The 57,144-nt window shown below is 58.1% G+C and carries 54 protein-coding genes, 1 tRNA gene and 1 pseudogene (1 of these 56 only partly in view); 15 read left to right on the forward strand and 41 right to left on the reverse strand.

Annotation, left to right across the window (positions count from 1 at the left end):
- Window positions 1–982 precede the first annotated feature (982 nt).
- The 4 genes from WKI41_RS12775 to WKI41_RS12790 form a co-directional block, all read right to left on the reverse strand.
- A complete protein-coding gene (locus tag WKI41_RS12775; protein ID WP_340193891.1) occupies window positions 983–1,594 on the reverse strand; it encodes a hypothetical protein in 612 nt (203 codons plus the stop codon).
- Between the two features lie 293 nt (window positions 1,595–1,887).
- Window positions 1,888–1,964 (reverse strand) — tRNA-Arg (locus tag WKI41_RS12780).
- Window positions 1,965–2,181: 217 nt separating this feature from the next.
- Entirely contained in the window at window positions 2,182–3,603 is a 1,422-nt protein-coding gene (locus tag WKI41_RS12785; protein ID WP_340194123.1) for an ATP-binding protein, read from the reverse strand.
- Window positions 3,604–3,878: 275 nt separating this feature from the next.
- Entirely contained in the window at window positions 3,879–5,891 is a 2,013-nt protein-coding gene (locus WKI41_RS12790) for a methyl-accepting chemotaxis protein (RefSeq protein WP_340193892.1), read from the reverse strand.
- 365 nt (window positions 5,892–6,256) lie between these two features.
- Here WKI41_RS12790 and rpmH point away from each other — a divergent pair, with 365 nt between their 5' ends.
- Genes rpmH through yihA form a run of 4 tightly spaced genes read left to right on the forward strand, consistent with a single transcriptional unit; the run spans window position 6,257 to window position 9,267 of the window.
- Window positions 6,257–6,394: a 50S ribosomal protein L34 gene (gene rpmH / locus WKI41_RS12795; protein ID WP_010972613.1), complete on the forward strand. Its 138-nt coding sequence runs from the start codon at window positions 6,257–6,259 to the stop codon at window positions 6,392–6,394.
- A gap of 31 nt (window positions 6,395–6,425) precedes the next feature.
- The gene (rnpA, locus tag WKI41_RS12800) at window positions 6,426–6,809 is read left to right on the forward strand and encodes a ribonuclease P protein component (protein WP_062427079.1); all 384 of its coding nucleotides are present in this window, start codon (window positions 6,426–6,428) and stop codon (window positions 6,807–6,809) included.
- The gene (yidC, locus tag WKI41_RS12805; protein WP_340193893.1) at window positions 6,809–8,623 is read left to right on the forward strand and encodes a membrane protein insertase YidC; all 1,815 of its coding nucleotides are present in this window, start codon (window positions 6,809–6,811) and stop codon (window positions 8,621–8,623) included. The genes rnpA and yidC overlap by 1 nt, the downstream gene beginning before the upstream one ends.
- Window positions 8,620–9,267, forward strand: a complete 648-nt coding sequence (gene yihA / locus WKI41_RS12810; RefSeq protein ID WP_340193894.1) for a ribosome biogenesis GTP-binding protein YihA/YsxC — start codon at window positions 8,620–8,622, stop codon at window positions 9,265–9,267. Before yidC ends, yihA begins: the two co-directional genes overlap by 4 nt.
- 22 nt (window positions 9,268–9,289) lie before the next feature.
- Here yihA and WKI41_RS12815 read toward each other — a convergent pair whose 3' ends face one another.
- On the reverse strand, window positions 9,290–9,667 hold the full coding sequence (locus tag WKI41_RS12815; protein ID WP_340193895.1) for a hypothetical protein: 378 nt from the start codon (window positions 9,665–9,667) through the stop codon (window positions 9,290–9,292).
- A gap of 240 nt (window positions 9,668–9,907) precedes the next feature.
- On the opposite strand from WKI41_RS12815, the gene argB reads away from it, so the two are divergent.
- Window positions 9,908–10,792, forward strand: coding sequence for an acetylglutamate kinase (argB, locus tag WKI41_RS12820; protein ID WP_340193896.1), 885 nt, complete (start codon window positions 9,908–9,910; stop codon window positions 10,790–10,792).
- 20 nt (window positions 10,793–10,812) lie between these two features.
- On the opposite strand, the gene WKI41_RS12825 is transcribed toward argB, so the two are convergent.
- Window positions 10,813–11,730 (reverse strand): EamA family transporter, encoded by a 918-nt coding sequence (locus tag WKI41_RS12825; protein WP_340194124.1) that lies wholly within the window; start codon window positions 11,728–11,730, stop codon window positions 10,813–10,815.
- Window positions 11,731–11,834: 104 nt separating this feature from the next.
- Between WKI41_RS12825 and WKI41_RS12830 the strand changes: the two genes are divergently transcribed.
- On the forward strand, window positions 11,835–12,554 hold the full coding sequence (locus tag WKI41_RS12830; RefSeq protein ID WP_340193897.1) for a pyrimidine 5'-nucleotidase: 720 nt from the start codon (window positions 11,835–11,837) through the stop codon (window positions 12,552–12,554).
- A gap of 109 nt (window positions 12,555–12,663) precedes the next feature.
- Complete coding sequence (locus WKI41_RS12835) at window positions 12,664–13,260, forward strand: EF-hand domain-containing protein (protein WP_340193898.1); 597 nt, start codon at window positions 12,664–12,666, stop codon at window positions 13,258–13,260.
- 93 nt (window positions 13,261–13,353) lie between these two features.
- Here the strand turns inward: WKI41_RS12835 and WKI41_RS12840 are convergent, their stop codons facing one another.
- Together WKI41_RS12840 and WKI41_RS12845 are read right to left on the reverse strand one after the other, a co-directional pair.
- Entirely contained in the window at window positions 13,354–13,611 is a 258-nt protein-coding gene (locus WKI41_RS12840; protein ID WP_062445714.1) for a DUF1150 family protein, read from the reverse strand.
- A gap of 164 nt (window positions 13,612–13,775) precedes the next feature.
- On the reverse strand, window positions 13,776–14,201 hold the full coding sequence (locus WKI41_RS12845) for an Hsp20 family protein (RefSeq protein ID WP_340193899.1): 426 nt from the start codon (window positions 14,199–14,201) through the stop codon (window positions 13,776–13,778).
- Window positions 14,202–14,520: 319 nt separating this feature from the next.
- Here WKI41_RS12845 and WKI41_RS12850 point away from each other — a divergent pair, with 319 nt between their 5' ends.
- Window positions 14,521–15,465 (forward strand): nucleoside hydrolase, encoded by a 945-nt coding sequence (locus WKI41_RS12850; protein WP_340193900.1) that lies wholly within the window; start codon window positions 14,521–14,523, stop codon window positions 15,463–15,465.
- 87 nt (window positions 15,466–15,552) lie between these two features.
- On the opposite strand, the gene WKI41_RS12855 is transcribed toward WKI41_RS12850, so the two are convergent.
- A complete protein-coding gene (locus WKI41_RS12855; protein ID WP_340193901.1) occupies window positions 15,553–16,413 on the reverse strand; it encodes an LOG family protein in 861 nt (286 codons plus the stop codon).
- A 146-nt stretch (window positions 16,414–16,559) separates the two neighbouring features.
- On the opposite strand from WKI41_RS12855, the gene dapD reads away from it, so the two are divergent.
- The 3 genes from dapD (at window position 16,560) to WKI41_RS12870 (ending at window position 19,344) form a co-directional block, all read left to right on the forward strand.
- On the forward strand, window positions 16,560–17,414 hold the full coding sequence (gene dapD / locus WKI41_RS12860) for a 2,3,4,5-tetrahydropyridine-2,6-dicarboxylate N-succinyltransferase (protein WP_340193902.1): 855 nt from the start codon (window positions 16,560–16,562) through the stop codon (window positions 17,412–17,414).
- A 153-nt stretch (window positions 17,415–17,567) separates the two neighbouring features.
- On the forward strand, window positions 17,568–18,761 hold the full coding sequence (dapE, locus tag WKI41_RS12865; protein ID WP_340193903.1) for a succinyl-diaminopimelate desuccinylase: 1,194 nt from the start codon (window positions 17,568–17,570) through the stop codon (window positions 18,759–18,761).
- Entirely contained in the window at window positions 18,748–19,344 is a 597-nt protein-coding gene (locus WKI41_RS12870) for a hypothetical protein (RefSeq protein WP_340193904.1), read from the forward strand. Before dapE ends, WKI41_RS12870 begins: the two co-directional genes overlap by 14 nt.
- 17 nt (window positions 19,345–19,361) lie before the next feature.
- On the opposite strand, the gene truA is transcribed toward WKI41_RS12870, so the two are convergent.
- Genes truA through def form a run of 3 tightly spaced genes read right to left on the reverse strand, consistent with a single transcriptional unit; the run spans window position 19,362 to window position 21,662 of the window.
- Window positions 19,362–20,162, reverse strand: coding sequence for a tRNA pseudouridine(38-40) synthase TruA (gene truA, locus WKI41_RS12875; protein WP_340193905.1), 801 nt, complete (start codon window positions 20,160–20,162; stop codon window positions 19,362–19,364).
- 3 nt (window positions 20,163–20,165) lie between these two features.
- A complete protein-coding gene (fmt, locus tag WKI41_RS12880; RefSeq protein WP_340193906.1) occupies window positions 20,166–21,098 on the reverse strand; it encodes a methionyl-tRNA formyltransferase in 933 nt (310 codons plus the stop codon).
- A gap of 51 nt (window positions 21,099–21,149) precedes the next feature.
- The gene (gene def, locus WKI41_RS12885; RefSeq protein WP_340193907.1) at window positions 21,150–21,662 is read right to left on the reverse strand and encodes a peptide deformylase; all 513 of its coding nucleotides are present in this window, start codon (window positions 21,660–21,662) and stop codon (window positions 21,150–21,152) included.
- 140 nt (window positions 21,663–21,802) lie between these two features.
- On the opposite strand from def, the gene WKI41_RS12890 reads away from it, so the two are divergent.
- The gene (locus tag WKI41_RS12890) at window positions 21,803–22,999 is read left to right on the forward strand and encodes a DNA recombination protein RmuC (protein ID WP_340193908.1); all 1,197 of its coding nucleotides are present in this window, start codon (window positions 21,803–21,805) and stop codon (window positions 22,997–22,999) included.
- A gap of 218 nt (window positions 23,000–23,217) precedes the next feature.
- Window positions 23,218–24,117, forward strand: a complete 900-nt coding sequence (locus tag WKI41_RS12895; RefSeq protein WP_340193909.1) for a ribokinase — start codon at window positions 23,218–23,220, stop codon at window positions 24,115–24,117.
- 57 nt (window positions 24,118–24,174) lie between these two features.
- On the opposite strand, the gene WKI41_RS12900 is transcribed toward WKI41_RS12895, so the two are convergent.
- Complete coding sequence (locus WKI41_RS12900; protein WP_340193910.1) at window positions 24,175–24,762, reverse strand: NUDIX domain-containing protein; 588 nt, start codon at window positions 24,760–24,762, stop codon at window positions 24,175–24,177.
- 101 nt (window positions 24,763–24,863) lie between these two features.
- Here WKI41_RS12900 and WKI41_RS12905 point away from each other — a divergent pair, with 101 nt between their 5' ends.
- Window positions 24,864–25,619, forward strand: a complete 756-nt coding sequence (locus WKI41_RS12905) for a DeoR/GlpR family DNA-binding transcription regulator (protein ID WP_340193911.1) — start codon at window positions 24,864–24,866, stop codon at window positions 25,617–25,619.
- A 2-nt stretch (window positions 25,620–25,621) separates the two neighbouring features.
- On the opposite strand, the gene WKI41_RS12910 is transcribed toward WKI41_RS12905, so the two are convergent.
- The 28 genes and pseudogenes from WKI41_RS12910 to sppA form a co-directional block, all read right to left on the reverse strand.
- Complete coding sequence (locus WKI41_RS12910; protein ID WP_340194125.1) at window positions 25,622–26,320, reverse strand: tRNA (guanosine(46)-N(7))-methyltransferase TrmB; 699 nt, start codon at window positions 26,318–26,320, stop codon at window positions 25,622–25,624.
- Between the two features lie 147 nt (window positions 26,321–26,467).
- Window positions 26,468–27,733, reverse strand: coding sequence for a methionine adenosyltransferase (gene metK / locus WKI41_RS12915; protein ID WP_340193912.1), 1,266 nt, complete (start codon window positions 27,731–27,733; stop codon window positions 26,468–26,470).
- 174 nt (window positions 27,734–27,907) lie between these two features.
- The gene (locus tag WKI41_RS12920) at window positions 27,908–28,327 is read right to left on the reverse strand and encodes a helix-turn-helix domain-containing protein (RefSeq protein ID WP_062427100.1); all 420 of its coding nucleotides are present in this window, start codon (window positions 28,325–28,327) and stop codon (window positions 27,908–27,910) included.
- A gap of 140 nt (window positions 28,328–28,467) precedes the next feature.
- Window positions 28,468–30,060, reverse strand: coding sequence for an apolipoprotein N-acyltransferase (gene lnt, locus WKI41_RS12925; RefSeq protein WP_340193913.1), 1,593 nt, complete (start codon window positions 30,058–30,060; stop codon window positions 28,468–28,470).
- Between the two features lie 367 nt (window positions 30,061–30,427).
- Window positions 30,428–32,365 (reverse strand): AI-2E family transporter, encoded by a 1,938-nt coding sequence (locus tag WKI41_RS12930; RefSeq protein WP_425341037.1) that lies wholly within the window; start codon window positions 32,363–32,365, stop codon window positions 30,428–30,430.
- Window positions 32,366–32,582: 217 nt separating this feature from the next.
- The gene (locus tag WKI41_RS12935) at window positions 32,583–33,794 is read right to left on the reverse strand and encodes a CHASE3 domain-containing protein (protein ID WP_340193914.1); all 1,212 of its coding nucleotides are present in this window, start codon (window positions 33,792–33,794) and stop codon (window positions 32,583–32,585) included.
- Between the two features lie 415 nt (window positions 33,795–34,209).
- Entirely contained in the window at window positions 34,210–35,346 is a 1,137-nt protein-coding gene (locus tag WKI41_RS12940; RefSeq protein WP_340193915.1) for a hemolysin family protein, read from the reverse strand.
- Window positions 35,347–35,363: 17 nt separating this feature from the next.
- A complete protein-coding gene (ybeY, locus tag WKI41_RS12945; protein ID WP_340193916.1) occupies window positions 35,364–35,870 on the reverse strand; it encodes an rRNA maturation RNase YbeY in 507 nt (168 codons plus the stop codon).
- Between the two features lie 11 nt (window positions 35,871–35,881).
- Window positions 35,882–36,940: a PhoH family protein gene (locus WKI41_RS12950; RefSeq protein WP_340193917.1), complete on the reverse strand. Its 1,059-nt coding sequence runs from the start codon at window positions 36,938–36,940 to the stop codon at window positions 35,882–35,884.
- A 47-nt stretch (window positions 36,941–36,987) separates the two neighbouring features.
- Window positions 36,988–38,385, reverse strand: coding sequence for a tRNA (N6-isopentenyl adenosine(37)-C2)-methylthiotransferase MiaB (gene miaB, locus WKI41_RS12955; protein ID WP_340193918.1), 1,398 nt, complete (start codon window positions 38,383–38,385; stop codon window positions 36,988–36,990).
- A gap of 57 nt (window positions 38,386–38,442) precedes the next feature.
- Entirely contained in the window at window positions 38,443–39,243 is an 801-nt protein-coding gene (locus WKI41_RS12960; protein WP_340193919.1) for a lysophospholipid acyltransferase family protein, read from the reverse strand.
- Window positions 39,244–39,277: 34 nt separating this feature from the next.
- Window positions 39,278–39,706: a Fur family transcriptional regulator gene (locus WKI41_RS12965; RefSeq protein ID WP_340193920.1), complete on the reverse strand. Its 429-nt coding sequence runs from the start codon at window positions 39,704–39,706 to the stop codon at window positions 39,278–39,280.
- Window positions 39,707–39,774: 68 nt separating this feature from the next.
- Window positions 39,775–40,269 carry a GNAT family N-acetyltransferase gene (locus WKI41_RS12970; RefSeq protein WP_340193921.1) on the reverse strand — a complete coding sequence of 165 codons (495 nt, stop codon included), beginning with the start codon at window positions 40,267–40,269 and terminating at the stop codon, window positions 39,775–39,777.
- A gap of 89 nt (window positions 40,270–40,358) precedes the next feature.
- Complete coding sequence (gene tsaB, locus WKI41_RS12975) at window positions 40,359–41,027, reverse strand: tRNA (adenosine(37)-N6)-threonylcarbamoyltransferase complex dimerization subunit type 1 TsaB (RefSeq protein WP_340193922.1); 669 nt, start codon at window positions 41,025–41,027, stop codon at window positions 40,359–40,361.
- A 136-nt stretch (window positions 41,028–41,163) separates the two neighbouring features.
- Window positions 41,164–41,727, reverse strand: coding sequence for a NifU family protein (locus WKI41_RS12980; RefSeq protein WP_340193923.1), 564 nt, complete (start codon window positions 41,725–41,727; stop codon window positions 41,164–41,166).
- A 200-nt stretch (window positions 41,728–41,927) separates the two neighbouring features.
- On the reverse strand, window positions 41,928–42,419 hold the full coding sequence (locus tag WKI41_RS12985; RefSeq protein WP_062427110.1) for a universal stress protein: 492 nt from the start codon (window positions 42,417–42,419) through the stop codon (window positions 41,928–41,930).
- A 136-nt stretch (window positions 42,420–42,555) separates the two neighbouring features.
- Complete coding sequence (gene trpS / locus WKI41_RS12990) at window positions 42,556–43,620, reverse strand: tryptophan--tRNA ligase (protein WP_340193924.1); 1,065 nt, start codon at window positions 43,618–43,620, stop codon at window positions 42,556–42,558.
- Between the two features lie 82 nt (window positions 43,621–43,702).
- Window positions 43,703–44,122 (reverse strand): VOC family protein, encoded by a 420-nt coding sequence (locus WKI41_RS12995; RefSeq protein ID WP_340193925.1) that lies wholly within the window; start codon window positions 44,120–44,122, stop codon window positions 43,703–43,705.
- The gene (murJ, locus tag WKI41_RS13000; protein WP_340193926.1) at window positions 44,119–45,711 is read right to left on the reverse strand and encodes a murein biosynthesis integral membrane protein MurJ; all 1,593 of its coding nucleotides are present in this window, start codon (window positions 45,709–45,711) and stop codon (window positions 44,119–44,121) included. The genes WKI41_RS12995 and murJ overlap by 4 nt, the downstream gene beginning before the upstream one ends.
- 7 nt (window positions 45,712–45,718) lie before the next feature.
- Window positions 45,719–48,547: a [protein-PII] uridylyltransferase gene (locus WKI41_RS13005; RefSeq protein WP_340193927.1), complete on the reverse strand. Its 2,829-nt coding sequence runs from the start codon at window positions 48,545–48,547 to the stop codon at window positions 45,719–45,721.
- An 85-nt stretch (window positions 48,548–48,632) separates the two neighbouring features.
- The gene (mutS, locus tag WKI41_RS13010; RefSeq protein ID WP_425341038.1) at window positions 48,633–51,284 is read right to left on the reverse strand and encodes a DNA mismatch repair protein MutS; all 2,652 of its coding nucleotides are present in this window, start codon (window positions 51,282–51,284) and stop codon (window positions 48,633–48,635) included.
- 182 nt (window positions 51,285–51,466) lie between these two features.
- Window positions 51,467–52,264, reverse strand: a pseudogene (locus tag WKI41_RS13015) (GNAT family N-acetyltransferase); the annotation flags it as partial.
- 215 nt (window positions 52,265–52,479) lie between these two features.
- Window positions 52,480–52,974: a signal peptidase II gene (gene lspA, locus WKI41_RS13020; protein ID WP_340193930.1), complete on the reverse strand. Its 495-nt coding sequence runs from the start codon at window positions 52,972–52,974 to the stop codon at window positions 52,480–52,482.
- Entirely contained in the window at window positions 52,974–53,831 is an 858-nt protein-coding gene (locus tag WKI41_RS13025; protein ID WP_340193931.1) for a TrmH family RNA methyltransferase, read from the reverse strand. The genes lspA and WKI41_RS13025 overlap by 1 nt, the downstream gene beginning before the upstream one ends.
- Window positions 53,828–54,979 (reverse strand): class I SAM-dependent methyltransferase, encoded by a 1,152-nt coding sequence (locus WKI41_RS13030; protein WP_340193932.1) that lies wholly within the window; start codon window positions 54,977–54,979, stop codon window positions 53,828–53,830. Before WKI41_RS13030 ends, WKI41_RS13025 begins: the two co-directional genes overlap by 4 nt.
- Window positions 54,980–55,170: 191 nt before the next feature.
- Window positions 55,171–55,512, reverse strand: a complete 342-nt coding sequence (locus WKI41_RS13035; protein ID WP_340193933.1) for a DUF1049 domain-containing protein — start codon at window positions 55,510–55,512, stop codon at window positions 55,171–55,173.
- A gap of 83 nt (window positions 55,513–55,595) precedes the next feature.
- Window positions 55,596–55,901: an integration host factor subunit beta gene (locus WKI41_RS13040; protein ID WP_062427118.1), complete on the reverse strand. Its 306-nt coding sequence runs from the start codon at window positions 55,899–55,901 to the stop codon at window positions 55,596–55,598.
- 26 nt (window positions 55,902–55,927) lie between these two features.
- Window positions 55,928–56,884, reverse strand: coding sequence for a signal peptide peptidase SppA (sppA, locus tag WKI41_RS13045; protein ID WP_340193934.1), 957 nt, complete (start codon window positions 56,882–56,884; stop codon window positions 55,928–55,930).
- A 245-nt stretch (window positions 56,885–57,129) separates the two neighbouring features.
- Here sppA and lptC point away from each other — a divergent pair, with 245 nt between their 5' ends.
- Window positions 57,130–57,144: the 5' end (the start) of an LPS export ABC transporter periplasmic protein LptC gene (gene lptC / locus WKI41_RS13050; protein WP_340193935.1), read on the forward strand. The gene runs 651 nt beyond the window's last position; the window shows 15 of its 666 coding nt (coding positions 1–15); the start codon lies at window positions 57,130–57,132; the stop codon falls past the right edge of the window.

A 57,144-nucleotide genomic window follows, 5' to 3' on the forward strand; every position in this document is an offset into this window, starting at 1 on the left:
GCAAAAGGGGCACCCCTAGGCACCTTGACGCCTTCTACCCAGATCAACCCAGAACCTTACAATGGCGGGGCATCCCATCCTCTATCTCGCTAAGACCATAAGGGTTGCTGTAGGGCTGGGACCGGGGCTTCGTAGCCTTGCTCAGCTTGGGTTAGTAGCTCCTCGTAACGCCGTACGATTGCTTCCGTCTGAGGCCGTAGCACGGAAATCGTAGCTCGCCATTCGTGAAGCTTCCGCAAAGCTAGGTCCCAATCCGCCCAATTGCTCCCCTTCTCAACCATCGGCTTGTACCCTTCAGCCATCTCGTGAGGCTGTTTCGCTTGGGTGTACATTGTGGTGAGCGTTGTCGAGCAGTTGGCTTGAACTTCCGGCTGGTCAGGTTGAACAGCTTGAAGCCGTAGCATAATGCCTGGCATAGCTATCGCCACCATGTTGGCCGCTTGCGCAGCCTCAGCTGAGACCTCAGAGACAAGGCGGAGGCTTCTATCCTCCTGTCGCTGGCTTTGTTTGCCCGCTCCCGGTGAATGCCTAACGCTGCCAAGATGATTGAGAGGAAGTCCATCAGGGCGGCTCCTAGTTCAAATCTGCCAGGACATCCTCACTCTCGCATTTGGCGTAGCTCTTCGCATCATTTGCAAAGGATATCGCTTTGTTTGCCGCATCTACTGCGTCATTGGCATATGTCTGCAACTTGTTGAGATAGTCCTCAATCTCGCTCTGGTAGCTCCGAATTTCCCAATCTGAGCAAGTATGCTTTCTGGAAAACTTATAACCCGAGAGACAGTATGGTGCGGACGGCTTGTGGAAGCTTCCGGGAGCGTCGGGTAGCGTCACGTCACCGTATGGCTGAGAACAGAACGCCAGCGCTAAGGTAGGAGCAGAAAGAAAGATTGCACAAAGAAAAGCTATACGCCGCATACCCAAGACCCCCGTCTAAGTGTTTGGCAAGGAGCTTACCTCAGGTTGATAGTGTGAAGAAGCCCTAGGCTATGTAAGGCTCTTGCATGTAGTAGGTCTCAAGGTCTGCCATTTCGGCAAGCTTTTGGAGATTTGTCGTTGGAAGGTAGGCGTGCCCTTGGCTCATTAGACCACCGAGAATAGTCACAAGACCAGTCCGCATAAGTGCCGCAGCCAAAGAGTCGCTTGTTGAGAAGGACATCTTGCGCTCATCGCTAAGGACGCGTTGGCACTCACTCCAAAATTCACCAGTATAACGAAACTTGTAATCAACGGTCTTTGCCTGTCGATGCAGGATGCCTAAAACAATCACTTCGTCAGATTTCAGGCTCGTCAAGATGTCTGCCCACATGAGAAATTCATTTGCGCTCCGACCTGACTTTGCATCTTGGCCAGCGATGACATCAGCTAGCAACTTCAAGTTCAAACGCGCAGACCCCTCTTCTGCCGCCCGCATGTATCGGAATGTTATCGCGGCGGCCTCGTCTTCAGGAAGGTCGCTGAGGTTAGCACCACCTTTTCTGATGCGGTCAAGGAGAATTTCCTTTGCGGCTTCTGCCCGTGTTTCCAGCACCTTTTTCAGCGCATGGCCAGCGATAGTGCCAGCGTACTTCACTACGAACGTTCCTAAAGGCATTCAACCCCTCCTTAGTGCCGAGAGACACCACAAGCTCACGCTTGAAACATCCGGTATCGGTGTTGATGAGCTCAGGGACGTGGCGCTTGATGTGATCCGAGGCAACCTGACCAGCTAACTCTTTCGGGAGCCGCTTTCGGAATTGATAGATGCCTGATCCGGGACGCCTTTGAATGTAGGTGATTCCTGCCATGAGTGTGAAACCCTTGTGCGTAACCGAAGTGTAGCAGAAGGCTTGCGCTAAGGTCCTGAAACCTTAGTTGTTTTGGCGGAACAATGCATTAGGAAAAGAATGGCGCACCCGAAGAGATTCGAACTCCTGACCCCCAGATTCGTAGTCTGGTGCTCTATCCAGCTGAGCTACGGGTGCGTGCCGCAGAAGCTGTTCTGCTGGCGTGGCGATCCTCTAAAACGTCCTACCTTCGAATGCAAGCGATTTTGTTTTTAAATCGTCATTTTCCTGCGGTGAATTTTACAAGTCGTTGAAATTTAATAACTTCTGGACAAGACGAATTTGATCATCAGATTCGTGATCGAGAATAGGCGGAGTCCAGGCGGCTTTGAAGGGTGGGAAGAAGCGTTGAAATTTAGCTCGCGATAGCAGCCGACCCAGGCTGCGGGCGATCTGAAATCTCGATGCGGAACTGTGTGCCGCGGTCTGCCTTTTCGACCAGCGCAATCGTACCGCGATGAGAGAGGACAAGCTCGCGGGCGATGGCGAGGCCTAGACCTGTGCCGCCCGAGCGTGCGGAGCCACGGAACGCCGAGAACAGATTTTCTCTCGCCTTCTGCGGCATGCCGGGGCCGTTATCATCGATGACGATGCTGACGACGTCGTCGTTGCGCTGGGCGGCGATCGTCAGGCGCTTCGCAGGGTAATCGGAGGCGCTTGCCTGCTGCAGCGCCTGCACGCTGTTTTTACAGAGATTGTAGAGAACGCGAAACAGTTGCTCGCTATCGGCATCAATCTTCAGACCGTCCGGGATGGTATCGACGAACTCGATCCCGCTTTCCGGTTCGATGGCGAGGATGTCCTTCACATCCTGGACCACTTCACCGAGCTCGATCATGCGGCGTCTCGGTGCGCCTTCTGTTGCCTGACCGTAAGCCAGCACCTCGCTCGTATAACCGACAGCGCGATCGATGGTTCTCAGAAGCTTTGGCGCGAAGCTGCGCACCATGGGATCTTCCACATCCACCAACCTGTCGGACATGAGCTGGGCGGAGGCCAAGATGTTGCGCATATCGTGGTTGATCTTGGAGACGGCGAGACCGAGATCGGCCAAGTTCTTCTGCTGCCGCAGCGTCTTTTGCAATTGAACCTGCATGTCGGCCAGATGTCGTCCTGCAACTGCAAGCTCGTCTGTCCCCTCCTCCGGTTTGAACAGGCTGGCAGGATCGTCCGGCCGCTCCGAGAAGGTTTGCATGCCGACCGTCAAGCGGCGGATCGGGCGGATCAGAATGCGGTTGATGGAGACGAAAATCAGGCTGGCGGTGATCAGCGACAGGGCAACCGAAATCATCAACACGTTGCCTGCATAGGCGATCATCGCAGCACGCAGCCGGTTCTCGCTCATGACGATCTCGATGATCATGTTGCTGTCGCCAATGACATCGAAGACACGGATGACGCGGTTCTGGCCAAACAGCAGGACAGAAAACGCATCGCGGACGGCCTGCAACTGCGACACGTCCGAAAGGTCGTATTGATCGTCGACGCTGGGTGGCACCTCGGTTGCGGCCAGAAGCGTGGACGTGCCGTCCTTCTTCAGCGCGATGAGCTTTGCGCCGGTCGCCAGCAGCGTATCGTTCTGGACGCTACGGGGCAGTTCCGTCTGCAAGCCGTCGATGACAACGCCCGCAGCAGCAGCCGTATTCAGCCTGTCGCGTAGCCAGGACAGGCGCATATTGGCCACGGATGGCACAAAGATCAGGATCTCGGCGATCATGACGAAGATGATGGTCAATAGAAGCAGGCGTCCGGACAGCCCTTGCGTCACGCCGGGCATTTCGCGCAGGGGTCGGCCAGTGGCCTCGTCCTCCAGCTCACCATTCATCCGGTTTCTGAGTGTTGAAAACACCAGGGCTTTTCCTGTTGGTCTGCCGGCAACGATCAGAAGCCTTGGCGGCATCCAATTCGGCAAACAGCGTCATTTCGAGCCATCATAAGGATTCGAGGCGAAATTTCAAACAGATGCGAGGCCGATCCACGATTGAACGGCGGAAACGAAAAACGCCGCCCAGAGAGGCGGCGTCTGATGTCAGCTTGAGTCTGATGTAGTGGTCAGAACTCCTGCCACTCGTCCTTGCTTTGCGCAACTGCGGCAGAGCCACTGAAGGCACGGGCCACCGTGCCCATCATTTTGCGGGCCGGAGAAGCCACTGGCGCGGAAGACGGTCGGGCTGGGGCCGCAAATCTCTGGGTCCGTATTGTTGCATCGTTCCCGAGACGAAAACGGCCGACCAGAGAAACCAGCGTTGCCGCCTCGCCGCTGAGCTTATGTGTTGCAGCAGAGGTCTCCTCCACCATGGCAGCATTTCGCTGGGTGACCTGGTCCATCTGGTTGATGGCAGTGTTGACTTCCTGGAGACCCGTCGCCTGTTCCTGTGCGGCCGTGGCAATGGAATGAATGTGGTCGTTGATGCTCAAGATTCGCGTTTCAATATCTTCCAGCGCGACACCTGTCTGGCGAACCAGCGTCACGCCACTGCCGACCTCTTCTCCAGACTTGGTGATGAGCGCCTTGATATCCTTTGCGGCGTTGGCGGAGCGCTGCGCGAGTTCACGCACCTCCTGCGCAACAACGGCGAAGCCCTTGCCAGCCTCGCCTGCACGCGCAGCTTCAACACCTGCGTTCAGAGCCAGGAGGTTCGTCTGGAATGCGATTTCGTCGATGACGTTGATGATCTGGCTGATTTCGCGCGATGCCTGCTCGATCCGGCCCATCGCGGTGACGGCATCGCGCACTACTTTGGCGGAATGAGCCGTCTTTTCCTTGGTGTCCGATACCATTGCACTTGCTTCCTGAGCGCGCGCGGTGGAGTTCTTCACGACGGCAGTAATCTCATCCAGCGCGGCCGACGTTTCTTCCAACGCTGCCGCCTGTTGCTCCGTGCGCTTTGAAAGATCGTCAGCTGCAGATCGCAGTTCGTTGGCATTGCCATTGATGCCTTCGGTGCTCTCCTGCACTTCCGCCATTGTCGCTTTCAGCTTAGCCATCGTGTCGTTGATGTTAGCCTGAAGCTCGGCGAAGACGCCGTGGAAGTTGCCGTTCATGGCGCGCGTCAGATCGCCCTGCGCAAGATCGGCCATGACACGACCTGCCTCGGAAACACCACTATCGACGCTGCCGAGAAGATCGTTGATCGTCTTTGCGAAGCGGTTGAGATTGTCGTCACCGTAATCCTTGGTGATGCGACGGCTGAAGTCGCCTTGCGCCGCTGCACCCACCACATCTGCCATACCAGCCTGGAGGTCGTCGCTCTTGGCGCGCATGGCGGTTTCCTGCGCATTCATGCGCCGCACTTCAAGGCCATTACGCTTGAAGATTTCGACAGCGGCAGCCATTTGGCCGATCTCATCCTTGCGATCGAGATAGGGGATCTTGGCCTCGAGGTTGCCGTCGGCGACGGACTTCATCATCTCCGACACGTTTAGGATCGGCGCACTCAATTGCCTGGAGCCGACATAAAGGCCGATGATGGTTCCGGCTCCGACACCGGTGACGGTGACAAGGGCAACAACCAGGAAGATAAACTGGCCAAAGGCGTCAATCTCGGACTTGATTGCATCGAGATCTTTAAGATCGTCCTTCACGACTGCGTCGATTTCGGCTTGATAGGCCTTGCGGTTTTCTCGGTTGGCTTCGTTGTTGCCCTGAACGCTTGCTTCCTGTGGGCCAACTTCGCGGCCAAGACGGGCAGTCTCGGTGCGGAAGGCGCGAAACTCGGCGAAGCGCTTTTCGATGTTATCGAAGGCTGCGGCCTGATGGGCCGGAACCCGCGGCTTCCATTCCTTAAGAAGTGCGGACATCGCATCGAGGTTGGCGATGATGCCATCGGCAAACTTCCCCGCCGCCGCGGTGTCCTTTGCCGCGTACACGCCGCGGGCTTCCATGACGACAGCGGTGACAAGCCTGTTGAGGGTTTCGCCGTATCGGGCACGATCTGCTACGGCATCCAGAGCAACGGTGTGTGTCTGATATTTGTTGATGGCGTAGATGGAAAGGCCACCAATGCTACAGGCCACGAGGCTTAAAAAGCCGACGAGTAGATTGATCTTGCTTCGAATTTTCACTGCGAATTCCCCCGATAGTCCAAATTCACTCAGGCCGGAGACACAAAGTTCCCGGCTATCTGGTCACGAGAACGTTATTTAACGTCAATTAAGAAACAATTTCAGATTTTACTTATGTTTCAGAATCTTTGAAAAAGTCGGCCTTGGGAAAGTCCGCCGATTAACTGTGGGATTATGCCGGCCAAAAGCGCCGTCGCGCCATGAGCCGGTGATGCGGTTCTGCAATTGACTTTGCGGGCCATAAGCCCTTATAAGCCCGCACGTCCGGGCATTTTGCAGTCTATGATGGCTTTCCGGGCATAGTCGAAACGCTCTTGCCCTTAAAGGCAAAGTCAAGAAGGGCCGCACCCCGCGGTATTAAATAAATGTCGAAGCGTACTTTCCAACCGTCCAAGCTTGTTCGCAAGCGCCGTCATGGTTTCCGTGCTCGCATGGCTACAGCTGGCGGCCGCAAGGTTCTTGCAGCTCGCCGCGCCCGCGGTCGCGCACGTCTGTCCGCTTAATCAAGTGGTTGCCCGATGAAAGTCGTGGCAGATGACAGATAAGAAAAAAATGCCCGGTCGGTTGAAAAACCGGCCGGATTTCCTTGCCGTTCAGGCGGGTGAAAAAAGGCGCGGAAGCACTTTTCTTCTGGAGGTTCTGGATCGACAGGCTCCTGAAACCGAACCCAGGGTCGGTTTTACCGTTACGAAACGCCAGGGAAACGCGGTCGAACGCAACCGTATGCGCCGCCGTCTCAGGGAAGCCGTCAGGCTTTCTGCCGGGTTTGCAATGAAACCCGGGCATGACTATGTGATTGTCGCCCGAAGGGACGCATTGAATACCGACTTCGCCGTACTGGAAAACTTGCTCATAGAGCGGATCGAGGGACGCGCGAAAAACGGACGCTCCCGGGAGACCCGCTCCAGGAAAGAATGATGGAAAAAAACCGCAATTACTTCATCGCGATCGCCCTTTCGGTTGTCATCGTACTTGCCTGGCAGTTCCTCTACATGAACCCGCGTATCGAGCAGCAGCGCCGCGCCGAAGAGGCACGCCAGGCGCAGCAGGCCACGCAACAGACACAGACCACGACGGCACCTGCCGATGGCACGGCGGCCCCGGCAACAACGCCGAGCGGCACGCTTCCCGGCACGAGCAGCCAGCAGGCCGCGACCATTTCGCGTGCCGATGCACTGGCAAAGACGCAGCGCGTCGAGATCGACACCAACGCAATCGCCGGCTCCATCAACCTGACCGGCGCGCGTATCGATGACGTTCGCTTGAAGGACTACCACGAGACTGTGGATGACTCGAGCCCGATCATCACGCTCTTCTCGCCTTCCGATACGCATGATGGCTACTTCACCGAGCTTGGCTACATCGGCAATGACGGCGTTGGCTCCGTGCCTGGCCCGACCACGGTGTGGACGGCTCCCGCCGGCGCGAAGCTGACCGAAACGACACCGGTGACGCTTTCCTACACCAACGACAAGGGCGTGGTTTTCAACCGCACCATCTCGATCGACGATCATTACATGATCACCGTTACCGACAAGATCGACAACCCAGGTCAGGAAGCGATAACGCTCTCGGCTTACGGTCGCATCACCCGTAACAACAAGCCCGTTACCCCGCCCGTCTTCGTCATCCACGAGGGCTTCCTGGGCGTTGCCGGCGCCGATGGCAGCCTGACGGAAGAGACCTACAAGAAGGTCGAGGAACAGCCTTTTGTTCTGCCGAAGGCAACCGGTGGCTGGCTCGGCATCACCGACAAGTACTGGGCAGCGGCAATCGTCCCGCCTCAGGACAAGGCTGTCGAAACCCGTTACACCCACTTCACCGACGGTCAGCCGCGCTACCAGGCCGACTATCGCAGCGATGCGCTGACAGTGGCACCTGGCGCGTCCACCGAGCTGAAGAACCTTATCTTCGCTGGTGCCAAGGAAGTGCCGCTCGTTGACCGTTACGAGAAGCAATATACCATTCCGAAGTTCGATCTTCTGATCGACTGGGGCTGGTTCTACTTCATCACCAAGCCGATGTTCAAACTGATGGATTTCTTCTTCCGTTACTTTGGCAATTTCGGCGTGGCGATCCTGCTCACCACCATCGTCGTCAAGCTTCTGTTCTTCCCGCTTGCCAGCAAGCAGTACGCTTCCATGGCGAACATGAAGCGCATGCAGCCCAAGATCGAAGAGCTGAAGGCCAAATTCGGCGACGACCGTATGGGCATGCAGCAGGCGATGATGCAGCTCTACAAGGAAGAGAAGATCAATCCGATTGCCGGCTGCTGGCCGATGCTTCTGCAGATCCCGGTATTCTTCGCGCTCTACAAGGTCATCTACGTCACCATCGAAATGCGTCATGCGCCTTTCTTCGGCTGGATTCACGACCTGTCTGCGCCCGACCCGACCTCGCTCTTCAACCTGTTCGGCCTTCTGCCCTATGACGTGCCGCACTTCCTGATGATTGGCGTCTGGCCTATCATCATGGGCATCACAATGTTCCTGCAGATGCGCATGAACCCGACACCGCCAGATCCGACCCAGGCGATGATCTTCACCTGGATGCCGCTGATCTTCACCTTCATGCTGGCGTCTTTCCCGGCCGGTCTCGTGATCTACTGGGCATGGAACAACACGCTGTCGATCTCGCAGCAGGCTGTGATCATGAAGCGCCACGGTGCCAAGATCGAGCTCTTCGACAACCTTAAAGGGTTGTTCAAGCGAAAGCCGGTGCAATCCAAATGACGGCTGACAAGCCCCTCTTTGGAAGGCCGTGGATTTTCATCCGCGGCGTTCCGGCCATGAAGTTCCTTCCACCCGAAGGCCCGGCAGAAATCGCTTTCGCCGGGCGCTCGAATGTCGGCAAGTCCTCGCTGATCAACGCGCTCGTCGGTCATAAGGGATTGGCGCGTACCTCGAACACGCCGGGCCGCACGCAGGAACTCAACTACTTCGTGCCAGAAGGCTATTCCGGCGCTGGCGACGACCTGCCACCCATGGCACTGGTGGACATGCCGGGCTACGGCTATGCGCAGGCGCCGAAGGATCAGGTCGACAATTGGACGAAGCTTGTTTTCGATTACTTGCGTGGCCGGGCAACCTTGAAGCGCGTCTATGTGCTGATCGATTCCCGTCACGGCATCAAAAAGAATGACGAGGACGTCTTGAGCCTTCTCGACAAGGCGGCTGTCTCCTATCAGATCGTTCTGACGAAGACGGACAAGATCAAGGAACCCGCTGTTCCGCGCCTCATCAGCGAGACGCTGGAAAAGATTCGCAAGCGTCCTGCGGCCTATCCGGAAGTTCTGGCGACATCATCGGAAAAGTCGGCTGGTCTCGATGAACTTCGTGCCGAAATCCTAAAGACGGTGGGCTACCCACAGTCCTGACAGTGTCAGGACTTCGCATCATTTACACGGCGGTGAAGAGCAGCACTGCGGCCCACAGGACGGCCGCAAGCGTCGTCATGCGCCAGAAGCGCGTGGAGTTCCACAGGGCTGTCAGGATGGCAAAGCGGCCATAGATGCTGCGATGCAGCTTGTCGTCCGAACGGCGAAGCGCGTGGTCCATGGATGCATCTACGTAGGAGGCAAAGGTCCGCTGCTCTCGCATTTCCGTTTCGGCAAGATTGTCTTCCCAGCGCCGGACGATGGTGGCGAATTGCTGGTCTTTGCGGACCCGTTCGGCAAGCTCGGCTTTCACGTCTTCCGGCAGCGCGCCGAGCACATATTTGCCCGCAAGCACCTGGTCCTTCAAACCGCCGCGCATATCCTTATCCGGCAAGGCCATTCTTCATCAAACTCCGCTGCTTCGCGCCACTGTCATCATGACAGCCCACCGATTCGAACCTCGATCGGCCGGACGCAGTACTCCCCGAACAAGGCTGGTCCGATTGCGCTCGCGTGTCAATCCGATTAGGCAACGCATCGGCCATCCTCTGCGAATTAATATTCCTCGCCTGCCCCATCCCATGTTTCATCCGTCAAAAACTTGCGTTACAAGCGGCGCAATCAAAGACGAGGTTTTTCAATGGCGAGTTTTGAAAGCGAAATGCAGGCCCGGCTTCTAGCTCAGGCCCTTCCCTTCATGCAGAAGTATGAAAACAAGACAATCGTCGTAAAATATGGCGGTCACGCCATGGGCGATATGGCTCTTGGAAAAGCTTTCGCCGAAGACATCGCCCTTCTCAAACAATCCGGTATCAACCCCATTGTCGTCCACGGCGGCGGTCCGCAGATCGGTGCGATGCTGACGAAGATGGGGATCGAATCGAAATTCGAAGGCGGTCTGCGCGTGACCGACGCCAAGACTGTCGAGATCGTCGAAATGGTTCTGGCAGGCTCGATCAACAAGGAGATCGTCGCGCTCATCAACCAGACGGGTGAGTGGGCCATCGGCCTCTGCGGCAAGGACGGCAACATGGTCTTTGCCGAAAAGGCCCGCAAGACAGTGATCGATCCGGACAGCAATATCGAACGGGTTCTTGATCTAGGCTTCGTCGGCGAAGTCGTCGAAGTGGACCGGACACTGCTCGATCTTCTGGCGAAGTCCGAGATGATCCCCGTCATCGCTCCCGTGGCGCCTGGTCGCGACGGCGCGACCTACAACATCAATGCCGACACCTTTGCCGGCGCGATTGCTGGTGCGCTGCACGCCACTCGCCTGCTGTTCCTGACCGATGTCGAGGGCGTTCTCGATAAGAACAAGGAACTCATCAAGGAGTTGACGGTCTCCCAAGCCCAGGCGTTGATCAAGGACGGCACGATTTCCGGCGGGATGATCCCCAAGGTGGAAACCTGTATCGAGGCGATCAAGGCAGGGGTGCAAGGCGTCGTGATCCTCAACGGCAAGACTGCTCACTCGGTGCTTCTGGAAATCTTTACGGAAGGCGCCGGCACGCTGATCGTGCCTTAACGACTGAATTTCTGCTCAGGCTAGCCCCAAGCCAGAAGCGACAGCACGCCAAGGACGATCAACAGGCAGCCGATCAATTCGAGACTGTTGATCTTCTCCTTGAAGAAAAAAACTGTCGAGGCGAAGGCAAAAAGCATCTCTACCTGCGCCAGCGCCTTGACCACCGCAGCCTGCTGCAACGTCATGGCCGTGAACCAGCCGAACGAAGCGGTGGCGCCGACGAACCCGACGGTGATGGCCGGTTTCCATGCCTTGGCGATGCGCGCCAGTTCTTCTCGCTCCTTCAATAGTATCCAGATCAGCATCGTTACCGTTTGCGTCACGATGACCACCACGAGCGTAAAGCTCGCCTGCATGATGGCGTCCGGTGCTGGCAGGCTTGCGGCAATCGAGAGCGATGCGGAACGATAAGCAACGGAGGAGAGACCGAAGAGTGCGCCAGATGCGAGGCCGATACCTGCCGTCCTGCTGAAGACGGAGGTGATGATGGAGACGGGAGAGAGTGCCGTTCTCGCCACCGAGATCAACATGACACCGGAGACCGATATGGCAATCGCGAGCAGCGTTCCGGCGCTCACACTTTCGCCGACGAAGATCAGGGCAAACAGGGCGGCCTGGGCGGGCTCCGTGCGGGAATAGGCGGTGCCCACCGCGAAGTTGCGGAACGAAAACAGGTGTACCAGGAGGAAGGTCGCGCCGATCTGCGCCATCGATCCAACCGCCGCCCACAGCACGAACATTTGATTGATCGATGGAAGTGGCCTTGCCAGTCCGACATGCAGAAAGGCCAGATAGGCCAGCGCAAAGGGCATACCGAAACCAAAGCGCACGAAGGTGGCGCCTGTGGTGCCCATGCTTTTCTTCAGATGCTTTTGAAAGGTCGAGCGCAGGTTCTGCAAGAAGGCGCTGACCAGAGTAATCCCGATCCACAATTCCATGCTTTCGATTAGCATCTGCGCAGGTTCGCCGCCAAGGACGGTTTTCGTCGACGGCGGCGTGTTTTCCATTTTATTTGGCATGGGAAACAGGCATAAAGCCCTGCATGAACACAAAGCCGAAAAACACCGCCGAGCCAGCCGATTTCGCCCATGTGACGGAGTGGGTGTTCGATCTCGACAACACGCTCTATCCGCATCACATCAATCTCTTCTCCCAGATCGACCGCAACATGACCGCCTATGTGGCAGAGCTGTTGCAGCTGGATCCGGAAGAGGCGCGCGTTCTTCAGAAGCGCTACTACCATGAGCACGGCACGACGCTTCAGGGGCTTATGATACATTACGGTATCGATCCTAATGACTTTCTGGAGAAGGCCCATGCGATCGATTACTCCGCTCTTCTTCCGGACCCGGAGCTTGGCGAGGCGATCAAGGCGCTGCCTGGTCGAAAATTCATTCTGACCAATGGCAGTGTCAAGCACGCACAAGCGGCTGCCGGCGCGCTGGGCATCCTCGATCAATTCGAAGATATCTTCGACATCGTCGCTGCCGGCTATTTGCCGAAGCCTGCAGGCCAGACTTACGAGAAATTTGCCGCGTTGAAACAGCTCGACACCAAACGCGCTGCGATGTTCGAGGACTTGCCACGCAATCTGACTGCACCCAAGGCAATGGGAATGAAGACGGTTCTTCTCGTTCCGCGCAATCTTGAAGGCATCGTGATGGAGCGGTGGGAAATCCCGGCAGAAACGGATGATCACATCGATTACATCACTGATAACCTGTCGGACTTTCTAACAGGGCTTCAAGCCAGTCAGGCTTAAGGCACTCCTTATATTAACGATATTTCATATGCATTACCGATGTTTAACTGGTGGGAACGAAGCGTCGCCTCTAGCGTCTTACGAGGGACACCAACGGAAAGGTTTTGAAATGCTAAAACGGAAGATCGCCATCACCGCACTTGGGGCTGCCCTGATGCTCAGCACCACCGCGTCCGTGACGATGGCAGCTCCTCGTGGCGGCGCCGACCGCGATGGTCCGCGCATGCGCCCGGAGCCGATGTTCGTTCATCTCCTGAAGGTGGCGGACACCAACAAGGACGGCAAGATCACCAAGGAAGAATTCAACGCTCGCCAAGAGGCGCTCTTCACTGAGATCGACGCCGACAAGGACGGCTCCATCACACCGAAGGAAATGCGCGATTATCGCAAGGCGAAGATGGACGCATGGCGTGCTGCCAATCCAAAGCCTGAAAAGGCCGCCGCCGAAGGTGACAAGAAGAAAGCCGAAGGCGACAAGAAGGACGGCGACCGCGAGAGCAAGCCTCGCGAAGCGCGCGAGGAAGGCAAGGGCAAAGGCCGGAAAGGCAAGATGGGCGGCATGTTCGCCACGGCCGATACGGACGGCAACGGCCAGTTGAGCAAGCCGGAATTCATGGCTGCCGGCGAAAAGATCTTCACCCGCCTCGACGTCAACAATGACGGCGTCATCAGCATCGACGACATGCCAGATCGCCCCTGGCTCTAAACGTCCCGACGTTTATTATAGGCCCGCCCTGTTTCAGGGTGGGCCTTTTACTTGAAATGATAGCTTTACGACCGGCTGATCAGCAAATCGAACCTAGTGCAGGCTGATGGTCCGAAGTTCGTCTTCCGCAGCCTTGAAGAAGGTGCTGGACCGATTGTCGGTGAGCAGGATAGGCGTGCCGTCGGCGCCGAAAAGAGCCCAGAGGTCAAGACCGGGATCGATCTCGGGCGCCTCGGGAAAGCACTTCATCACCTGCTCGGCTCGCATCTTGCGAATGTAGCCCACTTCACCGGCACCAAGATGGGCCAACTGGGATTTGGTCAGGCGCGCATGCGCTTCTTTTAAAAGCATGTTTCAGCCTCCATCGAGCGCCGCCGCATCCATAGAGGAAGCATGTGGACGCTCTCAATTTCAAGTCGACGCGCGGTCCGTTGCGAAGATCAGCCGGATCTTTGCGCCGATACGTTGGTCTTTGACCAGCAGACCGAACAGAATCGGTCTACGGGGCCAGGCTGTTACTGTGAGACGGAAATGTTAATTTTCTTCACCACGTTGGAGATTTCCGGACGCGTGAGTTCAATGGAGAGGAGACCGTTCTTCAGACGCGCATCGTGCACCTGCATGCCATCTGCCAGCACAAACACGCGCTGGAACTGGCGCGCAGCGATGCCACGATAGAGGTAGTCGCGCTTTTCCTGATCTTGCTGGCGTCCCCGGATCACAAGTTGATTGTCCGCAGTCGTGACATCGAGGTCGTCTTCGGCAAAGCCAGCAACTGCAATGGTGATGCGCAATCGCTCAGGGCTCGAGCCTTCCGCCGCCAACCGCTCGATGTTGTAGGGAGGATAGCCGTCATTCGATTTAGCCATACGCTCCAGCGTCTTTTCCATGGCATCGAAGCCCAGCATCAGCGGGTGCGTGAAGGGTGTCATGCGGCTCATAATATAGTGTCCTTGCATCCAAGCGACGATCTCATGGCGCTCGCATTTCAATAGAGCGCCCAGCCCCGGTTCGGCAGCTCTTTCGCATATGGTAACATGGTGCCCGAAACACAAGAACGCCGCACGGGCAAAACCATCAGTCTTCGGCGGCCCATTGACAAGGCGATCAAAGCAGCTTGAAAAAGACGTTACCTACAGCATCGTACTCCACCGAACATCGCAATCGATCTCGGAAGTACGATGGGTAAATTTAAAGCGATAGAGCGTCCTTAATGCGTCCAAGAGGCGAGCACGGCGCTTTTAGACAGACAGGATCATTATGGCCGAGCGCAGAAAAATCATTATCGATACCGATCCTGGGCAGGATGACGCAGCCGCGATCATGCTTGCTCTGGCGAGCCCAGAAGAGATCGAAATTCTTGGCCTCTGCGCCGTGGCAGGCAATGTCCCGCTGAAGCTGACGAGCCGGAACATTCGCATCATTCTGGAACTCTGCAACCGCCCAGAGGTCCCGGTCTATGAGGGCTGCGAACGTCCGCTGGTGCGTGCGCCGATCACGGCCGAGCATGTGCACGGCAGCACTGGTCTGGATGGTCCGACCCTGCCAGAGCCCACACTGGCTGCGCAGTCACAGCATGCGGTGGACTTCATCATCGACACGCTTCGTCGCGAGCCGGAAGGCACAGTGACGCTGTGCACGCTTGGCGCGCTGACCAACGTCGCGACCGCTCTTCAAAAGGCGCCGGATATCGCACAACGGGTAAAGGAGCTGGTGCTGATGGGCGGCGGCTTCTTCGAGGGCGGCAACATCACGCCAGCGGCCGAGTTCAACATCTATGTCGATCCGCATGCCGCCGAAATCGTCTTCCGCTCCGGCATTCCGCTCGTGATGATGCCACTCGATGTGACGCACAAGCTTTTGACCACCAAAGCGCGCGTCGCCCGCATCCGCGATATCGGAACGCATCCGGCCATCGCAATGGCAGAAATGCTGGAGTTCTTCGAGCGCTTCGACGTGGAGAAATACGGCTCCGATGGCGGGCCGCTGCATGATCCAACCGTGATTGCCTACCTGATCAAGCCTGAGCTTTTTGCTGGACGCGATTGCAATGTGGAAATCGAAACGTCTTCGGAGCTGACCATGGGCATGACCGTGGTCGATTGGTGGAAGGTGACCGATCGTCCGGTCAATGCCAAAGTGTTGCGCGATGTGGATGCCGACGGGTTCTTTGCGCTGCTCACCGAGCGCTTCGCGCGGCTTTGAAAACTGCCCCTCACATCATGCCCGGGTTCAGAGACGTTTGAGCCCGGGCATTTTTTTCGATCTTAACCCGCCGAATAACGGCAGCCCTTATAGCTCATAGAAATCGGCGACGACCTTCCAGGCCTCTTCAGCCGTCTCCGCGAAGTGAAACAGGTCGATATCCTCTGGCGCGATGGTGCCAAAATCGGCCAAGGCCTTGAAGTTGATGATCGAATGCCAGAAGTCCTTGCCGAAGAGGATGAGGGGGATCGGTGCCATGCGCTTGGTCTGGATCAGCGTCACGGTCTCGAACAACTCGTCCATCGTGCCGAAGCCACCGGGGAAGATGACGACGGCCTTGGCGCGCATCAGGAAGTGCATCTTGCGGATGGCAAAGTAGTGGAAGTTGAAGCTGAGTTCAGGCGTCACATAAGGGTTTGGTGCTTGTTCATGCGGCAGAAGGATGTTGAGGCCAATGGACGGCGCGCCAGCTTCCGACGCACCCCTGTTGCCCGCCTCCATCACGCCCGGACCCCCGCCTGTGACAACGACATATTCGCGGTGATCGAATTTCTCCGCTTCGCCAGCACAGAGCTGCGCGAATTTGCGTGCCTCATCATAGTAGACAGAGGCCGCTTCAAGGTTCTTCTTCTGGACGTCATTGCGTGCTGCCCAGGCAGCGGCACCGGGCTCTGGAATGCGCGCGCCACCGAACATGACGACCGTCGATTTGATACCGCGTTCGGCGAGGATCATCTCCGGTTTCAGCAGTTCGAGCTGAAGCCGGATCGGGCGTAGCTCCTCCCGGCATAGGAAGTCGGTGTCGGTATAGGCAAGGCGATAGGAAGGCGAAGCACTTTGCGGCGTCTTGGGGATGACTTCGGCATGCTGCTTGTCATCCGAACTGCTCTTCAGCGGGTCCCAAACCCCATCTTTACGCCGCAGCTTGCCGTTTTTCAGTTTCGCCATTTCCATGCCTTTCCGATGCTTGCGTCAAATCGCCCAAATCGCATTGACGCACTTGAAACACTCGCTTAGAGCAATTGACCGTGTCCGGCCAGCGGTGCGGATGTTTCCCTGAAATGACGATAGTCAGCGAAGTTTAAGGAATTCTCATGAGCAGCTCGGATCTCGGCACCCTCGAAAGCATCATCGAAACCGCGTTCGAAAACCGCGACAGCGTGAACACCTCGACGAAGGGTGAAATTCGCGATGCGGTCGAGACCTCTCTGAACCTTCTCGACGCTGGCGAGGCCCGCGTGGCCGAGCGTGAGTCGAACGGCAACTGGAAAGTGAACCAGTGGCTGAAGAAGGCCGTGCTCTTGTCCTTCCGCCTCAACGACATGGAAATCGTCACCGGTGGTCCGGGCGAATCCACATGGTGGGACAAGGTGCCTTCCAAGTTCGAAAACTGGGGTGAAAACCAGTTCCGCGCTGCAGGTTTTCGCGCTGTGCCGAATGCCGTCGTTCGCCGCTCCGCTTATGTGGCCAAGAACGTCGTGCTGATGCCGTCCTTCGTCAATCTTGGCGCCTATGTCGATGAAGGCACCATGGTCGATACATGGGCAACCGTCGGCTCCTGCGCGCAGATCGGCAAGCATGTCCACCTTTCCGGCGGCGTTGGCATTGGCGGCGTGCTTGAGCCGCTTCAGGCAGGCCCCACCATCATCGAAGACAATTGCTTCATCGGCGCCCGCTCGGAAGTCGTCGAAGGCTGCATCATACGCGAAGGTTCAGTCCTTGGCATGGGCGTGTATATCGGTAAGTCGACCAAGATCGTGAACCGCGCGACCGGCGAAATCTCCTACGGCGAAGTGCCACCTTATTCTGTCGTCGTTGCAGGCACCATGCCCGGCAAGCCCTTCCCCAATGGCGAGCCAGGCCCCGGCCTCTACTGCGCCGTCATCGTCAAGACTGTCGATGAGAAGACCCGCTCGAAGACCGGCATCAACGAGCTGCTGCGCGATTGAACTCAAGAAGACCGGCTAAAGCATGTCGCGCAAAAGTGTGCAGCGGTTTTGCGGTAACGACATGCGACAAAACAAGGACTTAAAGCGTAGGGAGCGAATCTGAAAGATCGCGACACGCTTTAAGAGTAGAAGCGGCGGAGAGTAGACAGACCCATGAACGCCACCGATCCCGTTTCCAATCTTGCCGCCCTCATCCGTTGTCCGTCGGTCACGCCCGCGGAAGGCGGGGCGCTCAGCCTTCTCGACAGCCTGCTCTCGCCACTCGGCTTTGACGTGGAGCGGATGGTGGCCACCGAAGACGGCACGCCTGATGTGGAAAATCTTTACGCCCGCCTCGGCACCGATGGTCCGCATCTGATGTTTGCCGGCCATACCGATGTCGTGCCGGTGGGTGACGAAGCGGCGTGGAGCCATCCGCCCTTCGCCGCTGAGATTGCTGGCGGTGAAATGTATGGTCGCGGGGCGGTCGACATGAAGGGCGGCATCGCCTGCTTCGTCGCAGCGATCGCTCGCCATATCGAAAAGCATGGGAAGCCGCAGGGCTCCGTTTCTTTTCTAATCACCGGCGATGAAGAAGGACCGTCGATCAACGGCACCTCGAAGCTTCTGGAATGGGCTGCCGCCAAAGGCGAAAGCTGGGATGCCTGCGTGGTTGGCGAGCCGACCAATCCAGACCAGCTTGGCGACATGATCAAGATCGGCCGTCGTGGCTCTTTGTCGGGGCGCATTACGGTTCAAGGCGTGCAGGGACATGCCGCCTATCCGCACCTTGCCGACAATCCCATTCGCGGCATGCTGCAATTGACGCAGGCTTTGATGGACCCGCCCTTCGATCATGGCACCGAGAATTTCCAGCCGTCCAACCTGGAAGTGACAACTATCGATACGGGTAACGCTGCAACCAATGTCATTCCGGCACGGGCCACGGCGTCCTTCAACATTCGCTTCAACGATACCTGGACGGCGGGAACGCTGCGAGCCGAGATCATCCGTCGTCTCGATGCGGCTGCCGCTGACGGCGCGCTTCGTCCGGATCGGGCACCGGTCAATTACGAGATCGTCTGGGCCGATCGGCCAAGCCATGTCTTCCTGACGCGCAACAATGCGCTGATCTCCTCGCTCTCGGGTGCGGTTGCCGAGGTCACGGGTCTGGAGCCGAAGCTATCGACAACCGGCGGCACCTCGGACGCCCGCTTTATCAAGGATTACTGCCCCGTGGTCGAGTTCGGCCTCGTCGGCCAGACAATGCACATGGTGGATGAGCGCGTGGCCGTCGCGGACCTCGAAACGCTGACACGCATCTATGAAACCTTCATCGAACGTTGGTTCGGTCATGCCGCCCAGTAGCGAAGTTTCCTATTATCTGCGCGGCCTCTGGTTGCTGTTTCTCGGCAATAAGGAGGGCATGCGGCTTCTCGACATCAGCGATCGCGGTATGTTTCGCTCCTTCTATGCCGCCTTGTGGTGCCTCCCCTCCATGGCGCTCTCTTGGTACTGGTGGCATGAGGCCTATCTGTCCGGCCTGCCGGAAGGTGTGCATACCGGTGTGATCTTCTTCGTTCGTCTCGCCATCGTCGAAGCCATCTGCTGGATGGTGCCGCTGATCCTGATCGGGCTTTTGCTGTTGGCGTTCGGCGTACGGGACAGATTTCCGGCCATCGTCGTCGTGGCGAACTGGTTGTCCGTGCCCTTCTCCTACGCCTATTCACTTCTGATCCTGATTGCGCTGTTCCTACCCGCATTGCACGGGATTGTCGCGATCCTCTGGTTCGCACTCCTGCTTTCCCTAGTCTTCGCCTTTTCGAGGATCGTGCGGTTTTTCGTGCGCGATCAACCGCTCCTGGTAACAGCGCTTGTCATGACATTGCTCGTGCCTGGGATGATTCTCTCGGAACTGCTTCAACGCTTTCTCGGCGTCTATCCGACATAACGATCTTGCCTGAGCGGTCAGGCAGTATCGCCGACGACCTTCTCTGTGGGCGGCAATCGCGGCGGTATGACGTCGGGGTAATCCACCTGCATGAAATAGAGCCCTTCGGGCGGTGCCACCGGACCGCAGGCCTTGCGGTCCCGCGCCTCAAGTGCTGCACGCACGTCGTCGGGCGTCATGGCACCCTCGCCTGCCAACTTCAACGTACCGGCAAAGGAGCGTATCTGGTTGTGCAGGAAGCTTTGCGCCGTTGCGCGGATTTCGATCAAGTCGCCAGTGCGGCTCACGTCCAACCGGTCGAGCGTACGCACTGGGCTGTTGGCCTGGCAATGCACCGAGCGAAAAGTGGTGAAGTCATGTCTGCCGACCAGCATCTGTGCGGCCGCATGCATCGCCTCATGGTCCAGGTCCTTCGAGACCCACCAGGCGCGCTTATATTCCAGCGCGAGACGCGATTTGCGGCAGATGATACGATAGAGATAGTGGCGGCGAATGGCGGAAAAGCGGGCATCAAAATCTGGCGTCACGGCTTCCACGTCGAGCACGGAGACGGCGTCGCCTGCCATGCCGAGATGCGCATTCAGGGCATTGCGCAGCTTGTAGGGCTGCCAATCGCGCGACAGATCCACATGCGTGACCTGACCAACGGCATGCACACCGGAGTCCGTTCGACCGGCGCCACGAATGCCGACCTTCTCACCCGTCAGCGAGAGAACGGCTGCTTCCAGCGCGCCCTGAACCGACCGGCCATTGTCCTGCCGCTGCCAGCCGACATAGGGCGTGCCGTCATATTCCACGGTCATGCGAAAACGCGGCATCCGCTACACCCTCGTGCCGATGACAACGGGTGTTCCGCGCAGGAAATCGGACGCGAGCATCGGCTTGCCGCCAGCCTTTTGCAGCTTGACGAGACGTACCGCACCGCTGGCGCAGGCAATGGTCAGCTGATCGTCCAGCACGGAACCAGCCTCACCCATGCCTTCGGCGCGTTCGCTTGCCAGAACCTTGACGCGTTCCGGCTTGCCGCCGATCTCCAGTTCGAACCAAGCGCCCGGAAAAGGTGCCAGCCCGCGAATATGGTTGTGGACGTCCTGCGACGGACGGGAGAAATCGATCCGGGTTTCCGCCTTGTCGATCTTGGCGGCGTAAAGGACGCCTTCTTCGGACTGCTGCGTCAGCGGCAGATCGTCGTTCTCGAGCTTTGCCATGGCGTCGCGCATCAGTCTTGCGCCCTTTAGCATCAGCGCGTCGTGCAACTCTCCGGCCGTCATGTCCTCATCGATGGGAACACGCGCAGTCAGCGCCACAGGGCCGGTGTCCAGCCCCTTCTCCATCTTCATCACCATCATGCCGGTTTCGGCGTCACCCGCCATGATGGCGCGCTGGATGGGGGCGGCACCCCGCCAACGGGGCAGAAGAGAGGCATGGCCGTTGTAGCATCCAAGGCGCGTACCATTCAAAATGGCCTCGGGCAGAAGAAGACCGTAGGCGACGACGACGGCGACGTCGGCATCAAACTCGGCAAAATGCTGTCGATCTTCCTCCGCCCTGAAATTGAGCGGGGTCAGGACCGGAATGCCCAAAAGCTCTGCGGCCTGATGCACGGGAGATTTTTGCAAATCCAGTCCACGGCGACCGCCCGGACGGGGCGGCTGGGTATAGACGGCCACTACATTATGGCCCGCCTCTTTGAGCGCGCGCAGCGTGGGGACCGAAAACTCCGGTGTTCCCATGAAGATGATGCGAAGAGCCATGATTGCCCCCTGCCCTGCTGCTGTTACCAGAAGGCCTTTCGGCCAGCCGGATCAGACCTTGGCGCGGGCCAGCTTGGTGAATTTCTTGATGACCATGTCACGCTTCAGCCGCGAGATGTGGTCGATGAAGAGTACGCCGTTCAAGTGGTCGATCTCATGCTGCAGGCAGGTGGCGAGAAGGCCATCAGCCTCCACCGTCTGCTGCTTGCCGTCGCGATCAATATATCGAACTGTCAAAGAGGCCGGTCGTTCGACTTCGGCGTAGTAGTCGGGGATCGAAAGGCAGCCCTCTTCATAGGTGGAGACATCGTCCGAAACTTTCAGGATTTCCGGATTGATGAAAACCTGCGGCTTGTTTTCCTCGTCGTCGCGCGAAAGGTCGATTACCAGCATCCGGCGCGCAACGCCAATCTGGATTGCGGCCAAACCGATTCCAGGCGCATCATACATGGTTTCCAGCATGTCGTCGGCCAGACGCTGGATTTCGGAATCCACCGTCTCGACGGGCTTGGATTGCTGGCGCAGCAGCGGATCGGGCAAAATGATAAGGGGCTTGATCGTCATGGCTTCCCTTAACCCATCTGATCACCTGAGGAAACGAAAAAATACGGTCGATTCAATGCTGAGACTGGATAACCGACTCATTTTCGCCGCGGACATGTTCTTGTTTTGTACGAATCAGAATAACTCTGCTAGATTGCGTCATGAACATCGATCTCAATGCTCTCGGTCAAACGGCTTTCAGTGTCGGAACGGTCCACATCTCGATTGGCGCGCTGCTGGTCGTTCTAGCATTTGCCGGGCTCGCGGCTGTCCTCGTCCTCCTGCGCAAACCGGCGGTACCAGATCAGCCGCGCGAAGAACTGACCGAGCTTTTGAAGACCCAGACCGAGTTGCAAGGCCGCATCGCCGCCATGGCGGAAGCCTTCTCCGCACGCCAGACCGAGATGAGCCAGACGCTGAACGAGCGGCTGGATGGCATGTCGCAGCGTTTGGGAACAACGCTAACCGAACAGACCCGCTCGACGCATGATAATCTCAGCAAGCTGCAGGAGCGCCTTGCGGTCATCGATGCTGCGCAGGGCAACATTCAGGATCTCGCCAAGGATGTGATTGGCCTGCAGGCAATCCTGTCCAACAAGCAGACGCGCGGCGCCTTTGGACAGGCGCGGATGGAGGCGCTGATTGCCGATGCGCTGCCCTCCGGCACCTACCAACTCCAACCTACACTTTCGAACGGCTTTCGGCCGGACTGCACGATCAAGATGCCCAACAATGCGCCGTCGCTGGTGATCGACGCCAAGTTTCCGCTGGAAGCATGGAATGCCTTGAAAGCGGATGAGTCGCCGGAAGCCAAACGCGCCGCCACCCAGCAGTTCCGCCGGGACATGGAAGTTCATATTCGCGATGTGGCGGAGAAATACCTCATCCCTGGAGAAACGCAGGATACCGCCTTCATCTTCGTGCCATCTGAATCGATCTTTGCCGATATCCACCAGCATTTCGAGTATCTGGTGCAGCGCGCCCATCGCTCCCGCGTGGTCATCGTTTCGCCATCGCTCTTGATGCTGTCGGTTCAGGTCATTCAATCGGTGCTGAAGGATCAGCGCATGCGCGAGCAGGCTCACCTGATCCAAGGCGAAGTGGCGCTGTTGATGGATGATGTGCGGCGTCTGGACGAGCGCACGCGCAAGCTCCAGACGCATTTCGGCCAGGCACAGCGCGATGTCGAGATGATGCTGACCTCATCGGAAAAAGTTCTGGCGCGGGGCGGCAAGATCGAAAGTCTGGATTTTTCCGCGAGCACCAAAGACATCCCCCATTCGGAGGTGGAGCATCTGCGTCGCATCGCCGATGCGCGTGCCGGTGCTGCCAAGCTGCGTGTGGTGGATGACGAGTAGGCGTCGCTGAAAGACCCGAACATCGCGCCTTTGCAAAATCGATTTCCGATTTTGATCTTGATGCGCTAGAGCGCCGTGCGTCTTTTTAGACGCACAAAGGACGCTCTATCTTCCTTCAATCGACGCATCGTGCTTTCCAAAAATCGATTCCGATTTTCGGGCCGATGCTGTAGCACTATTGGCATTGTTAACATCTTTGCCTTTTGGGTCAGCCTCGCATGATTACTGTTTTCGGCTCCATCAACATGGATCTCGTCGCCACCTCCGAACGTCTGCCGAAGCCAGGCGAGACGGTCACGGGCAAAAGCTTTTCCACGGCCGCTGGTGGTAAAGGTGCCAATCAAGCGCTTGCCGCACGTCGCGCCGGAGCGGACGTGAAGATGGCGGGAGCCATTGGTGACGATACCTTTGCGGCTCCTGCACTCACGCTGCTGCGGGATGCGCGCACTGATCTCTCACTGGTGAAAACGGTTGCTGAACCAACGGGGACGGCCGTAATCCTGATTGGTGAGGGTGGCGAAAACATGATCTCAGTCATTCCCGCGGCCAATGGAACGGTCTCGCCGCAGGATGCAGAGCGCGCTATCTCTGAGATGGCAGAAGGCGACACGCTGATGCTGCAATTCGAAATCCCGGCCGATGCGATCGAGTCCTCGCTGAAGGCCGCCAAAGCCAGGCGTGTCACGACGATCATCAACACTGCGCCACTGACGGCAGATGCGGCCCGTCTGTCGCGGCTTGCTACGATCGTCATCGCCAACGAGACCGAGTTCGAACTCTTGATCGGCAAGAGCGGGTTGTCGTCCTCGGAGCGCGAAAAGGAACTGACAGCTCTTCACCAGGAGACGGGTCAGACTGTGATCGTCACGCTGGGCGCTGAGGGCGTGATTGCCATTCGCAATGGTAAACTGGTCAAAGCCATGGGCCTCAAGATCGAACCTGTCGATACGGTCGGCGCTGGCGATACATTCTGCGGCTACCTGGCCGCAAGTCTCGATGCTGGAATGGACTTTGAGAAGGCGTTGCGTCGTGCGGCGGTTGCCGGTTCGCTGGCTTGCACCCGTGAAGGTGCCCAGCCCTCCATTCCCGTCGCCACCGAAGTGGATGACAAGCTGTAAAAGTCAAGAGCGAGCGGATGCCGGGCCGGTGCCGAGCGTCCGCTTCCTATCAGCCGATCAAGCTCTCTTGAAAAGATTGAGCGCCGCATATTGCAAAAGCATGATCGTCTTGCCATCGCGAATGGTGCCAGCAGCGATCATCGCCAGCGCCTCGTCGATTCCCATTTCGATAACACCGATATCTTCGCCCTCTTCGACGTTGCCGCCACCGGCCGAGGTTCTGTCGCTCGGCTGATATTCCCCGACAAAAAAATGCAGTCTCTCGGTAACTGAGCCGGGGCTCATGAAGGCATCGAAGACCTGGCGCACATCGCGGACCTTGAAGCCGGTTTCTTCCCCGGTTTCGGCACGGATGCGTGCCTCTGGTTCGGCATCGTCCAAAAGGCCGGCCGGCGCTTCGATCAGAAGATCGTCATGGCCGTTGACGAAGGCGGGATAGCGGAACTGCCTCGTCAAGATCACCGTGCGGCGCTCCTTGTCATAAAGCAGGATCGTCGCGCCATTGCCGCGGTCGTAGGTTTCGCGCGATTGTTTCTGCCAGGTGCCATCCTCCCGCAGGAATGAAAAGGTCGTCTTCTTCAACAGATACCAATCGTTGGACAGGACCTGAACGTCCTCAACCTTGATGCGATGCGCGATGCTCATGAAATTTTCCCCGTGGCTGGGTCCGACGGATCGTGGACATGCAGGTAATTTCGTGTAATTTCGTGCAGAGTCAAGAAAATTCGTGCAACAGGATCGAGCAGATGCTGACATCGGAACGTAAGGCACTCATCCAGCAAGTTCTCCAGCGAGACGGGAGAATCATCGCAAAGAGCTTTGCGGGAGACCTTGGCGTCTCCGAAGACACGATCCGCCGCGATCTGCGTGAGCTGGCCAAGGAAGGACTGTTACAAAGAGTTCATGGCGGCGCGCTGCCATCGTCACCCGCTGTTGCAGATTACCGAGTGCGCGAACAAATGGCGTCCTCCGCCAAGGAAAAACTCGGTCGAGCGGCAGCCAGGCTTATCAAACCGGGCCAGATCGTCTTCCTCGATGGCGGCACCACCAATCTCCGGCTTGCCCGCCACTTGCCGCCAAACCTCGAAGCGACGATCATCACCCATAGTCCGAGCATCGCGTTGGAATTGGCGCGTCATCCTTGCGTCGAGGTGGAACTGATCGGCGGGCGGCTCTTCAAGCACTCTATCGTCTCGATGGGAGCAGCAAGCGCCGAGGCCATTTCCGGCATTCGCGCCGATCTGTTTTTTCTTGGCGCAACCGGTATCCACCCCGAGACCGGCGCCACAACGGGAGATCGCGAAGAGGCGGCGATCAAAAGGCTGATCGCTCGTCAATGTGCGGAGACGATTCTGGTTGCGACGGAGGACAAGATCGGCGCAGCGTCATCCTATCTCATCCTGTCACTGGAAGAGATTGCGACCATTGTCGTGGATGCAGACGTGCCGGACAAATTGCTCAAGCCCTACAAGAAAGCGGGCCCAGCGATCATAAAGGTCTGAGATCAGACTTTGAGGAATGTAAGATAGGCGGAACTGCGCCCCTCACGCTTGGCCTTGTTCTCGTAGCGGGTACCCGGCCAGTTGTCATAGGGCGTCAGCCAGTCGGCCGACGTCTTGGCCGTCCATTCGAAGCCACCGTGGCGGGCGCAGTGCTGCAGCGTCCAGTTGATGTAGGTATCGATATCGGAGGCGAAGCAGAACTTGGCCCCCGGCTTCAGCACCCGATGGAAGCGAGCCAGATTGACATCCGAAACGAAGCGGCGCTTCCAATGCTTCTTCTTCGGCCATGGGTCCGGATAAAGCAGATCGATATGGTCGATGCACTCATCCGGCAGCCAGTCCAGCAGTTGCGTCGCATCGTCGTCATACAGTCGGATGTTCATCAACTCGCGCTCTTTGACAGCGCCGAGAAGCTTCGCCATGGAGTTGACGAACGGCTCCACGCCGATGAAGCCCGTCGATGGATTTTCAGCAGCGCGATGGACGAGATGCTCGCCACCGCCGAAACCGATTTCCAGACGGATGGATTTGACGTCGGCCGGGAAGAGTGCAGCGAGTGGCTTCGGCGCCGGTGTCTCAAGATCGACTTTCAACAGCGGCAAAAGGCTCTCGATGCTTTCCACCTGCTGGTTGCGCAAAGGCTTGCCCTTGCGCCTGCCATAGAAGGCTTCCGTCGATCGTGAACGCCGTTCTTCCGTCATCATGAACTCTCTCAAGCAAAATAGATGAACCCGCGCCTTACCGTTTCATCGGTATTGCGCGGGTTTTAAAAGTTTCCAGACCTATCCCCCAAACACTCGCGCATGGCAAGGCCGGAATGGAGAAGGCTATGTTCGCAGCCGATGGCCTCAAGCAGCCTTGAGAGCTTCCTTCAGCGGCTTGACGAGGTCGATCTTCTCCCAGGAGAAGGAGCCGTCACGGCCAGCCTTGCGGCCAAAATGGCCATAGGAAGCGGTCTTGGCATAGATCGGCTTGTTGAGGTCGAGGTGACGGCGGATGCCCGACGGCGACAGGTCCATAACCTTGCGGATCGCGGCTTCTACTTCGTCTTCGCTGACCTTGCCGGTCTGGTGCAGATCGACGTAGACCGACAGCGGCTGTGCAACGCCGATAGCGTAGGACAGCTGAATGGTGCAGCGATCAGCGAGGCCAGCAGCGACTACGTTCTTTGCCAGATAGCGCGCGGCGTAGGCTGCGGAGCGGTCGACCTTCGTGGTGTCCTTGCCGGAGAAAGCACCGCCGCCATGGGGTGCTGCACCACCATAGGTGTCGACGATGATCTTGCGGCCGGTGAGGCCTGCGTCGCCATCAGGACCGCCGATGACGAACTTGCCCGTCGGGTTGATGTACCACTTGCAATCATCGGCAATCTTCAGATCGCCGAGCGCTTCACGAATGTAAGGTTCTACGACGGTGCGAACCTTCTTGGAATCCCAGCTTGCGTCCAGATGTTGAGTGGAGAGCACGATCGAGACTGCTTCCGAGGCCTTCCCGTCGACGTAGCGCACGGTCACCTGGCTCTTGGCATCGGGGCCAAGCTTTGCAGCTTCGCCTTCGCCGCTCTTGCGGGCGTTGGCGAGCAGCTGAAGGATGCGGTGGGAGTAGTAGATCGGCGCCGGCATCAGGTCCGGCGTTTCCTTGCAGGCGTAACCGAACATAATGCCCTGGTCGCCTGCACCTTCGTCGCCCTGCTTGTCCGAGGCGTTATCGACGCCCTGCGCAATATCGGCCGACTGTGGATGCAAGAGCACGTCGATCTTCGCAGTCTTCCAGTGGAAGCCGTCCTGCTCGTAGCCAATGTCGCGGATGGCCTTGCGCGCTGCAGACTTGAACTTGGACGGATTGATCATCGGATGGCCAGCGGCATCCTTGACGACGTTGCCGTCCTTGTCCTTCTTCAACAGCGTGTCGGGTACGCGCACTTCGCCGGCGATGACCACGCGGTTGGTGGTCGCGAGCGTCTCGCACGCGATACGAACGGTCCAGGGGTCAACGCCGGTCTTGGACGCTTCACGATAAATCAGATCGACGATTTCATCGGAAATACGGTCGCAAACCTTGTCAGGATGACCTTCAGCAACGGATTCGCTGGTGAACAGGTAGTTGGCGCGCATGCGGGATTCCCCTCAAAGAACAGGTCTATGCGTTTGTTATTCACTCTATGAGGAAAAAACAAGGACACAACGACATAAATATATCTTTATATGGATATTCCATTGTTCCTAACAGACAATAAAAAACGGCCCCGGAAGGCCGTTCAATTGGGTTTTGGAATCTATGGCCGTCGCCTACTCAGCGTCGCCTTCAGCGGCAAGCGCCTTGACCAAGTCAACGATGCGGCGGCGAACCTTCGGATCGTTGATCTTTACGAAGGCGCGGTTGAGCTGCAGTCCTTCGGACGAAGAGAGAAAGTCTACAACGTAATTGGAGCTCGACGCTTCGGCGGAGCCGGAAGCGGAGGCTGGCTCAGCGCCCGGCGCATCTTCGAAGAAGAAGGAAACCGGCACGTTGAGGATAGCGGATATGTTCTGAAGACGGCTGGCGCCAACGCGGTTGGTGCCCTTTTCATACTTCTGGATCTGCTGGAAGGTAATCCCGAGGCTTTCACCCAGCTTCTCCTGGCTCATGCCCAGCATGGTGCGGCGCAACCGGATACGGCTTCCGACATGAATGTCGATTGGGTTCGGCTTCTTCTTATTTTCTGTCATATGTTAGTCCTGACATCCTGTTGTCGGTGGTTGTTACACATTAACGCAAAACCGTAGAGGTCGGATCAGTGCAACAGTCCTTCATATCACTTGCGTTGTACAACCCTACAATCGCACTATGCAATTTCAGGGGTTTTCGGTCAATTCTTGGGGCCGACTAAACCATACCGAGAAAACAGCGCTACGATCAACATTGTTATAAACAACAACCAAAAGTTCGTTTTGCGGGCATCGCCGCTCAGCGCGTCGATTGCCTTACTACTTAGAGTGGCGTCGATTATACCTTTTTGACCATAGTCAAGACCAGCCTCGATACCACCTAACGGATCAATGATGGCGGAAATGCCAGTGTTGGCCGCTCGAATCACCGGCAGACCTGTTTCCACGGCACGCACACGCGCCTGCTGAAAGTGCTGGTAGGGACCCGGTGTATCGCCGAACCAGCCGTCATTGGTGACGTTCAGGATCGCTTCCGAGGAAGCAATGTCAGACGGCACTTCGTCGGGGAAGATGATCTCGTAGCAGATGAAGGAGTAGAGCTTCTTGCCGGAGGGAAGAATGATGGGGGTACGGCTTGCCGCCGGCGAAAAACCACCCGGCAGGCTGACGATATTCTCTATGTCGAAGCGGCGCAGAATATCTTCGAAAGGCACATACTCGCCGAAGGGCACCAGATGCACCTTGTCGGTTGCGCCAATGATATGCCCCTGGCTATCCACCGCATAGACGGAGTTGTAGTAGCGCGGCGGATGCCCTGCCCCCGCATCCTCCATGCGCACAGCGCCGGTAAGCAAAATCTGACCATCCTCCAGCGTTTTGGCGATTTCCTCCAGCGCATCGGGGTTCTGGGTCAGAATGAAGGGCACGGAGGTTTCCGGCCAGACGATGACGTCGGGACGCTTCTTGCCGGGCGTAGGCGGCAGTGCGGAGAGGCGAAGATGCTCCTGAAATATTTCGGCACGATCGGCATTCAGCATCTTGCGCGACTGATCGATGCCCGGCTGCACGATGCGCACCGTGATCGCGTCCGCGGCAGCTTCCGGCAACGGCGTGTGCTGGCGGTAGAAACCGTATCCAACATGGCCTGCCAGCAGCAGAACCGCAAGCGTCAGACCCGGCACCATCCCACGACGCGTGCCTAAGAGCGCAGGGCTCGAAAACACGAAGACCGCCAGCATCGACATACCGAAGATGCCGATGAGGTTGGAGCTCTGCATCATCAACGGAACCGGCATCATCCCGTAGCCGACCGCGTTCCAGGGAAAGCCTGTGGCAACGAAGCTGCGCAACCATTCGCAAAAACCGAAGGCTGCGGAAAGTGCGGCGATCCTGCCCCAGCCATCGGACCAGAGGCTGTTGGCCAACATGACCGCAAGACCGTAGAAGAGCGCGAGAAAGGCGGGAAGCCCAAGGATTGCCAGCGGCAGAGCCCAGGCAAACTCGTCAGCCTCCAGAAGCAGCGCATTTCCGAGCCACCAGAGGCCCGCGACGAAATAGCCGAGGCCGAAAATCCAGCCGAGCAAAAACGCTCTGAAAGCGCGGGACACGACGCCGCCATCCGGTCCCCCTGTGGTGCCGTCTATCAGCCAGACCAGAAGCGTGAAGGAAACGAATAGGCTGGCGAAGAAACCGACGGGAGGCAAAGCGAGCGCACCGATGGCGCCGGCCAGAAGTGCGATGAAAACGCGGCTGAAGCCACCGCTCAACATGATCGTGCCCGCAAGCCGCTCCATACCGTATGAATCTCCTAGAGGGGCACCGTTCAGCAACGCGAAACCGGAAAGCGGATACCAGAACCTGACTTGGCTTCGAAACACGCGCGGCCAAAGAGACCACTGATCGCGTTCCGGCTGCCGAACGCCGGATGGTTATGCGGCATGCCAATCCGACTTACTGTAAAAAAAATCGAACGTCCACAGGCAGCGACGGCACCGTCATGCAATCCGCTTTTTGGGAGCGGACGCATCCTCACGGTTGCAGGAGGAGAGATCGTAGGGGGATGTTTCGCACCAGTGTCCGCTGCTTGCGGATTCCATCAGAATTTGATTTTCAGCTGGCGTCATCCGCTTGCCCTTGTCGGGAGCCGCTATGGATCTTGGCCTAAGCTACGAGTGGATTGATTTTTCCTTCGCGGGCCCGTCCGATCCGTTTGGGAACCCTTATCGCAACCGCGTCCCCATCCGAGAGAGCCTCGCGGACGCCGTCGACGATGCCGGTCGCGACGAAGTCGGCATCGATATCCTCCGCAGTTACGACGCTTTCCTTCCCACCGTCGATGCTTGGCATGACGATCCCGACCCTGAGTGACGGCTTCTGACGCTTGAGGCGTCGAACCGCCTGGCGCGCATGGGCCTTGGACCCGCCGTTCAAAAAGGCGATGACGACGGTGTCGACGTCGGTAAGTTGAACAAGGTTGATGGTTGTGCCGCTGACCATCGAATGTTCGGCTTGAGAAACCGTTGCACCCTGGATGGCCAGAACCTGGGCAATCATGGAGGCGGCAGCATCGTCCATCGCGCCTCTGCCACCGATGCAGAGGACCGACTTTGGTTTGACGTCCGGCTTTTTCGGACTTCCAGTCGCGTCTTCCACCACTGTCTCGTCCTTTGACTGGTCGTCTCGTTCCGCCTCTTCCTCGACAGCAATCTCTGCCAGGTTGCCGATCAGGGTCTGCGTGGTAGACGCAAACAAAGCAATTTGCGCTTCTGTCATCACCCCTCGTTGACGATCCAACTCGCCCAGCTTTAGGGCCGGGAATCCCACCTGCTCATAGTAATCCACCAGATCCTCGTCCTCGAGAAAATCTTCGGCGTTGTCGGTCGCTTCGTTCGGGTCTCCAGCAAGAAGTCTTTGATAGAGCTTCTCCTGAGGTTGCAGCACGGGCTCGTTGCCCAGAAGGACATCCAGGAAGCTGAACTGTGGGACATACCGTCCAAGCACGACCAGGCAAACGGTCAGCGGCGTGGACAGCATCAATCCGACAGGTCCCCAGAGCCATGACCAAAAGATCGCTGAAACGATGATTGCCAGCGGGGAGAGGCCGGTATGGCTTCCATAAAGCCAAGGTTCGACGACATTGTTGCTTACCAGTTCAGTGACGATGAAGAGCGCAGCCACCCACGCCACCAGCGACCATCCTGGCGCGATTGCCAGTGCCAGAAAGAGCGGCAGGATCATGCCAATCACTGGACCGATATAGGGAACGAAACGCAGAACGAGCGTCAAGAGGCCCCACAGAATAGCATTCGGAATGCCAAGCAGCCAAAGTCCGATAGCGATCGGAAGGGCATAGAGCGTGTTTACGACAAGCTGCATCAGCAGATACTTGCCGACGCGCTTGCCGGCATCCTGAAGGGCTGCCGTCGTCCGGTGCAGATCGCCCAACCCGACGAGTCGGATGAACCGATCGCGCAATTCCTCACGCTCCAGCAGCATGAAGATGACGAGAACGATAACGAGACCAGCGGTCGCGAAGGGGCTGATCAGCGGAAGGATGAAGTTGCCGAGCGTCTGCACCGGGTTGGAGCGCGTGATGATCTCGACGGGCATCGGGTCGCGCCTGGAAGATTGAGGGGCTGCGTCTTCCTTGCTTTCCTCGGCAGTGTCCTGCATTTCCGAGCCGATCCGCTCGACAACTTTGCTGATATGTTCGAGAACTCCGTTGCCGGAGCCGGCGTTGCTTAGCGCTTGCACCTTCATGACGATGTTGCGCTGATACGTCGGAACATTGTCGGCCAGATTGGCAACCTGTCCGGCAACGATGAAGCCGAAGGCCGCAATCACCAGAAAGGCACTCGCCACCGCTGTGAGAACAGCGGCAATCTTGGGAACGCGCCGCTTGCGCAAAAAGCTGACGATCGGGGCAAGCGTGAAGGTTAGCAGCAGGGCCAGTGCAAGGGGAATGAACACCTCCTGCCCAAGGTAGAGTATGACTGCAACGCCGATGAGGATGATGATCGTCCGGCTTGAAAGCGTCGAGGCGGTGAGCGCGCCGGATCTGTTCGGAATTGCCAGCCCTGAGATTGCGTTCTTCTCTATAGCGCTCACGGATTTCCCCACCTGAAAAGTCGCCGTCTATTTCGGCGTGCAAGTAAATGCGCCAGAGACGAAACTGATCGAACCGCCGAAAAATATTTCTCGCCTACAGAAAAGCTTGGTTCCAATCCCTCCTGAGACAGCGAGTTGCTATACCCGCGCAGCGTCTTTACTTAGGGCGTGACACGGTCAAGCGAGACGCTGGCCGTACTGGTACGCGTTAAGCGTCTTCGCGAACCAAGAAGGTGCTGATCGGGCGCGAGATATTTTTCACCTGCTGGAAGCCGGCATCCTCGAACTTCAGCTTTCTCTGCTTCCTGATATGGTCCCTGACAGATCTCGAAACGCAAATACCGCCGGGTTCGGCTATGCCCTCCAGCCGCGCCGCGATATTGACGGTATCGCCGAAGATGTCGCCATTATCTATAATGACGTCACCGACATTCATTCCTATTCTGAACATAAGCCGATCGTCGTCCGGCCTGTCGGCGTTATGGGTCAACATGAATTTCTGGATTTGAACCGCACAATCGATGGCCGAGAGCGCGCTTGGGAACGCTGCAACGATGCTGTCGCCCGCGGTAGTTATGATGGCGCCGTTGTTCTCTTCAATGATCGTGTCGATGACGTCTCTTGCGGCCTTCAGGCGCTCAAGGGTTTCGGCCTCGTTCTTTTCCATAAGCCTGCTATAGCCGACAAGGTCGGCCGCCATGACTGCCATCAAGCGCCTCTCTGCGCGCGAGAGAAGTTCATCCCTCGTTCGTTCAGCAGCCTTTGCCCGCGTGACCGTGGCGCGCACGACGAGCAGCGCCATGCCGCCGACCATGATGGCGAAAAGCAAGAGGAGCAGGTGCATACGCGTCTTTGCTGCGCTGGCCGCCTCAGACCGCTCAGCAAGGCGCGCCAGACCATCCTTTTCCATCTGAGCGAGCACGGACCGAATCCCGTCCATCAGGATTTTGCCCTGTCCCGTCTTTACGAGGGCAATCGATGCATTCTCGTTGCCGGCGCGACGATACTCGACGCTCTGTTCGAGTTCAGATTTTTTCTGCGCCACGAGACTGCGCATGGTCGCGACACTTCCTGTTTCGATGGTTGCATTTTCGGCGCCCGCCGCCAGGTTGTCGAGCATGCCATCGAGGGAATCCATCGCAGTGGTGTACGGCTTGAGGTAAAGCTCGTCGCCGGTCAGGAGAAACCCTCTCTGTCCGATTTCCGCGTCCTGGATATGGGACATAAGGTCGGAGATGGCGCTGAGATAGGCAACGTTTTTCCGAACAGCCTCATCTGCTTTTTTATCTTCGGACGATATCCAAAACGATAGGTACATCGTCATGCACACACCGATCGCAACGACCAAAAGCGCAATCGGCATAGCCTTCTTCGCGACTTGCCGGGAAATGGACGATTTGATGGCGGAAGGTTGGCGCAAGCGTGTGATCCCACCCAGGAAAAGCATTGGCAAAGACAAGCGGCAGGCTCGACACACAGCCCGTCGATAAAACGAGGGCTGAGGCATATTGTTCAACGGCGTCCGCATTAAAAAATGATGCGCGCCTCGTTCCTTCTGACCCGCAAAACACGTTCGGACGAGCCGAAGTTCACCCGTCCGGTCCGAGACGTCAATCTAGTCGGGAGAGCCGAGAGACACACTTGAAGCATGTCGCGCAAAAACGTGCGTGGGTTTTGCGGTAACGACATGCGACGGAAGAAGGAGCCAAAGCCGAAGGAGCAAGCCTGAAAGATCGCGAGACGCTTGAGAGCGCTGTCGCTAGTGATGCACAGCGCCCTCAACGCATGATGTTCTGCGACGCCCGAAAACGATTGTCGGGCTGATGCGCGGACCGTTAGACGGCAGCCTTGTCGGCACTATCGGAAGGCGCGGGAAGCGCGATCATCTCGCTGGTCGCAACGGGTGCCGGGGCTTGATCGTCCTCGCCCATGGAGGACTCGTCGCGAAGGATGCGGACACGCTTGATACGACGGTTATCGGCATCGAGAATCTGGAATTCGAAACCAGGCACCGCACGGACCACTTCACCCTTGGACGGGATGCGGCCGAGTGCAAAGAAGACCAGACCGCCGAGCGTATCGATCTCCTCGGCATGTTCACGAACGTCGAAATCCGGGCCGATCGCCTGCGCGAGTTCCGCCAGTTCGATGCGCGCATCCGCGATCAGCACATCCGGCGATACGCGAACGAACATCGCCTCGTCCTTGTCATGCTCATCATCGATGTCGCCGATGACCATCTCGACAATGTCCTCATGGGAGACAAGCCCGTCGGTGCCACCGTACTCGTCGATGATCACCGCAAGCTGGGTACGCTGCGCCTGCATCGTCTTCAACAGATCGGATGCGAGCATGGACGGTGGTGCAAACAGGATTTTGCGGATGATACCGGCTTCAGCCAGCGTCGTTTCCAGATCGACGCGGGCAAGATCAAAATTCGAGCGGGGTGTGCGCGGTGCTTTCGCCTCTCCGTTGGCTGGCGTGCGCGTGCCGCTGCGGCGCTTGTTACGCGCCTGCTTGCCCACATAGGACAGGAGGTCGCGAATATGAATCATGCCCTTCGGATCGTCCAGCGTCTCGTCATAGACCGGCATGCGGGAGCGACCCGTGGATTCGAAGCGGATCATCGCTTCACCGATAGTAGTGTCCTGATCGAGCCCATCGATATCGACGCGCGGGATCATGATGTCCTCGACCGTCACTTCTCTGAAGCGGAGAATGTTGTTGAGCATCGCCCGCTCGTCGGGCGTAAAGGCAGCGCCGATATCGGTATCGGTCATCAGCGCATCGGTCAGATCTTCACGAAGGCGCTCGCCCTGCGATGGCTTCAAGATCCGGGAAATTCTCGACCAGATGGTCGAGCGGGGCTTTGCTTGATAGTCCGATCGTAACGGACTACTGCCCTCCTCCGATGAGGATTGGTCCCCGGCGTCTTTGCCCTCCTGGGGCGGTCTAGCAGAATGTTCGTTCATTGTCCCAAACAGTTCGATCAAAGCGGTTCCTGACCCGCGTAAGGGTCAGATAGGCCAAGCGTCGCCAAAATGCGAGTCTCAAGCCCTTCCATTTCTTCCGCCTCTTCGGTTTCCATGTGGTCATAACCGAAAAGATGCAGACATCCATGCACCAGCAGATGGGTCAAATGATCCTCGAAACTCTTGTCGAGATCAAGGGCTTCGCGCATGACAGTTTCATGTGCAATGACGATATCGCCAAGCATCGGCCCCGGCATTCCGCCCGGCTCCAGCGGAAAGGCTGGAAAAGACAGGACATTCGTCGCCTTATCCTTGTCACGCCATTGCGCATTTATTTCTTTGATAGCGGCGTCATCGGTGAAGACCAGCGACACTTCCACGGGCATGGCGGGGAACGGCTGCTGCTCTTCTTCTTTCAGATAAGAGACAGTTGCTTCCAGCACTTTCGTGCTGAAAGCGAAAAGCTCTTCTTCCGAGGACCAGTCATCGGCCTCGACAGAGATTTGAATATCCAGAACCGTCATTGTCTCGGCTTTTAATAACCTTGTCTCGGAAGGCTCTCATCCGGCACCGCCGTATGGGATTCATAGGCCTTGACGATCCGGGCCACCATCGGGTGACGGACAACGTCAACGTCCTTGAAGCGCACGACAGAGACGCCTTCGACGTCGCCGAGAATCTGCAACGCCTCGACAAGCCCGGATTTCACGCCGCGCGGAAGGTCCACCTGGCTTGGGTCGCCGGTCACGATCATGCGGCCGTTCTCACCAAGACGGGTCAGAAACATCTTCATTTGCATCGTCGTGGTGTTCTGCGCCTCGTCGAGAATGACGGCAGCGTTTGCCAGCGTGCGGCCACGCATAAAGGCGAGCGGCGCGATTTCGATGACGCCTGCCTGGATGGCACGCTCCACCTTGTCGCCCGGCATCATGTCGTAAAGCGCGTCATAAAGCGGACGAAGATAGGGATCGACCTTTTCCTTCATATCGCCCGGCAGAAAGCCGAGGCGCTCGCCCGCCTCGACGGCAGGACGAGACAGAACGATGCGATCCACCGCACCACGCTCCAGAAGCTGGGCGGCATGGGCGACAGCCAGATAGGTCTTGCCGGTACCGGCCGGGCCGACACCGAAGACGAGTTCCGATTGTTCCAGCGCGCGCATATAGACATCCTGGGTCGGAGTCCGCGCTGCAATGGTCTTCTTGCGGGTAGAAATCTGGGCCATCGACACCTTGGCTTTACGCTCCATCGTCGGCAGGGTCAGTTGGTCGTCTGCTGCGACCGCCATGCGGATTGCACCTTCGACATCGGAAAGCTCGGCAGTACCGCCCTTCAACAGTCGCTCATAGAGGAAATCCAGCGCGCGGCGTGCCTGGTTCGTGGCCACCACATCACCTGTAATCGCCACCGAATTGCCGCGCGGGCGGGCATCGATGTTGAGCCGTTGCTCCAGCAATTTCAGGTTTTGATCGAACTGACCGAATAGCTCTCCAGCTATTCTGTTATTCTCGAACGTGAGGACGAAGTGATTGGCGTCGGTCGCGGGTGAGCGTGGCTGGCGCGATGATGGTGAGACCAATTCGTGTGCGTTCAAGCGGTCAGGCTCCTGTCCGAGGTCAGTTCCGGTTCCCAACTCTAACTCTATGCCACCTCGGCAAACAAGCTGTTTGGACCGGTCGCGGTGATTCGTACATGAATAATGTCACCGATTTTCATGTCGTTTGCATCAAGATTCACAGACTGCAGCCAGGGAGAGCGACCGATCAGCTGTCCGGGCATCCGGCCAGGCTTTTCCAGCAACACATCCATAGTCTTTCCAACGAGCGACTGGGCAAATTCGTTCTGCTGTTTCAAGAGCAGCGCCTGCAATCTTTCCAGCCGTTCGGCCTTCACATCTTCCGGCACCTGATCGGTCAGATCGGCGCCGGGCGTGCCTGGGCGCGTCGAATATTTGAACGAGAAGGCCTGCGCGTATTTCACCGCTTCCACGATAGCGAGCGTGTCTTCAAAATCCTGATCCGTCTCGCCGGGGAAGCCGACAATAAAATCCCCCGACATGGCAATATCAGGGCGGGCACTGCGGATTCTTTCGACAAGTCGCAAATATTCGGCACCCGTATGGCGGCGGTTCATTGCCTTCAATATACGGTCGGACCCTGCCTGAACCGGCAGATGCAGATAGGGCATCAGCGCGCGCAGATCACGATGCGCCTCGATCAGGCGATCGTCCATGTCACGCGGGTGGCTTGTCGTGTAACGCAAGCGCGCAAGCCCGGGAATTTCGGCCAGGCGATAGAGAAGCTCTGCAAGTCCCCACTGCTCGCCCTTCGGACCAGTCGAGCGCCAAGCGTTGACGTTCTGCCCAAGCAGGGTGATCTCCCGTACGCCAGCGTCGACAAGCTTCATCGCCTCGTCGAGGATCTGACTGACCGGTCTGGAGACCTCGGAGCCACGCGTGTAAGGCACCACACAGAAGGTGCAAAATTTGTCGCAGCCTTCCTGGACGGTGAGGAAGGCGGTCACGCCGCGCGAGCGCAACTTTGCCTTTTCGGCCACCGGTAGATGCTCGAACTTGTCTTCGACCGCATAGTCGGTCTCGATCACCCGCTCACCCTCGCGAACGCGAGCAAGCGCCTGCGGCAGGCGATGATAGGTCTGCGGGCCGATAACGACATCGACGGCAGGCGCACGGCGAAGGATCTCTTCACCTTCCGCCTGGGCCACACATCCGGCAACGCCGATGACAAACTCGCGCCCTTCTTCCTCGCGCGACTTCTTCATGTCGCGCAGACGGCCAAGTGCCGAATAGACCTTTTCCGCTGCCTTTTCACGGATGTGACAGGTGTTCAGCAGAACCAGATCAGCCTCGCCCATGTCTTCGGTCTGAACGTAGCCATCCTTTGCCAGAGCATCGCTCATGCGCACGGAGTCGTAGACATTCATCTGGCAGCCATAGGTCTTGATGAAGACCTTGCGGCTGTTGGCTGCGTGGGCCATAGCGGTCGGGGTGGCGTCGAGGCCAAGCGTATCCTGGGTCATGGCGCGTATCTAATGATTTTCAGCCACCAGTTAAATAGAAAAATGCGCAAATACGGGCTATCTCGGCTTTCGCCATCCCCCGCGCAGGCTGAAATTCAACATGGTACGAAGAGCCGTGGTCGCTTCGATACTCAACGCCTTGCGGTTGTCGCCCTTTCGAAAGGGGATCGCTTCGCCGAATGTGACATCAACCTCTATAGCGCCAGCCTTGACCAGGCCAATGAGCGACGGCAACAGGCCGATGCTTCCCGGCCACGCCGCCACCGGCCTGTGGTAACGCCCCATCGCCATACCCTGAATGCCGGTATAGGCGATCGCGACCGGTTGGACATGGACGAGTTGGCTGGGTACCTGGTCCGCAGCACTCGATGCTGCACCAAACAGCGAAGACTTGATTGGCAGAAGCCGATTGCCGTCAGAGGTCGTGCCCTCCGGAAAGAGCACGATGATCTCGCCACCCGCAAGCCTCTCGGCAATCTCGCTGACCTGTGCACCGGTGCTGCGCTTTTGCTCTCTCGTGACGAAGACGGTTTTCTGCAGACGCGCCAGTTTGCCGAAAATCGGCCAATCGCGCACTTCGGTCTTTGCAATGAAGGCAACATCGGCAACGCTGCCCAGCACCAATATGTCCTTCCAGGAGACGTGATTGGCAATCAGCAATAAAGGTCGTTCAGTCTCGAGGCCACCATGGACATGAACTCTGATGCCGATTGAGCGACAGGCAACCCTGTGCCAAAGGCGCGGTATCCTGCGACGGATCGGCCAGTCAAACCAAAGGCCAAGGAGCTGCAAGGGCAACAACACCAAGGTGACGACGCAGAGAATGAAAACCGCACAGGCAATCCGAAGCCACGTCATCGCCGCATTCGCTCCGTGGCCATGGGTGGTTGCCTCAACGCTCTTCGGGTTTCATCGGAACGCCGTAGAGTTCAAGCCGGTGATCGACGAGCTTGAAGCCGTGCTCGCGAGCGATCTTTTCCTGCAGCGCCTCGATCTCGGCGGACCGGAACTCGATGACCACACCATTCTTCAGGTCAATCAGATGGTCGTGGTGCTCTTCCGGCACGGTCTCGTAGCGAGAACGTCCATCGCGAAAATCGTGGCGCTCGATGATGCCGGCGTCCTCAAACAGCTTGACGGTGCGATAGACGGTCGAGATAGAAATCTTCGGATCGACCGCAGAAGAGCGGCGATAAAGCTCCTCGACGTCCGGGTGGTCTTCCGATTCCTGAAGAACGCGAGCGATGACGCGCCGCTGGTCGGTCATGCGCATGCCGCGCTCCGCGCAGATGTCTTCAAGGGTTTTCGAAAGGTCTACCACGATATCAGGCCTTTAGATGCGTCGTTGGTCTGCCATAGGGGCGGCAGAGAGTCTCAGTGTCATCGGAACTATCGAAGATCGCGACGCATGACAAGCGCTGTGGATTTTGTCCCGTCTTTGGCGGTGTAATAGGCCTTGCGCTCCGCAACTGTCTTGAAGCCCAGTTTGCGGTAGAGGTGCACGGCCGGAGCGTTGCCTCCGTCGACCTCCAGAAACATGGTCTCGGCGCCGCGCATCTCGGCCTCGCGCATAGCGGCCTGCATCAGGCGCCAGCCAAGCCCTTCACCCGAAAATTTGTCGCTGACGGCAACGGTCAGAATTTCAGCCTCGCCGCCCGCCTCACGCGACAGGACGAAGCCGCCGAGCGGCTGGCTGAAGAAGGCGTTGGTTTGACGCGCGACCGCGCCGAAGACACTGTTCTGCGACAAGAGGCTGGAAAATTCGCCCTCGCTCCATGCCTGAGGGAAACGGGACGTATGGAGCTCGGCAACATCGGCGCAGTCAGCATGCGCCATCGGCACGATCTCGAAAAAGGGTTTCCAGCTCAAATAGTCGTCGAACATTGCAGGGAATCATCCACCTCGAATGCAAGATGGCTACAGCATCGATGCGCAAATCGGAATCGATTTTCGACCGGGAAAGAAGCAGTCGTTCAGGTGGGCGACAGGCGCTCCAGCGCAAATCCCGACTGCGGGCGCGCATCCGGGCCACGCAGATAAAGCGGTGCAGGCTTTGGCTGTTGCGCGGGTTTCGTTGCAGCAACGCGCGCGACGGTAGCGATCGGAAAATGATCCGGACCTGATCCCGCCTCCTCACCGGCAAAGAGCGGTGCTGCGGAGCCTATGATCGCGCCATCGAAGCCGGCAAGCGATTGTCTGGCGTCATCGACAGATACCAGCATGGCCTCGGTGAGAGGTGCGCCATCGGCTGCGAAAATCTGCAGATAGCACTCGCCGCGTTTGGCATCGAGACCGACCGCAACAGGTTGGCCGGGCCGCTGCCGCAGATGATCAGCGGCAAGCGTCTCAAGCGTCGTAATCCCGACCGCCTCGACATCAAGCGAGAGCGCAAAGCCGCGTGCGGCTGCAACACCCACGCGAATGCCGGTGAAGGAACCGGGACCGATGGTAACGGCGAGACGCTCGACAGCGTTGAGCATCAGACCAGCCTTGGAAAGCGCGCCGTCGATGATGCCCATGAGCAACTCGGCATGTCCCTTGCCGATGTTTTCCGTCACTTCACCGAGAATGGTCTCGTCGACGCTGTCGTAGACACAGGCCGCGCAATCCACACCGGATGTATCGATGGAGAGAATAATCATCTGAAAAGCCGGACCTTATGCCTGTGCAGAGCGAAAGCCACGAGCGAGACGAACGAGGCTTGCGGCGACGCCGCTAATGAGTAGAGGCGCAGTCACGCGCCTCCTCTCATGATTGATCTATTGGCTCAGCTGTCTATCAAACAGCCTCGACCTCTTGCACTTCCGGCACAAAGTGACGGAGCAGATTCTGCACGCCATGCTTGAGGGTTGCTGTGGACGATGGGCAGCCGGAGCAAGCACCCTTCATGTTGAGGAAGACGGTGCCATCGCGAAAACCGCGGAAGGTGATGTCGCCACCATCCTGCGCCACAGCCGGGCGAACGCGGGTTTCCAGAAGTTCCTTGATAGTTGCAACGATTGTCTCGTCACCCTCTTCGAAGAACTCTTCTTCCTCGTCTGAAATCTCGGCATGAATGGCCGTGCCCATCAGCAGGCGGCCGGACATGAAGTGCTCCATGATCGAGCCGAGGATTGCTGGCTTCAGGTGCTGCCACTCGGCGCCGTCCTTGGTGACTGTGATGAAATCGAAACCGTAATAGACACCGGTAACGCCTGGGATCTCAAACAGCGTTGCTGCGAGCGGCGAGGACTGCGCCTGCCCAGCGCTCAAGAATTCCGCAGTGCCGCTTTCCAGAACCACCCTTCCCGGCAGGAACTTCAGCGTCGACGGGTTTGGCGTGGATTCCGTTTGAATGAACATTTCGATCTCCTTCGAGGCAAGGCCTCGGATCGGGGCATCACAGCCCCGTAATTTAGAATGTTTCCAAAATATGCCGGACGAAGAGCGACTTCAAGCCCTGACATGACAATCCCGTTCAAGAAATCTTCACCCCTCTTCTACACCCGTTTTCGTCAAAGCCGAACAGGTTTCTTCCGTGACGAAGGGCTTGCGGATCGCAGTCAGCAGAGAGCGTCGATTTCCTCATCCGTTAGCGTATCCGGCAGAACCGTGACCGGGATTGGGAATGCGGCGCCGCGTCCGGCAATGGACGAGACGAGCGGACCTGGACCGTCCTTGGTGGAGCCAGCGGCGAGCACGAGGATGGCAATGTCGCGATCTTCTTCAATCAGCCCATGGATTTGCTCGGCAGCATTGCCTTCACGGATCACCGCCTCTGGCTCAATGCCGACCGTCTCGCGCACGCGCTGTGCGACCTTTGCGAGCGATGCTTCGGCCTCTTCGCGAGCTTCGGCGCGCATGATCTGCTCGACGCCGAGCCATTGCTGGAAATCCCCCTCCGGGATGACGAAGAGCAACACAAGAGCACCATTGGAGTTCTTGGCGCGACGACCGGCATAATGCACCGCTCTTTCGCATTCCGGTGTGCCATCGATGACCACCAGGAATTTTCGCCGGTGCCCCTCCAGGCGCGACAGCCGTTTTGAAACCATTCAGCACTCCCTATATCCGCCGTGGCATGAAGCGCCGCCCGCCGGTTCGCGCGGAGCTTATCGCATCACGATTAAAAGCGGAATCGATTTTCCCTGATCAAAACCACGCCTCGTCAACTGACGAGGAGCAGCGAAATCAGCGCAGGAAGCCGATGATGTCGCGGACTTCGTCCATCGTCTTTTGCGCGATGGCACCAGCACGCTCGCCACCATCCTTCAGGATCGCGTCGATATGGCTGACGTCGTCCAGAAGACGGCGCATCTCGCTGTTGATCGGCGCGAGCACGTTAACGGCAAGATCGACGAGCGCCGGCTTGAACGCCGAAAACTGCTGACCGCCGAATTCGGCAAGAACATCCGCCTTCGTCTTGTCGGAGAGGGCCGCGTAGATGCCAACAAGGTTTTCGGCCTCGGCACGACCCTTCAGACCGTCCACCTCGCTTGGCAGCGCGTCAGGGTCAGTCTTGGCCTTCTTGATCTTTTTGGAGATCGCATCGACATCGTCCATCAGGTTGATGCGCGACAGGTCCGAGGGATCGGACTTCGACATCTTCTTGGTGCCGTCCTTCAGGGACATGACACGCGGTGCCGGACCGCCGATTAGCGGTTCGACCATCGGGAAATAGGCGTGAACCGGTTCGTCGCCCACGGTGATGTCAACGCCAAGACCAGCCTTGCGGATATGATCGCCGAAATCGATGTTGAACTTCTGAGCGATGTCACGGGCCAGTTCAAGATGCTGCTTCTGGTCGTCACCGACCGGAACATGGGTTGCGCGATACACCAGGATGTCGGCCGCCATCAGGCTCGGATAGGCCAGCAGTCCCAGCGAGACCTGCTCGGAGTTCTTACCGGACTTGTCCTTGAACTGGGTCATGCGCTCCATCCAGCCGATGCGCGCAACGCAGTTGAACACCCAGGCGAGCTCGGCATGCTGCGGCACCGCCGACTGGTTGAAAACGATATGCTTGACCGGATCAATGCCTGCCGCAATGAAGGCGGCAGCAATCGAACGAGTCTGCGCCTTCAGGTCGGCATGGACGAGCTGCGCAGTGATGGCATGCATGTCGACGACGCAATAGATGCAGTCATTGTCTTCCTGCAAGGCGACGAACTTGCGGATGGCGCCGAGATAGTTGCCAAGGTGGAGATTGCCGGTGGGCTGAACCCCGGAGAAAACCAGCGGCTTGAATGCGTTCATGATCGTCCTCGAAAAGGCTTGTGGAGGGCCTTGCCCCGCGCTGTGATGTGGCCCGCGCTTATGCACCCGGAACCCGTTGCAATCAAGGGGTTTCAGAGGCTGGCTGCAGCAGGTCCCATTTGTTGCCATAGAGGTCTTCGAAAACGGCAACGGTGCCGTAAACCTCGTGGCGCGGCTCTTCCAGAAAGCGAATGCCGTTGTCTTTCATCCGGCGAAAATCGGCGTCGAAATCATCCGTATAGAGGAAGAAACCAACCCGACCGCCGGTCTGGTTGCCGATCGCGGCGGTCTGAATTTGTCCATCCGCCTGCGCCAGCAGAAGCCCACTTGCCCCATCACCTTTCGGTTTGACGACAAGCCAGCGTTTGCCGTCCGGCATCGGCTGATCCGCCAAGCATTCGAAGCCGAGCATGGCGCAGTAAAACGCCTTTGCGCGGTCGTAATCGTCCACCACCAGGGAGACGAGTGCAATGTGCCGCTGGGACGTGTAGCTGGAACTCATGGCTCGATCTCGCTTTGAACATCCGTCTTGCGCTTGCGCTTCAAGCCGCGCTTGACCATCCCGAGATTTGCGCCGCCCGAAGCGAAGGCCACGCCGAAATAGATGACCATGGCGCCGACAACGAGAGCAAGCAGCGTGCCTGCGCGGACAGCCAGATGAGAGGCGGATGACAGCTCATAGGAGAAATAGGACAGCGCGTAATGGATGGCGAATGCCATCAGACCAGCAGCCAAAAGAAGCCGCGGGATGCGCAGGAGAAGTGGGAGATCAAGCCTCCAGTGGCCGCGCCACATGAGCATGCCGAAGAGCAGAGCCGCATTGACCCAACCGGCGGAGATTTCCGCCGTGGCAATGCCCGGCCCACCGTAAGAGGGGAAAAGTGTCAGTGCCAGCGAAACGTTCACGACAACGGAAATCGCTGCAAAGATCATTGGCGTACGGGTATCCTCGCGGGCGAAGAAGCCCGGAATGAAGGCCTTGATCAGAACGAAGGCCGGCAGGCCGAGGCCGTAGATGCCGAGAATTTCCGCAACAGTGACCGTAGCAGACGGCGAGAAATTGCCGCGCTCATAGAGAAAGCGGACGATCGGCTCGGCCATGACCAGGAGCGCGGCTGCGGCCGGGAGCGTCAGGAAGAGGACGAATTCTACCGACCGATTCTGCAAATTGGCCGCTTCCACCGCGTGGCCACCACGAAGCGCACGTGCCAGCTCCGGCAGAAGAACCGTCGCCACTGCAATGCCCACCACGCCAAGCGGCAGCTGGTAGATGCGGTCGGCATAGGCAAGCGACGAGATCACGCCGTTTCCGCCAGACGCAATATTGGTGTTGATCAGCAAGTTGATTTGGGTAATGCCGCCGGTAATGGCGGCGGGTAGCGCCAGGACCAGCAGGCGCTTGACGTTGCTCGTCAGTTTCGGGCGGCGAAAACCGATACGGATGCCGGCGTGACGCACCGCAACCCAAACGATGGCAAGCTGGACGAAACCTGCAGCCATGACACCCCAGGAAAGTGCGTAACCGACTTGAAGCGGATCGTATTGCTTCCACCAGGCGAGCGCCAAGACACCTATCAGAATGACATTGAGAAAGACCGGCGCGATCGCGGCAGCGAAATAGCGATGCAGTGAATTCAGCATTCCGCCCATCATCGCCGCCAGCGACATGCAGGCGAGATAGGGGAACATGATCGTGGCGAGGCGCACCGTGTTTTCAAACTTCGTCGCGTCGTCGACGAAGCCCGGGGCAATCACGGTTCTCACGAGGAACGGCATGGACAATTCCATGACGATCGTCAGTGCCATCAGCACCGTGAAGAGAACGCCGAAAACTTCCTCCGAGAAGCGCCGTGCGCCCTCCATGCCGTTAGCCTCGATCTCCTTGGCAAAAAGCGGCACGAAGGCAGAGTTGAACGCACCTTCGGCAAATAGCCGACGGAAGGTGTTGGGAAAACGAAACGCCGCGTTGAAAGCATCCGCTACCGGCCCGGTACCAACGGCTGCGGCCATCAGCATTTCACGGATGAAGCCGAACAGGCGGCTTCCGAGCGTCGCGCCGCCGACGGTGGCGAATTTGCCGATCAAACTCATATTCTGTTCAAGCCTTTGCGGTGCGCGCAGCAGGAAGGGCTGCAACATCCGGATGCGCGATGATGCCGGATGGCATGCGATCACGCAGTTCATCTTCCTGCTCGGCCATCACGGCCTTCAGCCGCAGCGCGATGTTGGATTGGCGGTTTTCGGTCATCACCTTTTGGCCGAAGAGATCGGTGACGTAGAAGGTATCGATGACCTTTTCGCCGAACGTAGTGATGCGGGCCGACGCGATATCGAGCGACAAATCCGCAAGCACAGCCGTCATGTCCGCAAGCAGGCCGGGACGGTCAAGGCACTCCACCTCGATGACGGTGAACTTGTTGGAAAGCCCGTTGGAAATCGTCACCGATGGCGGGATGTTGAAAGTCTTGCTCTTCTTGCGGCTCTTGGTGCGGGTCGCAATGATTTCCGGCAGACGTTTCTTGCCTGCCAAGACTTCCTCGATCAGCTTGCCGATATTGGTGGCACGGCGCGTTTCATCCTCGTCAATCGGAAATTCCCGGTTGATCAGGATGGTGTCGAGTGCGCGGCCATCAGACGTCGTGAAAATCTGGGCGTCGGCGATGTTGGCGCCGGCAGCCGAGCATGCGCCTGTAATGATCGACAACAGACGCGGATGGTCGGGTGCAAGAACCGTGATTTCGGTGATGGCGTGGAAGGAATGGGTGCGGGCCATTGTTGCCAGCGCCTTTTCCTGCTTGTCGGCCTCACGCAGGAAGCGGGTGTGGCGGATCTGGTCTTCCAGCGCAACCGAGAGAAGATAGGCATCGTAATGCAGGTTGATGTATTTGCGCCGTGCCTTCTGGCCCCAGTCGTCCAGCGCATCATGAAGACGCTGGCGAGCGATCCTGGCGCGTTCCTTTCGCGAGCTTTCGGAAAAGCCGCCAGAGAGAAGAAGCTCGGTTTCGTAATAGAGCGTGCGCAGCAACTGCCCCTTCCAGCCGTTCCAGACATCCGGACCAACGGCGCGGATATCGCAGACGGTGAGGATCAGGAGCATCTTCAGACGCTCCATCGATTGCACCTTGTCAGCAAAATCGGTGATCGTCTTTCGGTCGTGCAGATCGCGCGTCTGCGCCACCATCGACATCAACAGGTGTTGTTCGATCAGCCACATCACCGTTTCGGTCTGCTTGGTGGAGAGACGGAAGCGCTGGCAGAGCTTGCGGGCCACGCGTGCGCCGGCGATGGAGTGATCCTCCTGCCTGCCCTTTGCCACGTCGTGGAGCAGAACCGCCACATAGAGCGCGTCGCGGTCTTCAATCGCCGGCATCAACTGGTTGACCAGCGGATGAGTATCGATCGCCTGCCCCTTTTCAATCTCGGACAGGATAGCCACGGAGCGGATCAGATGTTCATCGACGGTGTAGTGGTGATACATGTTGAACTGCATCATCGCGACGATCTTGCCGAATTCGGGAATGAACTTGCCAAGAACGCCAGCCTCGTTCATCCGCCGCAGCGTCAGTGCCGGGTCGCGTTTCGATGTGAGGATCGCAAGAAACAGCCGGTTGGCTTCCTCATTTTCGCGAAGTTCGTGATTGATGAGGCCAAGCGAGCGGGTGACGACGCGAAGCGCATCCGGGTGCAGTTCGAGATTGTTGATGTCGGCTACATGGAAGAGCCGGATCAGGCTGACCGGATCGTTGCGAAAGACATCGGCATTGGCCAGCGCGATGCGACCGCGGTCTTCGACAAATTCGCTCGAGCCAGGGATCTTGCGAAGACGATGGGCAAAACGGCTGAGAACGCCGGACAGTCCCGGCACGTCCTTGGCCTGTCGATCTTCAAGGGCGGCGCAGAGAATACGCGTCAGATCGCCGACATCCTTGGCTACGAGAAAATAATGCTTCATGAAGCGCTCGACGGCCGAAAGCCCGGGGCGCGGCTGGTAGTTCAGCGCAGCGGCAATATCTCGCTGGATATCGAAGGAAAGCCGCTCTTCCGCCTTACCGGTGATGAAGTGCATCTGGCAGCGCACCGCCCAGAGAAAATCATCGGCTTTTTCGAAGAGCTTCAACTCGCTTCTGGAAAGAACGCCGAGCTTCACCAGTTCAGCCGTGTCGCGCACATGGTAGTAATATTTGGCGATCCAGAACAGCGTGTGGAGATCGCGCAAGCCTCCCTTGCCCTCCTTGACGTTCGGCTCGACCAGATAGCGTGTGTCGCCAGCCTTGCGGTGGCGCTGGTCGCGCTCGGCAAGCTTGGCGGCGATAAATTCCGGGCCGCTGTTGGTGACGACTTCGGTTTCGAAGCGACGCTCCAGCTCGTCGGCGAGAGGCTTCTTTCCGCAGATCGGGCGCATTTCGAGAATGGCAGTACGAATGGTCATATCCGCCTTGGACAGCTTGATGCACTCGTCCACGGTGCGGGTCGCGTGGCCGACCTTAAACCCGACATCCCAGAGAATATAGAGAATGAACTCGATCGCCTTGTGCATGTCCGGCGTATTCTTGAGCGGCAGCAGGAACAGGAGATCGATATCCGACCCAGGCGCCAGCGTGCCGCGCCCATAGCCGCCGACGGCCGTGATGGCGATGCTTGGCGCGTCCTTTGGATAGACATACTGGCAGGCGAGATCGTAGAGCACTTCGATCAGTCGGTCCTGCAGCCAGGAGATACGTCTGGCGCAGTCAATACCGCCGCCTTCGGACTCGAGAAGATCGCGCGCCACCTGACGTCCGTCACTGCTTGCCTTCTTGAAGATCGGAAGAAGGTCGGAGCGCACATCCGAAACGCGCTTTCCATCGCCTTGAAAGACGAGATCGCATTCATGCTTCAGTGCTGCGACATCCAGTATCGCGGAGAAATCCAGGTCCTTAGAGGCCATTGAGCCGATATCCATTCCATGCGTCTTGCGCTGCTGGCACAGCGCTATAGCGATTTTTAGGCCGAATGGACAGGCACTCTACGCATCAAGCGTTGCCAAGTTGTTTCTTGAGCGCGTAGAGCGCATCCAGCGCCTCGCGCGGGGTCATCTCATCCGGGTTCAGCGCCTTCAACGCCTGGTCCACCTTCGAGTTGCCCCCAGCATTCGCCGCTTCGCGCCGCACCGCGACCTGAAAGAGCGGCAGATCGTCGATCAACTGGCTTGCCGGGTTTTTGCGATCGGCATCTTCGAGTTGGTTCAGCACCTCGCGCGCACGTTCGACAACCGCGGCAGGAAGCCCCGCAAGCCGTGCCACCTGTATGCCATAGGAGCGATCGGCCGCGCCCGGTCCGACCTCGTGCAGGAAGATCACATCGCCTTCCCATTCCCGCACCTTCATGGTGACGTTGGAGAGGCGACCGAGCTTTTCGGACAGCACCGTCAGTTCATGGAAGTGGGTGGCGAAAAGGCCGCGGCAGCGATTGACCTCATGCAGATGCTCCACCGTCGCCCACGCGATCGACAAGCCGTCGAAAGTGGCGGTCCCGCGCCCGATCTCATCGAGAATAACGAGCGAACGCTCCGTCGCCTGATTGAGGATCGCCGCCGTCTCGACCATTTCGACCATGAAGGTGGAGCGGCCACGGGCAAGATCGTCAGAGGCACCGACACGCGAGAAAAGCCGGTCGACAATGCCGATATGGGCAGCCTCTGCCGGAACGAACGACCCGATTTGGGCGAGGATGGCGATCAATGCATTCTGGCGCAGGAAGGTAGACTTACCGCCCATATTCGGACCGGTCAGCATCCAGATCGCGCCGTTGCGATTGCCGTTAAAGGCTGAAAGATCGCAGTTGTTGGCGATGAAAGGCCCGCTGGACTGACGGCGCAGCGCCTGCTCGACAACCGGGTGCCGCCCGCCACGGATGGCAAAGGTCATGGAGCCATCGACCACCGGGCGGCAATAGGCCTGTTCGGATGCCAGATGTGCAAGGCTCGTCGCCACGTCTATGGCGGCAAGCGACAGCGCGCCTGCCTTTATGGCTTCGGCCTCGGCCACCACCGCCTGGACCATCCGGTCGAAAGCCTGCAACTCCATGGTCAATGCCTGGGCTGCGGCATTGGCGATGCGGCTTTCCAGATCGGCAAGTTCGGTGGTGGTAAAGCGCATGGCGCCTGCCATGGTCTGGCGGTGAATGAAGCGCGCCTTGGCCTCGTCGCTACCGGTCATCACATCGGCATTGCCCGCCGTCACCTCGATGAAGTAGCCGAGCACATTGTTGTGCTTGATCTTCAGCGACTTGATGCCGGTCTCTTCTGCATATTGCAGTTGCAGCCCGGCAATGACGCGGCGCGACTGGTCGCGCAGCGCCCGCACTTCGTCGAGTTCAGGGTTCGAACCTTCCCGGACGAAACCGCCATCGCGCTTGAGAAGCGGCAGGTCGTCCGCCAACATCTCCGATAGCATGGCTTCGAGCGAGGCTGGCAAGGCTTTGAGATCGGCAAGTGCCTGCGCCAACTCGTCCGGCAACAGTCCCTGATCAAGCAACCGACCGACGATCGCGGCAGCGGAAAGTCCCAGGCGGATTGCGCCCAGATCCCGCGGGCCGCCACGGTCGAGCGCCAGTCGCGATAGTGCGCGCGGCATGTCTGCCACTTGTTTCAACGCGTCGCGCAGGCCATCGCTGAGAGACACATCGTCAAGCAGATAGGCCACCGCGTCGAGACGGGCATTGATCCGTTCAGGATCGGTCAGCGGCGACATCAACCGTTCCGCCAGAAGCCGCGCACCGCCGCCAGTCACCGTGCGGTTGATCGCCTGCAAGAGCGATCCGTCGCGTTCTCCGGCAAGCGTCTTGGTCAATTCCAGATTGGCGCGGGTAGCTGGATCGATGAACAGCGTCGATGCAGAGCTTTCGCGCTCCGGCGCACCAAGCGGCGGGCGCTCGGCAATCTGGGTCTTCTCGACATAGGCGACGGCGGCGGCCGCCGCTGCCAGCTCCACTCGCGAGAAAGCTCCAAAGCCATCGAGCGTCGAGACATTGAAGTAGCGCGCGATGCGACCTTCGGCGGTCGCGCTATCAAACAGGACGGCAGGTTGAGGGACGGCCACGCGACCCAGCACATCGAAGGTTGGTCGCAATTCCTCATCATGAAACAGGCTGTCGGCGACGATCAGTTCACGCGGATCGATGCGCCAGATATCGGCTAGCAAACGTGTGAGCGTGGTCTCCGCCAACCGAAAAACGCCGGTAGAGATATCGATCCAGGCGAGCGCGAATTGTGCTTCCGAACTGCCGCGAATACGGGCGAGTGCCATGAGGTAGTTGGATTCAGTCGGCGACAGCAGCTTTTCTTCTGTCAGCGTCCCCGGTGTGACGAGGCGCACGACATCGCGCTTGACGACAGATTTCGAGCCACGCTTCTTGGCTTCCGCAGGGTCTTCCACCTGTTCGCAGACGGCGACGCGGTACCCGCGCATGATCAGCTTTTGCAGATAGTCGTCCGCCGCATGGACAGGGACGCCGCACATGGGAATATCTTGACCAAGATGCTGGCCGCGTTTGGTGAGCGTGATGCCGAGCGCGCGTGAGGCTTCCGCCGCATCGTCGAAGAACAGCTCGTAGAAATCGCCCATGCGATAGAAAAGCAGCGAACCGGGATTGTTCGCCTTGATCTCGATATACTGCTCCATCATCGGCGTTGCCGATGCGCGGCTCTCTTCGGAGATGAGCGATGCGGTGGAATGAACGTCCGTCAATGGCGTGATCGTATCTGTTTGTGGCTTAAGGAAAACAAAGCCGGAGACTACCGGCGCGGCTCTCCAAGAACAACACGCAGAACGACGAACCCACAGGAAGCTTGAGGGCGCTGACGGTATCAGCCGTTGAAGCGCTCTGCGTCACCGCCATAATAATTGATGTAGCGGCCGGCAATGGAAGAAACCGGCAGGATGACGAGCACATCCGTTGTGTTGAAGGCATGATCGACGACCGCACCGGCGCCGAACATGGCGCCAAGACGCATATAACCCTTGATCAGCGGCGGCATAGCGTTCAGGGCCCGGCGCGGATTGATCGCTTCAAGCGGCATCATATCCATCTCTCGATAGAGTTCCGGCAGTGCCTTGGCACGCCATTCACCCTTGGAGCCGCAGCTATGATGCAGGAAGGACAGCGCCAACGCATGCGCCTCCGGCTGTATGCCCGGAAAGGACGCGCAACCGATCATCGCGTCCATGCGGTGACGGACGGCGTAGGCCCAGTTCCCCTGCCAGAGAAGTTCAACGGTGCGCTTGGTGCGATACTCCGGCAGCACGCAGGAGCGTCCGAGTTCCATGAAGCGCTTGTCCGGATGGCGCGAGACGAGGCTCTCGATATCGAATTCGCTTGCCGAGTAAAAACCCTTGTTCGCCAGCGCCGTTTCCTGCCTGAGAAGGCGATAGGTGCCGACGATCTGATCTTCCGGATCGCCTTCGATAGCATTGTCGAGAACCAGAAGATGGTCGCAGACGGCGTCGAAGGCATCGATGTCGCGGCCGCGACGCATTGCCTCTGCCGGAAGCCTCGCCCCCATTTCTTCGACAAAGACACGGAAGCGAACCTGTTGGGCGGCATCGATCTCGCGTTCATTTCTTGCAAGCCGTGTTTCGAGGGAGCCGATACGGCCGAAGACGTCGGCTTCGCGCTTTTCGGCAGCCGGCAAAACAGCGCCGCCCAAGCTCGTGCCAACAATGCTGCGTTCCAGAACTTCCGAGACCATGGAGAATCGCCCCGCCACCGTTTGATCTTGGCGTCATAAATCACTTCTTGACGACAGAACAGTGACACTTAGCCGCGTAAGTGACGTTGCGTGAGTTTAATTTTCTCGTGCAGTCGATCCGAGAAAGATGCTCAGCTTTTCTTGCGCGCCGCCTTTGCCTGCAACAACTCGTCTAGGATAACGCAGCCTGCACCGATCGTTATGAAAGAATCGGCCAGATTGAACACCGCAAAGGACCAGGTTTGTGTGTGGAAGAGAATGTAATCCACCACGTGCCCGTAGAGAAAACGGTCGAAGATGTTGCCGGCTGCACCGGCGATGATCAGCGCAAAGCCGATATGGGCAAAGGTGCGTTCTGCATCCGTCTTGCGCCAGAGCCAGATGACGAAGGCGACGATCAAGAGCCGCATGGTCACGATGGCCCAGCCTTCCATTCCCGACAGCATGGAGAAGGCGACGCCGAGATTATAGGTGCGGTAAAGCGCCAGAAACGGGATGACTGGCACCATCTCCTGCAAAGGCAGATATTTTTCCACCAGCACCTTGATGATCTGATCCGCCAGTACTGCCAGGAGAATGAAGGCGATGGCAGGAGCGGGTCTTGAAAAGAGAGCGGGCTTGGCCATTACTTTACCGTCGCAAGTTCGAGAAGATGTCGACGCGCTTCAAACAGCATGACTGCGCTTGCGATCGCCAGATTGAGAGAGTCGGCGCGGCCCTGTTGGGGAATCCGGGCAAGCTGGTCCGCCTGCGAGGCAAGCTCCGGCGGCAGGCCCGACTGCTCGTTGCCCATCAAAAGCACGACCGGCTTCTTCTTGTAATCGATCGTGCGGTAATCTACCGAGCCGGCAAGATGGGTCGCGACGACGCTGACGCCGGCGCTCTTTCTCCAGCCAAGGAACTCATCCACCGAGGCGCGTGCCACTGGCATGGCAAAGACCGAGCCCATGGTGGCCCGCACGGTTTCGAGCGAGAAGGGATCGGTGCAATCGCCCACGAGGATCACGCCAGAGGCACCGGCTGCATCCGCCGTGCGGATGATGGTGCCGAGATTTCCAGGGTCGCGCACCCGGTCGAGGGCGACGTAGGTCTCGCCTGCAGCAGGCCTGATGTCTCTAAGCGGTTTCCATTTCTGATCGAAGATGCCGACAACCATCTGCGGATTGTCGCGGCGGGTAATGGATGAGATCACCTTCTCGCTGACTTCCAGCACGAGACCGCCGGACGCCACCGTCTTCACCGCAGCCTGCTCGACCAGTGGCTTGCCCTTGGCGGCCTTGGCATAGACAAGCGTGCGGATCGTCCAGCCGAGTTCCAGCGCATCGATGACAAGCTTCAGCCCTTCGGCCATGAAGGTGCCGCTCTCTTCGCGGCCCTTCTTCTGGGTAAGGTTCTTGATGTCCTTGATGATGGGATTGGCAAGGCTGGTGACTTCCTTGACCTGCCCTACCCTGCGGGGGCCGTTTTCATGGCGATCGTTCATTTCGGCACCCAGCGGCTGAAGAGAGACGTTGAAAGCACGCGGCCCGGCGTCTTGCCGTCAAGCCCCGCTTCGCGGATCACGAGTTCGCCGGAGGCCACCTCGCCGCCGGCGCCGCGCATGGTTTCGCGCATCAACTCGTGCATGGAGTAGAAGCTGGCGCGGATAGAATAGGCGGTCAGCACGAAACCGAGTGCCTTGGGCGACAGAATTTCGCGGCAGACATCCAGCATCAGCGGCAGATGATCGTAGAGATCCCAGACCTCTCCATGGGTACCGCGGCCAAATTTCGGCGGATCGGTGAGGATGATATCGTAGCTATTGCCGCGGCGTTCCTCGCGCAGGATGAACTTCATGGCGTCTTCGCAGATCCAGCGGATAGGCGCATTTTCAAGACCGGCAAGCGCCTGGTTTTCGCGCGCCCAGCCGATCGCCTTTTTCGAGGCGTCGACATGGGTGACTTCCGCTCCAGCGGATGCCGCGACGAGAGAGGCCACACCGGTATAGCCGAACAGGTTCAGAACCTTAAGCGGGCGATCGGCCTTCTCGATGGTCTGCTTCAACCATTCCCAATGGACGATCTGCTCGGGAAAAACACCGACATGACGAAAAGCGGTAAAGCGGCCAAGGAAATCCACGTCGAGCAGAGAAAGCGGCCAGGTCTCCCCCAGCGCCTGCTTGGGAAAGCGCCAGCGACCGCTGCCTTCTTCATCGGTATCGCCGGTGAATATTGCGTCGGCATTGTCCCAAACGCGTTCCGCGAGACTCGGACGCCAGAGTGCCTGCGCCTCGGGGCGAACAATGCGATATTCGCCATATTGCTCAAGCTTCAGGCCATTGCCGCTGTCGATCAGGTGGAAGTCGCCGGCACCGAGAGACACGAGGATGACCGGCACCTGCTCAGTTGGAAGCGTGCCGGAGCGTTCCTTCAATGGGCGTGGCGGAACTGCTTCAGCAGCTGGAGCGGAGGCCTGCACCTTTTCCTTACGTGCGGCGCCCTCCTTGGCTGCGGCGGCAGCCGGACGAACATAATCGGGAGCGCGCGCGCGCGCCGTGTCTTTTTGGCGAGGCGGCTTGCCACCGCGCTTGCCCGAGCGATTGTCCTGTCCGGCGCGCGGCTTTGCGCCCTGGCGGTTGTCTTTCTTCTTCAACGACGATCTTTCCACGTCTCTTTGCTGAAGGCACGACGATCAGTCACGCCACTCGCATTTCTCAGTCTGCACAATGGGCAATATCGAGCCCGATGCGGTTGGAAAGCGCATATCACTAGAATGGAGGATTATCAAAGGGCGCTGCTCAATGATGCGCCGGCGCGACAGATCAAAGAACCGCGAGCAGCTATCTATTTCGCTGCGAGCTGCCGTGACACCGGCGCTGTCGCTTGCGAGTTGGCCGTCGCCTTCGTGGCCTCATCGTGCCACCTGATAGCTTCGCGTGCTTCGAGGCGAGCGCGCTTGCGGTGCTTGCCTTGCGAAATCCAAGTTGCGGCTGAGCCTAGGAAAATGCCGAACAATGTCGACAGGAAAATAAAAACAAAGAAAGGAGCAGTAAACGAGAGGACGCTGTCGTTCGGCTGGAATGGGTTGAGCGCAAGGGTCACATCCTGGCGATTTGCCACGCACAGGACGATCAGGATGATGGCCAGCGGCGCCAGGATCAACAGGTTGACGATCTTCTTCGACATTCAAGGTACTCCGTCTTTAGGGGGCCTTCAAGCAATCTGGATGAACGTCACGCCGGATTGAGAAGCGTCGAGCGGGAATGCGCTCAATCTTCGTCTTCGACGTCGCCCATGCCCGGATTGAGCCTTTCGCGCAGCTCCTTGCCGGTCTTGAAGAAGGGTACCCATTTTTCCTCGACAAAAACGGACTCACCCGTGCGCGGGTTCCGTCCAGAACGGGAGGGTCGGTTCTTCACCGAGAACGCCCCAAATCCGCGAAGTTCGACACGATTGCCGGCAGCAAGCGCATCGGTGATTTCATCAAGAACCGCGTTGACGATATTTTCGACATCACGGTGATACAGGTGCGGGTTACGCGCAGCAACGATCTGCACCAGTTCAGACTTAATCACGGTTGCCCCCTGAAAGGATTGGGTTTTTATCGGCCATCAACCTGCCAAACCGAAACCAGACCGTCAAGAAACAACTTGTCGGTGCCGAGCTGGCGTGGTGCTGCAATCGGTAGAAATTCATCCAGGCCCAGCATTTTTGCAAGACCCGCGACGCTGAAGATGGAAAAGGGCGAGCGCTTGGATGGTGCCGTCCATTCGACGATCGGCAAATCCTTGGCCAGCCCGCGACTTTCGAAATAGGACTTGATCTCGTTTTCGCCGCCGAGCGTATCGATCAGCTTGACTGCGACTGCCTGACGGCCTGTAAAGATAGACCCATCGGCAAGCTTCAAAACCTCGTCGCGCGGCAGCTTGCGCCGGTCGGCAACCAGATCGACGAACCAGTTGTAGCTGTCCATGACCATGTTGCGGATCATGACCTTCGATTCTTCCGGCGGCTCATGGAAGGGGGATGGCTCTGCCTTCATCGGCGAAGATTTGATTTCCTGCAGCGAGACCCCGAGCTTATCGAGCAGCGGCTTGACCTGCGGATACTGGAAGATGACGCCGATGGAGCCGGTGATCGAGGTGTCGCCTGCAACGATCGTGTCGCCGGCGGTCGCGATCATATAGCCGGCAGAAGCGGCCAGCGTGCGGACATCGGAAACCACCGGCTTCTTCTTCTCCGCTACAGCGCGGATCGCCTTGAAAATGCGCTCGCCGCCATAGGTGGTACCGCCCGGCGAAGAAATGGAAACGATCAGCCCCTTTGCGCTGGTGCTGTCAGCGATCTTCTGCAGCCGCTCGAGAAGTTCGGTGTCGTCCTGGATCAGACCGCTGATCTCGATCTTGGCGATATGCGGCCTTGCGCTCGATTCCGGCTCTGCGAGAGCGAAGCGATAAACAGCAAAGAGAGCCGCTACCAGCAGGAAAACTGCGGCGACCCTCCAGAATGTGAGCTTGCGGCGCAGCTGCCTGCGGTCTGCGATTGCCATCTGGTCCATCAAATCACCTTCGCTTTACGGCAGTTAAGCTTCAACTTCGCCTCGGGCATATGAACCTTGTGACGACCTCTTGCAAGCGCGAGAAGTTGCAACGGCTGGTTTTTATAAAAAACACCCGGCTCTTGCGCTCTTTCTGATAAAAACCATATTGGCAGCGCAAGGCCATCGTGCCAAACACGTAAGATGAATATGTAAAGGTCTGTGTGCGACTTTAAGCTGTACCTGTAGACCTCCGGATTTGACGAATGCTCGAAAGACTT

This window comes from Agrobacterium larrymoorei, from assembly GCF_037722385.1.
GTDB classification, from domain to species: Bacteria; Pseudomonadota; Alphaproteobacteria; order Rhizobiales; family Rhizobiaceae; genus Agrobacterium; species Agrobacterium larrymoorei_C.

Excerpts from the sequence above, each read along its gene's own strand:
- murJ (WP_340193926.1), bottom strand. The coding sequence starts at position 45,711 with ATGAGTTTGATCGGCAAATTCGCCACCGTCGGCGGCGCGACGCTCGGA.
- WKI41_RS12815 (WP_340193895.1), bottom strand. The coding sequence starts at position 9,667 with ATGGCCTTGCCGGATAAGGATATGCGCGGCGGTTTGAAGGACCAGGTG.
- lspA (WP_340193930.1), bottom strand. The coding sequence starts at position 52,974 with ATGGCCAAGCCCGCTCTCTTTTCAAGACCCGCTCCTGCCATCGCCTTC.
- WKI41_RS12830 (WP_340193897.1), top strand. The coding sequence starts at position 11,835 with ATGAACACAAAGCCGAAAAACACCGCCGAGCCAGCCGATTTCGCCCAT.
- miaB (WP_340193918.1), bottom strand. The coding sequence starts at position 38,385 with ATGACCCAGGATACGCTTGGCCTCGACGCCACCCCGACCGCTATGGCC.
- WKI41_RS13005 (WP_340193927.1), bottom strand. The coding sequence starts at position 48,547 with ATGGCCTCTAAGGACCTGGATTTCTCCGCGATACTGGATGTCGCAGCA.
- WKI41_RS12900 (WP_340193910.1), bottom strand. The coding sequence starts at position 24,762 with ATGAGCATCGCGCATCGCATCAAGGTTGAGGACGTTCAGGTCCTGTCC.
- WKI41_RS12855 (WP_340193901.1), bottom strand. The coding sequence starts at position 16,413 with ATGGCGAAACTGAAAAACGGCAAGCTGCGGCGTAAAGATGGGGTTTGG.
- rnpA (WP_062427079.1), top strand. The coding sequence starts at position 6,426 with ATGACAGATAAGAAAAAAATGCCCGGTCGGTTGAAAAACCGGCCGGAT.
- rpmH (WP_010972613.1), top strand. The coding sequence starts at position 6,257 with ATGTCGAAGCGTACTTTCCAACCGTCCAAGCTTGTTCGCAAGCGCCGT.
- WKI41_RS12910 (WP_340194125.1), bottom strand. The coding sequence starts at position 26,320 with ATGACGGAAGAACGGCGTTCACGATCGACGGAAGCCTTCTATGGCAGG.
- yidC (WP_340193893.1), top strand. The coding sequence starts at position 6,809 with ATGGAAAAAAACCGCAATTACTTCATCGCGATCGCCCTTTCGGTTGTC.
- def (WP_340193907.1), bottom strand. The coding sequence starts at position 21,662 with ATGACGATCAAGCCCCTTATCATTTTGCCCGATCCGCTGCTGCGCCAG.
- WKI41_RS12870 (WP_340193904.1), top strand. The coding sequence starts at position 18,748 with ATGCCGCCCAGTAGCGAAGTTTCCTATTATCTGCGCGGCCTCTGGTTG.
- WKI41_RS12970 (WP_340193921.1), bottom strand. The coding sequence starts at position 40,269 with ATGTTCGACGACTATTTGAGCTGGAAACCCTTTTTCGAGATCGTGCCG.
- WKI41_RS13035 (WP_340193933.1), bottom strand. The coding sequence starts at position 55,512 with ATGTCGAAGAAGATCGTCAACCTGTTGATCCTGGCGCCGCTGGCCATC.
- WKI41_RS12840 (WP_062445714.1), bottom strand. The coding sequence starts at position 13,611 with ATGCTTTTAAAAGAAGCGCATGCGCGCCTGACCAAATCCCAGTTGGCC.
- trpS (WP_340193924.1), bottom strand. The coding sequence starts at position 43,620 with ATGAACGCATTCAAGCCGCTGGTTTTCTCCGGGGTTCAGCCCACCGGC.
- argB (WP_340193896.1), top strand. The coding sequence starts at position 9,908 with ATGGCGAGTTTTGAAAGCGAAATGCAGGCCCGGCTTCTAGCTCAGGCC.
- tsaB (WP_340193922.1), bottom strand. The coding sequence starts at position 41,027 with ATGATTATTCTCTCCATCGATACATCCGGTGTGGATTGCGCGGCCTGT.
- WKI41_RS12960 (WP_340193919.1), bottom strand. The coding sequence starts at position 39,243 with ATGACGTGGCTTCGGATTGCCTGTGCGGTTTTCATTCTCTGCGTCGTC.
- sppA (WP_340193934.1), bottom strand. The coding sequence starts at position 56,884 with ATGGACCAGATGGCAATCGCAGACCGCAGGCAGCTGCGCCGCAAGCTC.
- ybeY (WP_340193916.1), bottom strand. The coding sequence starts at position 35,870 with ATGACGGTTCTGGATATTCAAATCTCTGTCGAGGCCGATGACTGGTCC.
- WKI41_RS12905 (WP_340193911.1), top strand. The coding sequence starts at position 24,864 with ATGCTGACATCGGAACGTAAGGCACTCATCCAGCAAGTTCTCCAGCGA.
- yihA (WP_340193894.1), top strand. The coding sequence starts at position 8,620 with ATGACGGCTGACAAGCCCCTCTTTGGAAGGCCGTGGATTTTCATCCGC.
- WKI41_RS12850 (WP_340193900.1), top strand. The coding sequence starts at position 14,521 with ATGGCCGAGCGCAGAAAAATCATTATCGATACCGATCCTGGGCAGGAT.
- WKI41_RS13025 (WP_340193931.1), bottom strand. The coding sequence starts at position 53,831 with ATGAACGATCGCCATGAAAACGGCCCCCGCAGGGTAGGGCAGGTCAAG.
- mutS (WP_425341038.1), bottom strand. The coding sequence starts at position 51,284 with ATGATGGAGCAGTATATCGAGATCAAGGCGAACAATCCCGGTTCGCTG.
- WKI41_RS12985 (WP_062427110.1), bottom strand. The coding sequence starts at position 42,419 with ATGGTTTCAAAACGGCTGTCGCGCCTGGAGGGGCACCGGCGAAAATTC.
- WKI41_RS12775 (WP_340193891.1), bottom strand. The coding sequence starts at position 1,594 with ATGCCTTTAGGAACGTTCGTAGTGAAGTACGCTGGCACTATCGCTGGC.
- WKI41_RS12995 (WP_340193925.1), bottom strand. The coding sequence starts at position 44,122 with ATGAGTTCCAGCTACACGTCCCAGCGGCACATTGCACTCGTCTCCCTG.
- WKI41_RS12920 (WP_062427100.1), bottom strand. The coding sequence starts at position 28,327 with ATGACAGAAAATAAGAAGAAGCCGAACCCAATCGACATTCATGTCGGA.
- WKI41_RS12845 (WP_340193899.1), bottom strand. The coding sequence starts at position 14,201 with ATGAGCCGCATGACACCCTTCACGCACCCGCTGATGCTGGGCTTCGAT.
- metK (WP_340193912.1), bottom strand. The coding sequence starts at position 27,733 with ATGCGCGCCAACTACCTGTTCACCAGCGAATCCGTTGCTGAAGGTCAT.
- WKI41_RS12785 (WP_340194123.1), bottom strand. The coding sequence starts at position 3,603 with ATGCCCGGCGTGACGCAAGGGCTGTCCGGACGCCTGCTTCTATTGACC.
- WKI41_RS12980 (WP_340193923.1), bottom strand. The coding sequence starts at position 41,727 with ATGTTCATTCAAACGGAATCCACGCCAAACCCGTCGACGCTGAAGTTC.
- WKI41_RS12835 (WP_340193898.1), top strand. The coding sequence starts at position 12,664 with ATGCTAAAACGGAAGATCGCCATCACCGCACTTGGGGCTGCCCTGATG.
- lnt (WP_340193913.1), bottom strand. The coding sequence starts at position 30,060 with ATGGAGCGGCTTGCGGGCACGATCATGTTGAGCGGTGGCTTCAGCCGC.
- dapE (WP_340193903.1), top strand. The coding sequence starts at position 17,568 with ATGAACGCCACCGATCCCGTTTCCAATCTTGCCGCCCTCATCCGTTGT.
- dapD (WP_340193902.1), top strand. The coding sequence starts at position 16,560 with ATGAGCAGCTCGGATCTCGGCACCCTCGAAAGCATCATCGAAACCGCG.
- WKI41_RS12825 (WP_340194124.1), bottom strand. The coding sequence starts at position 11,730 with ATGGAATTGTGGATCGGGATTACTCTGGTCAGCGCCTTCTTGCAGAAC.
- WKI41_RS12940 (WP_340193915.1), bottom strand. The coding sequence starts at position 35,346 with ATGAACGAACATTCTGCTAGACCGCCCCAGGAGGGCAAAGACGCCGGG.
- truA (WP_340193905.1), bottom strand. The coding sequence starts at position 20,162 with ATGCCGCGTTTTCGCATGACCGTGGAATATGACGGCACGCCCTATGTC.
- WKI41_RS12895 (WP_340193909.1), top strand. The coding sequence starts at position 23,218 with ATGATTACTGTTTTCGGCTCCATCAACATGGATCTCGTCGCCACCTCC.
- WKI41_RS12890 (WP_340193908.1), top strand. The coding sequence starts at position 21,803 with ATGAACATCGATCTCAATGCTCTCGGTCAAACGGCTTTCAGTGTCGGA.
- fmt (WP_340193906.1), bottom strand. The coding sequence starts at position 21,098 with ATGGCTCTTCGCATCATCTTCATGGGAACACCGGAGTTTTCGGTCCCC.